Origin of the sequence: Pseudoflavonifractor capillosus, assembly GCF_016902575.1 — a bacterium.
Lineage (GTDB): Bacteria > Bacillota > Clostridia > Oscillospirales > Oscillospiraceae > Enterenecus > Enterenecus capillosus_A.
In genome coordinates this window covers 1-48,570 of sequence record NZ_JACSNZ010000013.1, presented here as the reverse complement: position 1 = coordinate 48,570, position 48,570 = coordinate 1, and the positions used below count along the sequence as shown (strand labels likewise).

Sequence of the window (48,570 nt, the reverse complement as noted above, 5' to 3'; positions counted from 1 at the left end):
AACAGTTACTCCAAAACAGACGAAGATGCCACATTTATGCGGCTGAAAGAAGACCACATGCGAAACGGGCAGCTCAAGCCAGCTTATAATGTGCAGATTGGTGTGAACACGGTAATGTCCAACCACCACCTACGCAACGCGGGGCTGTCGCTGAAATCCAAAGGGCTGCTCTCCATGATGCTGTCCTTGCCGGAGGACTGGAACTACACCACCAGGGGGCTTGCGAAAATCTGCAAGGAGGGCACGGACAGCATCGGCTCCGCCCTGAAAGAGCTGGAACGGGCCGGGTACATAGTCCGCAACCGGCTTCGGGACAGCAAGGGCAAGATCCTGGATGTGGAGTATGTCATCTATGAGACGCCCCATCCCCCGGACACGGGCCAGCCGTGTGAGGACGAGCCGGATACGGCTTGTCCAGATACGGAAAACCCGGATATGGATAACCCATGTCTGGAAAACCGGCCGCAATTAAATAAAGAGAAAAGAAATCCTGAAGAACAAAATACTGATTCATCAAGTACGGAAGGATCAAATCCTATCCAATCAAGCCCCCAAACCCCCGCAGGGGTCAGCCGGACCGGACGGGACTGGATGCGGGAGCGAGAGAACTATCGGGAACTGATTTTGGAGAACATCGAGTACGACATCCTCGTACAAAACGAGCGCATAGACCGTGACCGTCTGAACGAGCTGGTGGAGCTCATGGTGGACACCGTCTGTTCCCGCAGGGAGACGATCCGCATTGCCGGGGACGACTATCCGGCGGAGGTGGTCAAATCCCGGTTCCTGAAACTGAACAGTTCCCACATCGAGTATGTGCTGGACCGTATGCGGGAGAACACCACCTATGTCCGCAATATCAAGAAATATCTGCTGGCTGCCCTGTATAACGCCCCGGCCACCATCGACAGCTACTATGCGTCCCTGGTAAACCACGACCTGTACGGCGGCGGAGAAAGGAGATGATGACTTATGCAGGAAGAAGTCACCCAGCGCACCGTTGCTCTCTGTGTGGAGGCCACCAAACTCTCCGCCGGTATGCTGCAACAAGCCATGAAAAAGGTGCTGGACGAGATGCAGAGAGGCGTGACTGGCCGCAAGACCAAACTGCACCACGGAAAGCAGACCCTACGGCAGCTAATGAAGCACAACACCGGCGTTTCCAACATCGAGATTACCAACCAGAACATCCGGGCCTTTTCCGCCACCGCCAAGAAGTACGGCATTGACTTCGCACTGAAAAAAGACACCAGCGGCGAGATACCCCGCTATCTGGTGTTCTTCAAGGGCCGGGATGCCGACGTTATCACGGCGGCCTTCCGGGAGTTCTCCGCAAAGAACCTGGAGAAAGAGAAAAAGCCCTCTATCCGCAAGGAGCTGGAGCAGGCGAAGCAGCAGGCCAAAGCCCAGCACCGCCAGCGGGAGAAGGTCAAGGCCAAAGACCGGGGTGTGGAATTATGACGGTTGATCTGAAGAAGATTCTCATCCTCAACCTTCCGTATCTGCTGTTCGTGTATCTCTTTGATAAGCTCTGCCAGGCGGTGCGCCTTGCGCCCGGCCTTGACGCCTCTGAAAAGTTCCTGCATTTGAGCCAGGGCTTTACAGAGGCGTTTTCTTATGCGGCGCCAAGCCTGCATCCGCTGGACCTGCTGGCAGGTATTGCCGGGGCGGCCATCGTCTGGCTGGCGGTGTACGCCAAAGGGAAAAACGCCCGCAAATACCGTAAGGGCATTGAGTACGGCAGCGCCCGATGGAGTGCATAATTTTAAGTGTAAAGGAAGCCTATATGGACGCACAGGAGGTTATGCACATGACTGATTATAGTAAAATTACAGCCCTTTACTCCCGCCTTTCCGTGGGCGACGAGGACAGGGACGGCGGTGAGAGTAACTCGATACAGAACCAAAAAATCTTTTTGGAGAACTACGCCAGAGGGCAGCACTTAACCAATATCCGGCACTACATTGACGATGACGAAAGCGGCAGATTTTTTGACCGTTCTGCCTACTCCCGCATGATGGACGATGTAGAGAACGGGAAAATCGGTGTCTGCATTATGAAAGACCTGACACGCTGGGGGCGTGACTATCTCCAAGTCGGCAATGCGATGGAGATATTCAGACGGAACAATGTGCGCTTTATCGCAGTCAACAACGGGATAGACAGCGAAAAGCCCGATACATTGGAGTTTGCGCCCTTTATCAACATCATGTCGGAGTGGTACGCAAAGGACATCAGCAAGAAAGTAAAGACCGGCATTAAGACGAAGGGCATGAGTGGAAAGCCGATTGCCACCGAAGCCCCCTATGGCTATGTCAAATCCCCGGACAACAAGGATTTTTGGATTATCGACGAGGAAGCCGCCGGAGTTGTTCGTTTGATTTTTCGCCTGTTTCTGGACGGAAAAAACCGAAACCAAATTGCCGTATATCTCACGCAGGCGCAAATCCCAACGCCCACATTCTACATGAAAGAGCGCGGGCGGGGAACCTGTAAAAACAGGGCGCTCAATGAGGCCAACCGCTATAAGTGGAACAAAGCCACCCTGACCCATATCCTCACACGGCAGGAGTATTGCGGTGATGTTGTCAACTTCAAGACCACAAAGCACTTCCGCGACAAGCGGAACCACTATGTAGACCGGAGCCAATGGCAGATAACCGAAAATGTGCATGAGCCGATTATTGACCGCACCGACTTTGAAACCGTACAGCGGATTTTGGAAAATGCGCCCGTCAAACGCCCCAACGGGGACGGGGAAATCCACCCTTTGTCGGGCTTGCTTTTCTGTAAGGATTGCGGTGCGAAAATGCACATTCGCATAGATTATCGGAATGGCGGCAAGCGTCATGTTGCCTATTGCAGCGAGTACCACAAGGGAAAAGCCAAAAACCCCAAATGCAATTCCCCGCACATCATTGACGCGGATTTGCTCATGCAGACCATCGCGGAAGTGCTGAAGAAAATCGAGGACTATTCTATCAGCAACTGGGCGGAATTTGAAGCCTTAGTGAAAAAGAACCTTGCCATGCAGCAGACCGACAAGACCAAGAAACAGCAGAAGCGTATCCCGCAAATCACGACGCGCCTTGAACAGATTGACAAGGTGCTGAACAAGCTCTATGAGGACAACGCCCTCGGCACGATCCCGCAAGACCGCTATGAGCAAATGTCGCAGAAGTATTCAGAAGAATACTATGCGCTGAAAGCGGAGCTTGCCGAGCTGCAAGAGCAGCTATCCGCTTTTGAGAACGCGGGCGGACGGGCGCAGAAGTTTTTGAAGCTGACGGAACGCTACGCTGCCTTTACCGACCTGACCCCCGCCATTCTCAACGAGTTTATCAGCCGGATTGAAGTGCATGAGCGCGACAAGAAAAGGGCAAAACAAGCCATTCAGCACATCGGGATATATTTCAACTATATCGGCAAATTTGAGAACGAAGTGACACAGCTTACAGAGCCAACGGAGCAGGAAATCCGGCAAATGCGGGAGGAAATCGAGGAAGCCCAAAAGGAAAAGAGCCGCGCCTACCACCGGCAGTATTCAAGGGAGTACCGGGCGCGTAACCTTGAAAAGCGACGGGAGTATGACCGCATGAAAGCACGGGAATACCGGGCAAAGAAAAAGGCACAGGAAGCCGCCGCAGCACCCGCACAGTAAAACCGAATACTGACAACCAAGAGGGATTTTCCGGGCTACGGGAAATCCCTCTTTTGCACCCAGAGAAAGGAGCCGCCTATGGCAGAACAGAACGGGACACCTCAATCCCCCGACAGTGTTATCACGACACAGAGGGACGGACAGACCATCGTTGCGGAGTTGTTTTTCAACCACAGCGGCACAGAAACATTCCGCGACAAGCTGCTCAAAGTGATACTTGCCGACAGCTTGCAGGACGGTCAAGAGCCGGAAAAAACGAAAATCACGCGATAGGAACCGCCCGGACGAAGAATGGTTCGCCGGGGCGGTTTCTATTTGAAAATCCCCATTTTCCCCAAGTCAAGAGCCGGGAAAATTCCCTCAAAAATGCCCCTCTCTCCAAACGAGGGCGCAGAAAGGAGAGTTTATGCGAACAGGGCTTCCCAAGCAAAAAAAGATCACAGACATCTGGTTTGATGAGAAAGACCCGTTGATCCATATCCGTACCCACAACACCGACTTGAAGAAGCGGCTTGCCGCCTATGCCGAGCAGCACCCCGATGTGTGCCGCCAGACCGACGCAGACCCGGAAACGGGCTGCATGGAGTTTGACATTGAGAAAGGCCGCTTCTCTTTCCGTCTGACCGCCCCATACAGCGAGGAACGGCGGGAAGCGGCGCGGCGGTATGCCAGAGAGAGCAACGTCGCCGACAGGCTGAAATAGAGTTGAAATGTTCATAGTTTTGTGCTATACTTTTTCTAAAAGCAGAGTAATACTGCGGAATTGATTGGAGGACAACACAATGGTTACATTTATGAGATTAAGATAAAACCGCGAGTTATGTTGCGGTTATCCGTATTGCATAACTCGCTTATTGAAGCAGAGATGTAATTACGGAGGAAAAACAAATGAATAATAATTTATCACGCTTTGCAGACAGCAAGGTTTATTTTCAATGCCCAATTTGCACAAAATCAATGGATATACAAGGCAATAGCCTAATTTGTAGACATGGACATTGCTTTGATATTTCAAGATATGGGTATGTAAATTTGTTGTTAAAATCATCGCCCAAAACCAACTACAGCAAGCGGTCTTTTGACAACCGGCACCAAATTTTGGAGTATGGCATGTATGATGTTGTGTTGGAGAAAATCATACAGTTTATTTCTGATACGCCATCTATAAGAAACATTTTAGATGTTGGTTGCGGCGAGGGTTTCTATGCAAGGCAGATACAGCAAAGAACAGAACGAAACATCTTTGCCTTTGACTTGTCAAGGGAGGCAATACAGATTGCATCAAAAAAAGACAAGCGCAAAGCAGTGAAGTGGTTTGTTACTGACTTATCAAAAATCCCTTTGAAAGACGGAAGTATGGATTGTATTTTAGACATATTTTCGCCTGCACACTACAAAGAATTTCAGCGATTGCTATCTCCTAACGGATATGTTGTGAAAGTAATTCCTACGAAAAATCATTTGAGGGAAATCAGGACTAAAGTGCAAGCACACTTGAAAAATCCAGATTATTCAAATGAGTCTGTCGTTGAATATTTTGAGAAATATCTTAAAACCATTTCAAGAGAAACGGTTTCAGCCACCGTACAGTTGTCATCAGAACAAAGAATGTCGTTTATTGAAATGACGCCGCTTCTCTTTTGCGTTGAAAAAGATTGCGTTGATTGGCGTACTCTCACACATTTGACAATCGAAGCTGATGTTTTAATAGGAATGTATTAAAGGGCGTATTGATATTTAATATTCCCATTTATTGAGCAGAACGGAGTAAACCAAACACCCTAATCAAAAGGACAGCCGAGGAAATCGACTGTCCTTTTTCTATGCCGACAGGTAGAAAGGAGTGACCACCCATGACGAAACCGAGAGAAAAAAAACGCGAGGAATTGCAAGCCGAGATTGAGGACGGGAAGAAGAAAATCCGGCAGCTTGAAAATCGGGAAAAGGTGTTGCGGCAAAAGTTATCCCAAGAGGAACGCAGGACGCGCAGCCATCGGCTGATCGTCCGGGGTGCGGTCTTTGAGAGCATTGTGCCAGAAGCAAAGACCATGACCGACGAAGAAGCCGCCGCCTTTCTCCGGCTTGCCCTGACGAGCGAGGAAGCGCGGGGCTATCTGAAAAAACGCACCGAGGGCGGGAAAAGCGAATAATCCCTTTGGTACAAAGGGCGCACTTATACACCCTTGCGGGCGTGTGCGCTCTGCCGAGGGCTTATCTCCGCACAGGGAACTTTCCCCGCGCTCCGATATGGCGGCTTTGCCGCAACAAGGGGCTGCACCCCTTGCGCCGCTTCGCGGCTATCCCTGCACACCCACAAAAACAGTACACCCGCTTGCGCGTCTGTACTATTTTTGCGGGTTTTATTATCCTATCCGGGAGGTGATACCCATAGCTATTTACCATTGTAACATCGGCATTGTGAGCCGAGGAAAAGGCAAGTCAGCCGTTGCCGCAGCCACCTACCGAAGCGGCGAGAAAATCACAAACGAGTGGGACGGAATGACCCATGACTACACCCGCAAGCGCGGCGTTGTCCATACGGAAATCCTATTGCCGCCCCATGCCCCGCCCTCTTTCTCTGACCGCGCTACCCTATGGAACAGTGTGGAGCTTTACGAGAAAACCGGGAACGCCCAGCTTGCCAGAGAGATTGACGCAGCACTCCCCATAGAATTATCCAGAGAGGAACAGATCCGGCTTGTCCGGGAATACTGTTCCTCTCAATTTGTTTCCAGAGGAATGTGCGTTGATTTTGCCATTCACGACACCGACAGCGGCAACCCCCATTGTCATATCATGCTTACTATGCGCCCCCTTGACGAGCGCGGCGCATGGGCGGCGAAGTCCAAAAAGGAATATGACATTGACGAGAACGGCGAGCGCATACGCTTACCAAGCGGCAGATACAAGACACACAAAGTTGACCTCACAGGCTGGAACGACAAGGGCAACGCGCTTTTATGGCGCAAGGCATGGGCGGATATTTCAAATGCCTACCTTGAACGCGCCGGACGCCCGGAGCGTATCGACCACCGCAGTAACGCCGAGCGCGGCATTGACGAGCTGCCTACCGTCCACATGGGCGTAGCGGCTTGTCAAATGGAGAAGAAAGGCATAGCCACCGAGAAAGGCGAGCTGAACCGGAATATCCAAAAGGCAAACCGCCTTATCCGGGAAATCCGGGCGCAGATTGGAAAGCTCAAAGAATGGATTGGCGAACTGTTCAAGGCGCGGGAAAACGCCCCGGAGCAGCCCCCGCAATCCCCCGGCCTTGCAAATCTGCTGATGAAGTATTTAAGCGTTCAGAGAGAAAAGAGCCGGAAGTATTCGCAAAGTTGGCAAAGGCAGCACGCCGCCGATGAACTGAAAACCGTTGCAAAGGCAGTAGGCTATCTTTCCGAGCATGGCATTTCCACCCTTGCGGAGCTGGACGCTACCCTTTCCTCTGTCAGCGACCAAGCCGACGCTATCCGGGCGGGCATGAAAACCGCCGAGAAGCGCATGAAAGAATTACAAAAGCTGATTGAATACGGGAAGAACTACACCGAGTACAAGCCCATTCACGACGAGCTGAAAAAGCTGAAAAATGGCTGGACGAGCAAGCGCGACAAGTACGAGGAAGCCCACCGCGCCGAGCTTACGCTATGGAACGCAGCGAGCCGCTATCTCCATGCAAATCTGCCGAAAGGGACAAAGAGCTTGCCTATCGCTGAATGGGAAAAAGAGTACGCCACCCTCAGCGGGCAGAGAACAGCGGAATATACCAAGCTGAAAGAAACCCGCGCCGAGGTTGCCGAGCTGCACAATATCCGCAAGTGCGTTGATATTGCGCTGAAAGCCGACCAGCCGGAGCAGACCCGCACCAAGCAGCACGACTTAGAACGATGAAAGGAGTTGAGATTTTTGTACTACACCCAAGAACAGATAAACCGGGCGAACCAAGCCGACCTTGTTTCTTTCCTGCAATCACAGGGCGAGCAGCTTACCCGCGCCGGGAATGAATACCGCTGGAAACGGCACGACAGCTTGACCGTCCGGGGAAACAAATGGTACAGGCACAGCCAGAGCAAGGGCGGCGGCCCCGTTGATTTTGTCATGGAGTTTTTCGGCAAGAGCTTCACCGAAGCCGTGGAACTTCTCACAGGAGAAAAGGGAGCCGCACCGCCGCCGGACAGACCTTGCCACGCGTCCCTTTCCGACTTCCGGCTACCGCCCCCAAACAACGACAACAGAATAGCGAGGAACTACCTCACAGCAGCCCGCCGCATTGATGATGATGTGACGGGCTTTTTCTTTGCCCGCGGCGATATTTACGAGGACGCAGCCCACCACAACGCCGTATTTGTGGGGCGGGACGAGGACGGAATACCGCGCTACGCCCACAGCAAGGGAACGGCGGGAAACTTCCGGTTTGATGTGAAAGGCAGCGACAAAGCCTTTAATTTCTGCTACCGAGGCGAGGGTGACAGGCTTTTTGTCTTTGAAGCCCCCGTTGACCTGCTCTCTTTCCTCTGCCTGTTCAAAAAGGCGTGGCAGAAGCAGAGCTATTTGTCATTGGGCGGCGTGGGAGAAAAAGCCCTGTTGCGTTTCCTCTCTGACCGCCCGAACATCAAGACCGTTTACCTCTGCCTTGACAGCGACCAAGCCGGAAACGACGCTTGCAGCCGCCTTGCGGAGCTTGTGCCGGAGGGCTTGACCGTCCACCGCCTTGTGCCGCTTTACAAGGACTGGAACGAGGTATTGCAGCACCGGGCAGAAATCACAGACGGGAAGTATATCCGGGAAGCGGTTTACGGATTGAAAGAACCGCCGCAGGAAGAAACCGTCGAGATTATCCGCATGAGCGAGGTTGACACACAGACCGTTGAATGGCTATGGGAGCCGTATATCCCTTTTGGGAAAGTAACCATTGTGCAAGGCAACCCCGGCGAGGGCAAGACCACCTTTGCCCTACGCCTTGCCGCCGCCTGCACCACCGGGGGAACGCTGCCGGGAATGAAGCCCTTGCCGCCATTCCAAGTGATTTACCAGACCGCCGAGGACGGGCTGGGCGATACCGTCAAGCCCCGCTTGATAGAAGCCGAAGCCGACCTTGACCGCGTGCTTGTGATTGATGAAGCCAAACGGGAGCTTACCCTCTCCGACGAGCGCATAGAAAAGGCAATCACGCAGAACGGGGCGCGGTTGATTATCCTTGACCCCATACAGGCGTACATGGGCGAAAAGACCGACATGAACAGGGCAAACGAAGTGCGCCCCATGTTCCGCCGCCTTGCCGATGTTGCCGAGCGTACCGGGTGCGCCGTTATCCTTATCGGACACTTGAACAAAGCCGCCGGAGGACAGAGCGCATACCGGGGCTTAGGTTCTATTGACTTCCGCGCCGCAGCAAGGAGCGTCCTGCTGATCGGGCGCGTGAAGCGGGAGCCGAATGTGCGCGTTATCGTCCATGACAAATCTTCCCTTGCGCCGGAGGGCAAGCCCGTTGCCTTTTGCCTTGACCCGGAAACAGGCTTTTCATGGATAGGCGAATATGACATAACCGCCGACGAGCTGCTATCCGGCGCGGGCGGGAACACCGCCACCAAGACCGAGCAAGCCGAGAAGCTGATACTTGACCTGCTTGCAGACGGGAAAGAACTTGCCAGCGAGGACATTGTAAAGGCCGCAGCCGAAGCCGGAATATCCGAGAGGACGGTACAGAACGCCAAGCGCAACATGGGCGGTATTTTAGGCGCAAGGCGTGTCGGCGGTCAATGGTATAACTTCATCAAGAAGAAGCAGCCACCCGAACCCGCAAGCTGAAAGTGCAAAACGCAGACCCTTTGCACTTTGCACTTTCGCACTTTCACAAGAATTTGCGTCAATAACTCAAAAAAGCACTTGACAAAACGCTTCATGGGGAAACGCCGAAGATATAAAGCCCTACATAGACCCGGATTTCCAAAACAACATCATTTTGACGCAGACGGAACGGCTTACCATGAACAGCCGCCCGAAGCAGCCGAAGTACGCGAGAAATAAGAACGTCGTCGTGATCGGCGGCAGCGGCAGCGGAAAAACAAGATTTTTTGTCAAACCTAATCTAATGCAGCTTCATTCCTCTTACGTCTTAACCGACCCGAAAGGTACGGTTTTGATTGAGTGCGGGAAGCTGCTGCAACGGGCGGGCTACCGCATTAAGGTACTGAATACGATTAACTTCAAAAAATCTATGCACTACAACCCCTTTGTGTATATCCGCAGCGAGAAAGATATTTTGAAGCTGGTAAATACGTTGATAGCGAATACCAAAGGTGAGGGAGAAAAAAGCGCGGAGGATTTTTGGGTAAAGGCAGAACGGCTTTTGTATTGCGCGTTGGTGGGCTACATCTGGTACGAAGCCCCCGCCGAGGAAATGAACTTTATTACCCTGTTGGAACTTATCAACGCCAGCGAAGCCCGCGAGGACGACGAGGAATATCAAAGCCCCGTCGATTTGCTGTTTGCCGACTTGGAAGAACGCGACCCCGACCATTTCGCGGTGAAGCAGTACCGAAAATATAAATTGGCGGCGGGCAAAACCGCAAAATCAATCCTCATTTCTTGCGGTGCGAGGCTCGCTCCTTTTGATATAAAGGAATTGCGCGATCTTATGTCCTACGACGAATTAGAACTTGACACGTTAGGCGACAGAAAAACAGCTTTGTTTTTGATTATGAGCGATACGGACAGCACGTTTAATTTTGTTATCGCTATGCTGCAATCGCAGTTATTTAATCTCTTGTGCGACAAGGCCGACGACGAATACGGCGGCAAGCTGCCGGTTCATGTTCGCTGCCTGTTAGACGAGTTTGCAAACATTGGACAAATCCCGCAGTTTGAAAAATTGATTGCCACAATCCGCAGCCGGGAAATCTCGGCTTCTATCATTCTGCAATCGCAGAGCCAGCTAAAAGCCATTTACAAGGACGCGGCAGAAATCATACTTGACAATGCCGACAGCACCTTGTTTTTGGGAGGGCGCGGGAAAAATGCAAAGGATATTTCGGAGAACTTGGGACGTGAAACAATCGACAGTTTCAACACTTCCGAAAATCGCGGCACGCAGGTTTCTCATGGCCTCAATTATCAGAAATTGGGAAAGGAGTTGATGACACAGGACGAAATCGCAGTTATGGACGGAGGAAAATGTATTTTGCAGTTGCGCGGCGTGCGCCCCTTTTTCAGCGATAAGTACGATATAACGCAGCACCCGAACTACAAATACCTTTCCGACTTCGACAAGAAAAACGCTTTTGACGTTGAACGGTATATGTCCACCCGTCCGGCAATCGTAAAGCCCGACGAACCCTTTGACATATACGAAATAGATTTGTCCGACGAGGACGCAGCCGCCGAATAAAAACGGCGGCATTTTTATTTCCAACAACATTTTTTGAGCCGTTTTAGCGGCAGAAAGCGAGGTTTATATGGATTTATTCAACAGCGCAGTTGACGTATTGCAGACTTTGGTAATCGCGCTTGGCGCAGGACTTGGCATTTGGGGCGGCATTAACCTCATGGAGGGGTACGGCAACGATAACCCCGGCGCGAAGAGCCAGGGCATGAAGCAGCTCATGGCTAAATAGATGTAATCAAGAAAAGAAAGGAAAAGCACAATCCAGACGGAACCGGCGGTTGTGTCAAGAAATGTTTGTGGGATAGCAAGAACTTTGATATAATGGGAACAGGAACCCCGGAACCGGGAGAAAGGCAGGAGGATAAATGCACATAAGCTATAAACCCCTCTGGCACACGTTGGTTGAGCGCAATATGAGGAAAGAGGACTTGCGGCTTGCCGCCGGTCTTACCACGAATATGATTGCTAACATGGGAAAAGGAAAAAATATCAGCATGGAAACGCTGGTTCGTATCTGCGAAGCCCTGAATTGTGGTATCTTAGATGTAATCGAATTAGAGAAGGACGATGAATAATAGCTATTGCTATCTTTCACAAAACACCATAAGAAAAGTTTTCTTTTAATGCCGGGAGTGAAACTACCTACTTCGCCCCGGCATTTTACCTGTAAAAAATTTTTTTGAAAAAAGTGAACCGCATACAAAGTCATGGCGAATATAGGGTGAACGGGCAATGGAGGTGAAACATTGGACGCAAGAGAAATCGAGAAGTGTATTGATGAGTTCGGTACAGATATATATAGATTTTGCCTGAAGCTCTGTATGGACAAATCGGAAGCAGAGGACTTATATCAACAGACTTTTCTAAAGGCGTTAGAAGCTGAATGGACGCTTGACTGGGAACAAAATCCTAAAGCACTGTTTTTTTCATTGACTCATAATCTTTGGAAAAGTGATAGACGAAAACAGGCCCGCCGAAATATGATTGCTCCATCCAGCAATTTGGATGATGAAGCAGAAACAGTCTTACATTCCGAAGAAAGCATTGAAGAAAGCTATTTACAGAAAGAGTTGATTTTAGAAGTTAATCGGATTATCGAAACACTACCAGAAAAAATCCGAATACCGCTGACACTGTTTTATCTTTCTAATTGTTCCGTAGAGCAAATATCAACAATCATTAAGAAACCGCCCGGAACGGTAAAAAGCCGATTGTTTAAGGGAAGAAGTCTGATTAAGAAAAGATTGGAGGAAGCAGGATATGAAAAATGACCTTTTCAATACAGAAATTGATGAAATCATCCGGGCTTCTATGAAACTGGCTGACGAACCAGACCCGGAGTTGAACAACAAACTGAAAGCGACATTGTATCAAAAAGAAGCGGCAATGCAAAAGCAACCCGCCACACGAGGTTTTTCTCTCTGGTATTTGCCGATGATTTTGAATTTAGTTACATTTATTATGCTGGCGGGTGTAGCACTAATAGTAATCAGCAACACTTATTTGTCTTACTTTGCTGCTGGTATCTGTTTCTACATTGGACTGGCTGGCGTTTTGCTTACCATAGTTGGTGTAAAAAGGACAAATATGAAAGAGGATATAACAATCCGTGTTGAGAAAAGAGGTGTATTGGCGTGAATAATACAAAAAAGAATAGACTTCCGCTTTATATTGGTATTCCGGTGATCTTACTGTTGATTTTCCTGCGGTTTGGCCTGTATTTTCTAAAAAGTGATGGCTTTAGCGGTCTTTCTATGCTGCTTCCCATTCTTCTTCTTCTCTTTATCCTTTTTGCCTTGTGTACTGCTGCTTTCTTTGCGGCGTGGGTATATCAAGATTGCAAAAAGCGGGGCGATGACCCGGTGTTATGGGCGATTGTAGTTTTTATCGCAACCCCTTTTATTGGCTTGCTGATTTACTTTCTGCGCCGTTCAGAGATAAAAGCAACGTGTCCTGCTTGCGGGCATCGAATTTCGTTGAAAGCAAAATATTGTGAGGAATGTGGAACACATATTGAAAATAGGGAGGCTAATGGTGTTATGGTAAAACAGGGAACCCATCATTTGAAATTTATTGCTGCGGGTATTGTCAGCATGGTGCTTATGTTGATGTGTTTGACCGGCTTTATCGTCAGTGCTGCTACGGGAAATGGTGTGAATACAAATGTTGCTTCTAACGACCGTGTTTGGAATTTAGGTGTAATTAGCATGAACTCTAACACCTATCTGAATGGTGTCTGGAATTTGGATTTTAGAAGTGCAAGCGATGGCTTTGTGGAAGAACAGGACATGATGATAGATGACGCAGACACCCAAATGCTTCACGCTGATATTTCCTGCGGAACGGTGCCTGAGGGCGCAACACTTGTTTTGTGGTTAGTACAGGGCGAGGTTGTGAAATCCGTTGATGTGACAAATCTGTCCGAACCGCTCGAATATCCGCTGAATGATTTTGAAAATGGAGAAATCCATGTAAGATTGCAAATCAATGGTGTGGAAAATACGATTTCAGAAATCTATGTGAAATAACAAGTTATAACATGGAGAAATTCATGAAAAAATCTAAGGTCATAACATTTATAGGAGGCTTCTATATATTTGGCGGAATTATTTCTTTTTTGTCCTTATTATTTGGGGGCAGTCCGCTGAATACAGTTTTTGCTTTGCCAGATATACCGGATTATATCGTTAAATTTTTGCTTGCTATCATCTATATACCAGCAGGATATTTGTTCCTGAAAAGAGTAAAATTTTCTAACTGGATGATATTGGTATTAGCTGTTTTGACTTTCTGTATAAGCGCAGAATTGACAACAACTTTTAACGCTCAGCCATACATCGGAAATATGTTGTATTCGTTGTTCGTTATCATTGCGACGATAACCAGAAGGAAAGAATTTACCAACAATATCAAATCCACGATATGAAACTCGATTAGCAAAGCCCACCGGAACAGTCAACGGTCAAGATGAACGGCGCATACGCGCCGCCGTTGACAGTCCCACCCGCCTTTGCTGGTAGGCAATCAAGGGGCGACAGCAAGGAGTGCTGCCGCCCCGCACTATTATCAGAGAGGGGGAATTTCCATGACCGAAGATGAAGCCTACAAAGTGCATATCCAGTACACATTCAACGCCTTTTGCAAGATTGTCATTCGCCATGCAGCCATAGATAAAATTTTGAAGCTGCGCCGGAAATGGGAACGGGAAATCTCCCTTGACTATCTGATGAATGAGAAGTTTGTCCAGCTTGCCGAGCCGGAACAGCTTGAAGAATATCTTTTTACCGCCTGCGGCCAGACCGCCGTTCTGTACCATGCGGAACTTGCCGCTGCCCTTGCCCTTTTGCCGGAGCAGACACAGGAAGAAATTTTCCGATATTATTTCCTGCGCCAGCCGCAGCGAGTGATCGGCGTACATATCGGACGGACACGCAGCACAGCGGGGCGGCATATCCAGCTTGCTTTGAAACGGCTGCGGCGGCTCATGGAGGGAAAAGACCATGAGTAAACTTCTCCCCTATGAAACAATCGTCAAGGCGCATGAGGGCGACCCGGAAGCAATCGACACCGTCCTTTCCCACTACGCCGGATATATCCGCTATTTTTCCAAAGTACACGGGCAGGTCAACGCCGAGGTTGAGGAATATGTGAAGCAGCAGCTAATTGCCGCACTATTCAAGTTTCGCTTTGACCGATAATCTGAAAAACTGAATAAAGAAAGCCAAAGCTGCCGTTGCAGGAACACCCATTCCCACAACGGCAGTTTTTCATTTCCACGGCCTGCGCCGGAAGTTCATACCAGACTGTTTTATCAGCGGGGATTTCTTGAACAGCTTCTTCAAAAGGCTTCGTTCCTCTTGTGAGAGCCGCTTATATTTAAGCTGGAACGCCTTGCAGAATATCTCCGTGAATTGCTGAACCCTGTCCCCCGGCGATTGCATGGCCTTTTGTACTTCCCGTATCAGTTCATCTGCGGGCGTGGTATCCGGCGTACTTTCACTGTCATTTTCGTGCGCCTTGCGTATGTCGTGGAGAATGACGTCCCATGTTTTGTGCGTCACATGGCAGAAGAAATCTTCTTCCTCTACCTGACAGGCTTCCAATACTTTGATTGCCCGGTCTGCCGTAGCTTCGGGATGTTCTTCCAGTATCATAGCCCGTAAAGCAGCCAGTGAGCTGTTTGTGTCATGGAAGTGCATGGTTGCTATCCCGTCCACATAGATTTCTGCGTCTGCCAGCAGTTCCCGGAATTTTTCATGGGAGATAATCTCACACAGCAGCCGGTTGTTGAAGCGTTCACTTTTCAGCAGTTCCACGACTTCATCACTCAAATGTAATTCTTCTATCGGCGTGTTTTCATATTTCCGATTGTTGGTAAGGCCGAGCAGATAGTCAACGGACACCTGATAGAAGTCTGCCAGCTTAAACAGGCTGCCGTGATTGATTTCCTTGTATTCATCGTTGTCGTTTTCATAGCTGCCGAGGGCTGATTTTGAAATGCCGGTTTCCTTCGCCAGTTCTTCCAGATTTAAGCCCCGTTCCACCCGTAAATCTTTCAGGCGTTCCTGTACGGAAATGCGGGTTTTCATAGATACATCGCTCCTTCCTGCGGCTGGCTGCCGCCGTCAATTCCATTATACCATACCTGTTCCGCAATCGTGGAAATTTTCGATTTCGGGACGGTTTTCCTACTTTGTGGATATACGGGAGAAGGCTCAAAAATGTGCCATAATGGGCTTAGTTCATCGATGGATTATTCCAATCGAATGACCGGCCTGTATGGGATATGCTCCCCGGCGATGTAGCGCAACGACTTGCGGCAGGGAAATGGAGGAACCATGACCGCAACGAGCGTACCAAAGGGAGCGAAACGCCGTTGTGAGAGCCAGGGGCAGGAACGACATCAGGGAGAACCGGCGAAAATGAACACCGAATTGATACCGAAACACAACAATCCGATAGGGCATAGCCTGCCCTATCCGTAATACTATGGGGGATTTCCGGGCGGCTCTATGGCCGACTTTTCCTTAAAAATCGCCCCGAAACATGACACTAAAATCTGCTATCCGTCTATTGCGGCTGTTACGGCTGAAATGGGCGGATTTTTGTTTAAGGAGGCACCATGCCGAGAATGCCGAAAAAGAGGAAGCTGGAATTGTCCTTCTTCCTCAATGAACGGGGACGGGTAACGTACAACGACCTTTGCCGGAAATGCCAGCGCACTTGCAAGCAGAGTTTCCGGGCGGTCATTGTGGACTGCCCCCATTATCTTTCCAAACGCTCAAAACGAAAAGCAAAGGAGGACACCGATTGAATGGAAGTTGAATTTATGACCGCAGACACCACCCTGCCGCCCTGTATGCCGTTGCCGAGAGCCATGCTGCGGCTCCCAATCAGCAGCACCGCAAAGGTCATGTACGCCCGGATGTTGGATATTGTTTTCCTGTCCGGCATAGAGGACGCCAACGGGATTTTATATATCCATTTCCCCATCGTGGAACTGGCGGCGGCACTTGCCCGCAGCACTATGACCGTGAAGCGTTCCCTGAATGAATTGGAGGACGCTGGACTGATACTGCGAGTGCGTCAGGGCTTTGGGGAACCCAACAAGATATATGTACTCATTCCGGGGAAGGAGGACAGCCGCCTATGAATGAAAAGCTGGAAAAACTCAATCAGGAGATAGAGAAAACGGAAAAGAAGCTGCGGAGGGCGCAGCATGAAGAAAAGATATTGGAACACCAGATAAAGACGTTGACACGGAAGGAACGGACGCACCGGCTTTGTACCAGAGCCGCCATGCTGGAAAGCTACCTTCCCCACCCGGAAGCCATCACGGATGAACAGGTCAGTTTGTTCTTGAAGCTGCTGTTCCGTCAGGACAGCACCCGTCAGCTTATGGAAAAAATGTTCGCCGGAAACGGCACAGAGAAGGAGGGCGCAGAATGAAGATGGATTTTTCAAAAGACGAGTTGGCTATGGTCTATCAGTACGCCGCCGGTACGAAGGAAGAAACCCTTGCGGGGCTGAAAGAAATCGTGCCGGTTATCCGTGACCGGCAGACAAGGGAGATTGTGGAGAGTACCATCCGAAAACTGGACGCCATCCCGGAGCCGGAGTGCCGCCGCTTTATCGCTGACACGAAGCAGCGGTTTATCCAGAAGCGGGACAATTCCATCCGGCGCAGGCTTGCCGAAGCCAAGGCACAGGCGAGGACGGAAAAGCCACATCCCAAGAGAAAAGAGCCAGACCGGGAACGGCCATAATTGCTTCCAGAGCCGCAGCCGTGGACTGCCCCTCTGAAAGAGGGCGCAACTATACACCACCTGAAGGTAGTGGTTGCGCCCTGCCGGGGGCTTCCTGCGGAAAGCGGATGATTGCCCGCAGCGTTCCGGCTCCTGCCAATCATCACAGGGGAAGCTACACTTCCCCTGCGCTGGCTGCCGCCAGCTACCCCTTTGTGGACTTGCCGCCCGGAAACACCTTGCGCTGCAAGCTGTTCCCGTTCAGCAAGTTTTACAATAGGTCGCTATACTTTTCTGAAACAATGAAGTATAATGAAGTCAACGACAAATTGTAATTTGTAGGGGGTGTATGATTTGAAAAAATTGGGAATTTTTTTACTCATCCTATTACTGTTTATATCCTTATCTGGTTGTTCTGAAGTAGTTGAATTAGTAAATGATAAAAATAGTGCAGGTAATCCTTTAAGTGGGAAAAACACAGATGAACGCATTATAATGTGTCTCGAAGAAGAATATCCAGAACATGATTTTGTGGTTGTGGAATCGTTTAATAAAGAAAATGATTTCGGAAAATTTGAAGACGAAAATGGAATAGAGTTCACGGTACATGGTCTGGTCTATGATAATACATATCATTTTGGATGCAGAAACGACTATTTAAAAGTTCTGCTGGAAAGTCAAGATTACCTAAATAAAGTAAGTGATATTGCTGAAGAATATGGGTTCAATGTTGATTATTCAGAGGAAACTATAGGAATTGAGGGCGATGAAAACAAGGACAGTTCTGACTCGATAGTTAGAATTTCTGAAATGATACAAAAAATTCTAAACAGCGTTGATACTCCGCAAATTATGTACCCTAAAGAAGCAGGAAGTTTCTCTACTGGTGAAATAAACTATTATAGTATCCCATGTTGGGGGCAATTAACTTGTCTATATCATATACAAGGTCATTCAGCAGTAATGACATTTCGTTTTGGAGATGAAAGCATAACGGAAGAAAATATTCAAGATATAGTAACAGAGGCAATAGAGCAGACCGAAAAAAATATCGAAGAAGATGAATTAAGCAAATCCTAAGTTGTTGGGCTAAAATTCTACGGATATATTGAGAGGAAGTATTAGAGGTGAATTTAAGGTAAAGTATGTAGAGTTTCCTATCTTTATAAGGAGGAACTTAAATGCGTAGATATATACTGATTTCTTTATTGCTCATATTCTTAATGGTGCTTTCTGGGTGCATCAATGATGAGAAAACTCAAGAAACGATACCGGATAATTATACTATCGGTGTGGTTCGCACAATAGGCAATAAGAATAGTACTGATATACTCTATTTTGATGAAAATTTGAAGCAAACCGGCATTACACATTATAATTATGCTACAATGGGAGAACTTTTTTATAGCCCGATAGTTTATGATGGGTTTTTATATATTGTTCCACAAGGACAGGCAAATAAGAAGGATGAAAAAACTATTCTTCAACTGGATTTAGACACTTTGGTACAACAAGAGTATCCTTTAGACCAAATTGCGATATATGGGCTAAGTGTAAATTCATCGGCAATTTACGCTGCCAACAATATTAACGGGAAATCTTTCATAAGCCGGATTGATAGGGCAGATAAAACTGTAGAAACCGCAATATATGATGACCTATACATTTCCATTGTGTATTTTTATCAAGATAGATTGTATGCTTTTTCAAGCCAAAGTACGTCATCTGGAATAAAAGGAGCGTTACACTGTCTTGATCCTATAACACTGGAAGAGGTGGAAAGAATTGATATTTCTGAATTTGGAAGTGATGTTTATTCCGTGACAGGTGTCGGCAATATTTTATATTTTGCGCCAAGCGTAAATTCACAGGATACATTTAATCAAGTTGTATATGCCTATAATATTTCCACTGAAGAAATTAGTGCAATAAAGTTTCCGGAGGATGTTTTTCATATCGTGAATATGGATGATAAGTTATATGTTACGCATGGAAATTTGGTAACAGGAGAAGGTACTACGCTATCTGTTTACACAACCGACATAGGAGAAATCAACACCTATGACTTGAATATGTGGCCAGGGCAAATCACAATAAAAGATAATGCTCTTTATGTTATGGGAGCCGATATAGTTGCAAAATTCGACTTACAAACATTGGATAAGCAGGCGGAAGCAAGTATTCCATTGAATGATGGGTATTACTTGTCAAATATTTTTTCAAATTGAAATAATGATTGTTTATCATATGGAGATGAAAAGCAAATGTAAATGGATTAGCTGTGTTTCTACAAGGAAAAGCATGGAACTCTTTTGTAGAGGATCTTACCCAAAAGGAGAAATCAGAGGATGAAAAGTAGTTTACAATTATAGAAGTATTTAGCTATATTTTTCGGGAAGTTGAAAAAGTGACAAATCCTAATTTATCGGGCCACCCTGACCCGAACTTTCAAAACTGAATACCAGCCGCCACCGGCGGCACCACCGAGCAGGAAATCTTGAAACAGGTTCCCTGCTCTTTTTATGCCCGGACGCCGGGAGAAAGGAGGACATTGCTTGCCATGCCCGCACTTTGATGTGAAAGTTATCCAGCGCAGCAAGCGCCAGTCAGCCGTTGCGTCTGCCGCCTACCAGAGTGGGGAACGGCTGTTTTCCGAATACGACCAGAAACAGAAATACTATTCCCATAAAAGCGAAATCGTCCACACCGAAATCATTCTGCCGCCCCATGCCCCGCCGGAGTACGCAGACCGGAATACTTTGTGGAACGCCGCCGAAGCCATAGAAAAACAATGGAACTCCCAGCTTGCCCGGAGGTTCGTGCTTGCCATACCGAGGGAACTTCCCCGGTCACAGTACGCCGACCTTATCCGGGACTACTGCCGGGAGTTTTTCGTTTCCAAGGGCATGATTGCCGACTTTGCCATCCATGACAAGGGGGACGGAAATCCCCACGCCCACATCCTTCTTACCATGCGGGCGATGGACGAAACCGGAAAATGGCTCCCTAAAAGCCGGAAGGTCTACGACCTTGATGAGAACGGCGAGCGTATCCGGCTTGCGTCCGGCAGATGGAAAAGCCACAAGGAGGACACCGTGGACTGGAACGACCAGAAGTACGCCGAGATATGGCGGCAGGGCTGGGCTGATACGGCGAATCGCTATCTGGAAGCCATCGGCAGCCCGGAGCGCCTTGACCTTCGCTCCTATGCCAGACAGGGGATTGATAAAATCCCCACCGTCCACATGGGGCCAGCGGTCAGCCAGTTGGAGAAGAAAGGCATACAGACCAACATCGGCAACCTGAACCGGGACATCAAAGCCGCCAATTCCCTCATGCAGTCTATCCGGCAGATGGTACGCAGCTTAAAGGGCTGGCTGTCCGGCCTGAAAGAGAAAAAGGCGGCGCTGCTGGAAGCGCTGGAACAGGCCAAGGAGCCGACCATCCCCGAACTGCTTTCCCGGTATCTGGATATGCGGAGCGAGGAACGTACCGGCTGGACTTCCAAGGGGAAGCTAAGGGGAACCGTTGGCGATTTCAACAAGGTCATGGAAGCACTTGACTTCCTGCGGCAGAAAGAAATTTCCACCGTGGAGAGCCTTGACGCTTATCTGGATAAGGTCAGCGGGGAGATACTTTCCGCCAAGACCGCCATTAAAAAATCGGAACGCCGGATAAAGGCCATTGATACCACGCTTTCTCACCTTGCCAACCACGGAGCCTACAAAGAGGTTTACAAGAAGTACGCTTCCATCGGCTGGAAAACCCGGAAGGAGAAGTTTGCCGCCGAACATCGGAAAGAACTGGACGCCTACCTTGCCGCCAACCGTTTCCTCAAAGCCCATCAGAAGGAACAGCCCTTCGATACGAAAGAGTTGAAGAAGGAACGGACGCAGCTTTCCGGGGAACTGTCTGAAAAGAATGAGGGATTGCAGGCGGTTCAGGAAGATATGAAGCTGCTGCGGGATGTACGGAACTGGATAAACCAAGTGCTGCCGCCGGAGCAGCGCCGAGCCGTGGCGGAGCCGGGAAAGAAACCGTCCCTCAACGAACAGTTAAGCTGGAAGATAGAGGGCGTGAAGCAGCGGGAAGAACAGAAACGCCAGCAGCCCCGCCGCCAGCAAAAACAGGATATGGAACTTTAACCAATCAGGCGCTTGCCATTTTCCACGTGAGAATGACAGGCGCTTTTTCTATTTTCAGGAGGATTTGCCTATTGAACGTATTTGAAGCCGTGAAGCAGTCTGTTACCACCCGGCAAGCCGCCGAGCATTACGGTATCCGGGTAGGAAGAAACGGGATGTGCGTCTGCCCCTTCCATGACGATAAAAACCCCAGCATGAAGGTTGACCGGCGCTTCCACTGTTTCGGCTGTCAGGCAGACGGGGATGTGATTGACTTTGTTTCCCGTCTGGAAAACGTCAGCCCCAAGGAAGCCGCCCTCATGCTGGCGCAGGACTTCTCCATCCCCTATGAGGACAGGGAGCCACCCGGCAGGAGCCGCCGCCCCCATCCCCGGCAGGAAAGCCCGGAGCAGCAATTTCGGCGCATGGAGCGCCACTGTTTCCGGGTACTGTCCGATTATCACAATCTGCTGCGCCGCTGGAAGCGGGACTATGCCCCCAAGACGCCGGAGGAAGAGTGGCACCCGCTTTTCGTGGAAGCCTTGCAGAAACAATCCCATGTGGAATATCTGCTGGATGTGCTGCTGTTCTCCGACATAGGGGAACGGGCTGCCCTGATTGCCAGCTACGGAAAGGAAGTGAGGAACCTTGAACGGAGAATGGCAGACCTTGCCGCCAGAACTGCGGCAGGCCGTGACGGATACCATCGAAGCCGCACCCCCGCCCCGGAGCGTTGAGGAAGTAAAGGCCATGCTGGAGGGCACCGAGAAAGGCGGCGTGCGGAACAGTATCCACAACTGCCTGACCGTGTTCCAGTATGACCCCGTCCTTTCCGGGGCGGTTGCGAAAAATCTCCTGACCGAGCGCATTGACCTTCTAAAGCCCATCGGCAGGAAACGCAGAACCGGCAGCAAGGCCATGACCGACACAGATATGAAATATATCCGGCTGTATCTGGAAGATACCTACGGCCTGACCAGCGAGAAAAAGATAGCAGACGCCGCCGATCTGGCCGCAGACGCCAACAGCTACCACCCCATCCGGGACTACCTGAACGGCCTTGTCTGGGACGGGAAAGAGCGTATCCGCTACTGCCTGCGGCACTTTCTGGGAGCCGACACGGACAACTTCACTTACCATTCCCTGCGGCTGTTCCTGCTGGGAGCCATCCACCGGGCTTTCTGCCCCGGCTGTAAGTTTGAGGTCATGCTCTGTCTGGTTGGCGGTCAGGGAGCCGGGAAATCCACCTTCTTCCGGCTGCTGGCCGTAAAAGACGAGTGGTTTTCCGATGATTTGCGGAAGCTGGACGATGATAACGTGTACCGCAAGTTACAAGGCCACTGGATAATTGAAATGTCGGAGATGATTGCCACCGCCAACGCCAAGAGCATAGAGGAAATCAAGTCATTTTTAAGCCGCCAGAAGGAGGTCTATAAAATCCCCTACGAAACCCACCCGGAGGACAGGCTGCGGCAGTGCGTGTTCGGCGGGACTTCCAATGCGCTGGACTTCCTGCCCCTTGACCGTTCCGGGAACCGGCGCTTCCTGCCGGTCATGGTCTACCCCGGACAGGCCGAGGTACACATTTTGGACGATGAAGCCGCTTCCAGAGCCTATATCGAACAGGTATGGGCGGAAGCCATGACAACCTACAAAAGCGGCGATTTCAAGCTGTCTTTTACCCCCGAAATGATACAGTACCTCAAAGAACACCAGCGGGATTTCATGCCGGAGGACACCAAGGCCGGGATGATACAGGCATACCTTGACCGCTACACCGGCAGCGCCGTTTGCTCCAAGCAGCTTTTCAATGAAGCCCTAAACCACCCCTTTGACGAGCCGAAACAATGGGAAATCCGGGAAGTCAACGACATCATGAACCACTGTATCACGGGATGGAAGTATTTCTCCAATCCCCGGATATTTGAAGGATACGGCAGGCAAAAGGGCTGGGAACGGGAATCAAATCCAAAAGCGGCTGACGCTTTTGGATTGGCAACGGGCGCTGACAACGGGCGTGAAAAAACGCCGGACGGATTTGTGGAAGTGACCGAGCAGATGGAACTTCCCTTCTGAAAAATCCGGGAAAATCACAGCCGGTTGCCGACCCCGTTGCTATCCCGTTGCCGAGCCGGTTGCCGGGAAAAAGCCCGTAACTGCGGGCTTTTCTCCCCTCTGACAACCAAAGCAACAGAAAAATAAAAGAAAAAGTAAATAAACAGTAACCCGCCAGACAGAGATTGTTTTCGAGGTTTTTTGAAGCCCGTTGCCGGACTTCGTTGCCGACCCTCTCCTGTCTGGCTTATTTCATTTATGGAGGTAACTGCCTATGGCAAAAAACAAAACTGAAATCCATGTCACAACGGTATTTGACGGCGAACTGGACGCTACGGACGTTTTCGTGAGCCTGATTGCACAGAAATACAGCCAGAGAAATGATAAAGAATATCTTGCGAAAAAGCAAGATTTAGAGTATAATAAAGACAAGGTTCAGCATGACCGTGTTCCGTCTGGATTGTGCGGGTAAACGGTTATGATGAACGGAATGGAATATACAGGCATGGACGCAATACTGGCGGGCAGCTTCCGGGCGGCTATTTATTGCAGGCTTTCCAAGGACGATGACCTTGACGGGGAGAGCGCCAGCATTGCAAACCAGCGGGATATGCTGGAAAACTACTGCGAAAAGCAGGGATGGGAGGTTGTTGCAGTCTATCAGGACGATGGCTACACGGGGCTGAACATGGAGCGCCCCGACCTGAAACGGATGTTGAAAGCCATCGAGCGCAGGCAGATAAACCTTGTGGTCACGAAAGACCTATCCAGACTGGGTAGGAATTACTTGCAGACCGGCTTCCTGATTGAAGATTTCTTCCCCCGCCACGGCGTCCGGTATATCGCCATGAATGACGGTATCGACACCATGCGGGACAACAACGACATTGCGCCGTTCAAGAACATCCTCAACGAGATGTACAGCAAGGATATTTCCAAGAAGGTTCATTCCTCTTATCTGCTGAAAGCGCAGAAAGGCCAGTTTACCGGCTGCCTTGCCCCCTTCGGCTACCAGAAAGACCCGGAGGACAAAAACCACCTGCTGATTGACGAGGAAACGGCTCCCATTGTCCGGCGTCTGTTTGCGTGGGCGCTGGAAGGACACGGCCCCAACTACATCCGGCGCAGGCTGGAAGAAGAAAAAATCCCCTGCCCGACCTACTGGAACCGGGTACGGGGGCTGCGGAACGTGTCAACCAAATGGGAAAAGAAAGACCCGGTAAACGGGCGGTATATGTGGGATTTCTCCGTGATTAAGGACATCCTGATGAACCCCGTCTACACCGGCGCTATCGCTTCCCAGAAGAAGGAATACCGCTTCAAAATCGGCACCATCGGGGAGAAGAAGCCGGAGGACTGGATTGTGGTGGAGAACCAGCATGAGCCGCTTGTTGACCGCAAGACCTTTGACATCGTGCAGCGCAAGCTGAAATCCCGGCAGCGCCCCCGCCAGACCGGGGAAATCAGCCTGTTTGCGGGGCTTATCAAGTGCGGCGAGTGCGGGAAGTCGCTGACGATCCGCTACACCAACGACAAGCACCCGAAGCAGATTTATTCCTGTAAGACCTACAACGCCTACGGGAAACAGCACTGTACCCAGCACCGGGTTGAGTACGACACCCTTTACAGCCTTGTACTGAACAAAATCCGGGAGTGCGCCAGAGCCGCCCTGATGGACGGGGAAGCCGTTGCCGGGAAGCTGACCGATACCTGCGAAGCAGAGCAGAAAGGCCAGCGGGAAGCATTGGAGCGTTCCCTTACCAAAGACGAGGAACGGATTGACGTTCTGGAAAAGATGGTGCTGCGGCTGTATGAGGACATGGTTGCCGGACGTATCAGCGAAGCGAACTTCAATCTGCTGATGGAAAAGACGCAGGCGGAACAGGCCGAGTTGAAGGCAAGGGTTGAGGAAGGCCGGAAAAAGCTGGCCGATGAAATCCGGCTTGCGTGTGACGCCCGCCAATGGGTGGAAGCCATTCAGGAATACGCCGACATCACGGAACTGGACGCTGCCACCCTTAACCGCCTGATTAAAGAAATCGTTGTCCATGAGAGCATAGACAGCGATAAGACAAGACACATTTCTATCGAAATTCATTTTAATCTCAAACCCATCCCGGAAGTGGAGCAGGTCACAGCCTGACCTGCCCCGCCGGGGCGGTTCTTAAAAAACTCCATAGATATTTTTTGACACGCCGCCGCCCGCCATCGAGCCGGTTTCCTACACCTATTTGGGTATGAAACAGCTCATGGCGGGCGGCGGTGTTGCCCTCATCGGCATCACCCTGATCCCCCTGCTGTCCGGTCTGCTGTCCACCACCTGATGTTGCTCTAAACCCGGCGGGGGCTTTCGCTTCACAGCGAGAGCCCCCGCAAAGGAGGTGATCTCCCTTGATATTGGATATGATCCAGGAGTGGTTCAAGGAACTGCTCATTGACGGTATCATTTCAAACCTGACCGGGATGTTTGATACCCTGAACACAAAGGTGGGCGAGATCGCCGGGGAGGTCGGCATGACGCCCGCCGCCTGGAACAGCAGTATCTTCAACATGATCCGCAACCTCTCGGAAACGGTGATCGTCCCCATCGCGGGCATCATCCTCACCTTCGTCATGTGCTACGAGCTGATCCAGCTCATTATCGAGAAGAACAACCTCCACGACTTTGACACCTGGATTTTCTTCAAGTGGATTTTCAAAACTTTTTGCGCGGTGCTGATCGTCACGAACACATGGAACATTGTTATGGCGGTGTTCGATGTGGCGCAGAATGTGGTCAGCCAGTCGGCGGGGGTCATCATCTCGGACGCGGGCATCGACATTTCCGGCGTGGTTGGCGATCTGGAGACCCAGCTTGCCGACTGGAGCGTGGGCGCCCTGCTGGGGCTGTGGTTCCAGAGCGTGTTCGTGGGGCTGTGTACGCAGATACTTTCCATCTGTATCTTCCTGGTGATCTACGGCAGAATGATTGAGGTGTATTTGGTCACCTCAATAGGGCCGATTCCCTTTGCCACGATGGTCAACCGGGAGTGGGGCTCCACGGGGCAGAACTATCTTCGCTCCCTGCTGGCTCTGGGCTTCCAGGCTTTTCTCATTATGATTTGTGTGGGCATCTATGCGGTGCTGGTGGAGGGCATTTCCACATCCGGCGACAACATATCCGCGGCCATCTTGGGCTGCATGGGCTATACGGTCCTGCTGTGCTACACCCTGTTCAAGACCGGCAGCCTTGCAAAATCTCTGTTTGGTGCCCACTAAAGGAGGTGTGAAATATTGGCTTATGTAACGATCCCGAAGGACCTGAGCCGGATACAGAGCAAGGTCCTGTTCGGGCTGACCAAACGACAAGTAATTTGTTTCGGAGCGGCGGCGCTGGTAGGCGTGCCGCTTTTCTTTTTGGCAAAGGCGAGTCTGGGAACCACCACGGCGGCGCTGTGCATGATCCTGGTGATGCTGCCCTTTTTCCTGTTCGCCATGTATGAGAAGAACGGACAACCGCTGGAGGTGTTCCTGGGCCATCTGATTCAGAACAAATTCATTAGCCCGAAGGTGCGCATCTACCAGACCAACAATCTCTATTCCGCCCTGGTGCGGCAATCCCAACTGGAACAGGAGGTAAAGCGGATTGCGAGAAAAGGCAGAAAGACCGGCAAAGCGTAAGCTCACCCGTGCCGAGCGCAAGCAGATCGAGGCGGTGATCCGGCAGGCAAAGGGCAACGGAAAAGCCCACACCGTGCAGGACAGCATCCCGTTTCAGAATATGTTTCCCGACGGCCTGTGCAGGCTGGAGGGCGGCGCCTTCTCCAAGACCATCGCCTTTGAGGATGTAAATTACCGCCTGGCAGGGCCGGAGGACCAGCGGAGCATCTTTGAAAGCCTCTGCGATTTCTACAACGGCTACGATCCCTCCATCGGCGTCCAGGTCTCTTTGGACAGCCGCAGCGGAGGCAGCGCCGCCGATGAAATGTTCGGTATCACCCGGCAGGGCAATAACCTGGACCCCATCCGGGACGAGGCGGTGGACATCCTGCGGATGCAGTACCGGCGAGGCAACAACGGCTATGTGAAAACCAAGTATGTGACCCTGACCATCGAGGCGGAGAACCTTCCCGCAGCGAGGGCCCGGTTTGCCCGCATTGAGACCGACACCCTCAACCGCTTCAAGGTCATGGGGGCGGCGGCTCATGTGCTGGACGGAAAGGAACGGCTGGAGCTGCTTTACAACATTCTCCACCCGGAGGGTGGGCAGTTCGCCTTTGAATGGGATTGGCTCCCGGCCAGCGGCCTTTCGGTGAAGGACTTCATCTCTCCGTCCTCCTTCCACTTCGGGGAGACCCGTACCTTCCGCATCGGCAGGCGGTACGGGGCGGTGTCCTTCCTGCAAATCCTGGCGCCGGAGATGCACGACCGTATCCTCACCGACTTCATGGAGGCGGACGGGAATATCATGGTGACCATGCACATCCGGGGCATCAACCAGAACGAGGCCATCAAAATGGTCAAGCGGAAGATCACCGACCTGGACGCCATGAAGATACAGGAGCAAAAGCGGGCGGTGCGCAGCGGCTACGATATGGACATACTCCCCAGCGACTTGTCTACTTATGGCGGCGCGGCGAAGGACCTTCTCACCGACCTGCAATCCCGCAACGAGAGAATGTTCAACATGACCTTCCTGGTGCTGCACACGGCGGAAACCCGACAAAAGCTGGAGATCGCCGTATCCCAGGCGGCCAGCGTTGCCCAGACCTACAACTGCCTTCTGACCCGGCTGGACTTCCAGCAGGAGGACGGGCTTATGAGCAGCCTTCCCCTGGGGCTCAACCGCATCAAGATTGAACGGAGCCTGACCACATCGGCCCTGGCGGTGTTTGTCCCCTTCGTCACCCAGGAGGTGTTCATGGGCGGCGACGCCATGTACTACGGCCTCAACGCTCTCTCCAACAACATGATCCTGCTGGACCGCAAGCAATCTCGCTGTCCCAACGGCCTTGTGTTCGGCACGCCCGGCAGCGGTAAATCCATGAGCTGCAAACGGGAAATCACCTTTATCATGCTGATGACCCAGGACAATGTCATCATCTGCGACCCGGAGGACGAGTATTCGCCCCTGGTGAAGCGGCTGGGCGGCCAGGTGATCCGGTTGTCCCCGTCCAGCACCGACTATGTGAACCCGCTGGACATCAACCTCAACTATTCCGAGGAAGAAAACCCGCTGGCGCTGAAATCCGACTTTGTACTGTCCTTCTGTGAGCTTATCATGGGCAGCAAGACGGGGCTGGAGGCCATCGAGAAAACGGTCATCGACCGGGCTGTGCAGATGATTTATCAGCCCTACTTTTCCGACCCACAGCCAGAGAATATGCCGATTTTGGGCGACCTGATGAACGCCCTGCTGTCCCAGCACATCCCGGAGGCTGACCGGGTGGCCCAGGCGCTGGATCTGTATGTGAACGGTTCGCTGAACTTCTTCAACCACCGCACCACCGTGGACATCTCCAACCGCCTGGTCTGCTTTGACATCAAGGGCCTGGGCAAGAACCTGAAAAAGCCGGGGATGCTCATTGTTCAGGATGCGGTGTGGAACACCGTCACCATCAACCGTGCCATTGGACGGTCTACCTGGTATTTCGTGGACGAGTTCCACCTACTGCTGAAGGAGGAACAGACCGCGGCATACAGCGCCGAGATTTGGAAGCGATTCAGAAAGTGGGGCGGCATCCCCACCGGGGTGACCCAGAACCCCAAAGACCTGCTTTCCTCCCCGGAGATCGAAAACATTCTGGAAAACAGCGACTTCATCTATATGCTCAACCAGGCGGCGGGCGACCGGAAGATACTGGCGGAGCGGCTGAACATTTCGTCGGAGCAGCTTGCCTATGTGACCAACTCCGAGCCGGGCCACGGGCTGCTGTTCTTCAACAATGTCACCCTGCCCTTTGCGGATGACTTCCCGAAGGATACTGAACTTTATAAACTGCTCACCACCAAGCCCAGCGAGGTGGAACATGACAAACCAAGAGGAGAGTGATATAATCCATACATAGCAGGAGGTGGATGTCATGAATTTGAGTATTGTTTTGACCGACTTTCTAGAAAAGCAGGGAATACTTAAAACATATAGATTCATTCCTACCAATAAGTGGAATCGTGTAGTCGTTGATAGAATTGACGATATTGACTCTGATGTTAAAGGCAATACAGATCAGGATATTGGTTTGCTCAGAGTATATAACTCTGATAAGTGCCAATTAATCACCACCTCTTGCAAGATCAAGAATTTCGAGCAACAACAAAATAGCTGTATTAGTTTCCAGTTTGAACATATGTATGTTCCAGTCGAAACCTCAAGGTATGGCGGTTGTGGAGAGTACAGTTTTATTCTTCCTTTTGGATTTAGATTGACTGACTTACATATTGTCGATCCTTTTGATAAATCCTCTCCAAACATCGAAGAGAAGAAACATTTTAGATATAACATTTACTGGGATGCTCAAAAGAAAATCCAAGCGGTTCAAATGACACTTCTTTCAAGCCGCGGCAGTTTTTCTTTTATCGTCAAAGGTGTGGCAGAGGAATACAATCAAGAGTCTATATATTTACCATGCGTTGAGAATGATATTGTTCTTGACCGGGATCTTTCGGAGAGATGCTTTGATAGTGGCATTAAAAAATCATTTTGGCGCAATTTGAAAGATTCTATAATCCTCGAACCCAATTTTAACGGAATTGGTATCGATCTAAAGAGTTTGTTCAAAAAACAGTAAGGGATTTACTAACCTGCCTCAACCGAGGCGGGTTTTCTTATGCCCAAAATTCAGAAAGGAGCACGATATGGAACAGGAAAAGTTGTATGTCATCGAGGAAAAGACCTACGAAGCCCACATCGACGAGGAAGTGCATCTCTACGGGCTACTCCACCAGCTTGCCTTCCTTGCCGGGAAGATCAAGGACCGGCGGGACATGGAGAACCTGATCGACACCGCCCAGCGGTACGGCGAGATCGTCGACCAGATGTTTGACCGCTGGAGCATCCCCGGCCGCTACTTGGTATTTGGCGACAAGGCCGACCTCGCCCGGCTGAAGGCCCTGGAGCTGTGCGAACTAGACGCCTTCTATGTGGACTGCGAGGACGACGAGGATCAGCCTCATGCCTGACCGCCTCACCCATGTCAGCCTCTTTTCCGGCATCGGCGGGCTGGACCTGGCGGCGGAGGCGGCGGGCTTTGAAACGGTCTGTCAATGCGAATGGGCGGACTATCCCTATTCCATCCTGCAAAAGCATTGGCCGGATGTGCCGAAGTTTCGGGACATCACCACATTCACGAAGGAGGCGTTTTTTGAGAAAACAGGACTTGAAACCATCACCATCCTCTCCGGCGGATTCCCGTGCCAGCCCTTCTCCACCGCAGGAAAGCGGCGGGGTTTTGAGGATGAACGCTACCTGTGGCCGGAAATGTGCCGCGTTATTGCCGAACTGCGGCCCCGTTGGGTGCTTGGGGAAAATGTTGCTGGCTTCATCAATATGGGGCTCGACAAAACGATTTTTGACCTGGCAAAAGCGGGATACGCTGTTCTCCCATTCGTATTTCCGGCTTGCGGCGTCGGCGCATGGCATGAGCGCCAGCGAACTTTTATCGTCGCGGCTGATGTTTCCCACACCCCTTGCCTCCGACAAATCCACGGGGCGGGACGCTGCCAACCTGGATGTGTACCTGTCGGACAACGGGATATTCCGCAAACGGAACAAGGACGGGACGATTTGGAGCCTGTCCCTGTCGGCGGCGGTGTTCTATCTGACCCCGGCGGCGTCGGAGGGCTACCGTTCCACCCTGAAACCGGCGGCCTTCCGGGACAAATCCCCGACCTCCAACCTGTCGGCTCAGGTGATCCGGCAGGAGCAGCCCCTTTCCGAGAAAGCGGCGCTGAACCCGGACTGGGTGGAATGGCTCATGGGATTCCCCCCGAAATGGACGGACGCATCCTATGGCGTGCCGAGCCCGAAGGAGTCCCCCGTATGACTGAGGACACCGACAACCGGGCGCTGCGGCTGAAAACCCTGGGGAACGCGGTCTGCCCGCCCCAGGCCTATCCCATTTTCCAGTACATCGCCATGATCGAAACCGGGGCGTGTGTCAATATCTGCCCCTATGGAACAGGAGGTGACGCACCCTGAAAGAATGGAAAGCCCCTGAAAAGGAGGCGCAGAAGATGACCCGTGACGGGGCGGTATCCGTCAATCTGGTCACGGGCGAGACCACCTATCCCTCTGACCGCGCGCCGGAGCAGGACCATTCCGCATCCGACGACGCGGCGGGCACCGCCGGGAAAGCGGTGGACCGTGCGGAACTGCACTGGGAACAGGCAGCAGCCAAGAAAAAGCGCCGGAAACAGCGCAGAACCTACCGGGAGGGCGAGGCGGCGGCAAGCCGCCCATCCTCCCGATTGCAGTTTTCCGAGGCAGACCGGGCGGCGCCGGAGCTGCAAGGGGTCATTCGCAAGTCGGATAAGGCGGCGGACCGGCTGGGCGCGGCAAAGGCTGCTGTTCCGTCCAAACCGCCATCCCCCCAGCATACCAATCCGCTGTCCCGCCCCATCCAGGAGGCGGGCGCCGCCATCCACGGCAAGGTCCGGGAGGTGGAGCAGGAAAATTCCGGCGTCCAGTCGGGCCACCTGGGGGAACGCAGCTTTGAGAAGGCTGTGGGCTATGGAAACCGCCGTGTCCAGAACTGGCGGGCGGAACGCAAGCTGAAACCCTGGCGAGACGCGGCAAAGGCGGAGCAGTCGGCGGTCAAGGCCAATGCGGATTTCTACTATCGGAAAGCCGTGGCGGAGAACCCCCAACTTGTATCCAATCCCATCTCCCGCCTGTGGCAGAAACGAAAGCTGCAAAAGCAATATGCGGCGGCATACCGGGCGGCGGGCAAGACCGCCCAAGCCGGGAAAACAGCAGAGGCCACGGCAAAGGCGGCCAAGAAAACCGCCCAGGAGTCCAAGCGCACCGCCCTTTTCCTGAAACGGCATTGGAAGGGAGCGCTGATCGTGGGCGGCATCGGCCTTCTGCTGGTGATGCTGCTGGGCTCCCTGCAATCCTGTTCCTCCATGTTCGGCGGCGGGGTGTCTAATATCATGGCATCTTCCTATCTCTCCGAGGATTCCGATATGCTGGCAGCGGAAGAAGCCTACTGCGCCAAAGAGGATGAATTGCGGGAGTACCTGGATACCTACGAGACCACCCACGACTATGACGAGTATCACTTCGACCTGGACGAGATCGAACATGACCCCTATGTGCTGGTTTCCATTCTGTCGGCTCTCCATGATGGGGTGTTCACCATCGACCAGGTACAGGGTGACCTTCAAACCCTCTTTGACAAGCAATACATCCTCACCGAAACCGTGACCACGGAGACCCGGTATCGGACGGAGACACGGACGGACAGCGAGGGCAATGAGTATGAGGTGGAAGTTCCGTACACCTGGTATATCTGTACCGTGACATTGGAGAACTTCGACCTCTCCCATGTGCCGGTCTATATGATGGGCGAGGATCAGCTTTCCTTGTACGCCACCTATATGTCCACCCTGGGCAACCGCCCCGATCTGTTCCCGTCCTCCGGGTATGTGAACAAGTACATTGAAAACCCGCCCACCGCCTGGGAGATTCCCGCTGAATACCTGACGGACGAACGGTTCAACACCCTTATCACCGAGGCGGAAAAATATCTGGGCTATCCCTATGTGTGGGGCGGCAGCAGCCCCAGCACCTCTTTTGATTGCAGCGGCTTCGTCAGCTATGTGTTGACCAACAGCGGCCTGTGCAATACCGGGCGGCTGGGCGCTCAGGGGCTCTACAACATTTCCACCCCGGTATCCGACCCCCAGCCCGGCGATCTGGTGTTCTTCGTGGGGACCTACGATACAACCGGCGTATCTCATGTAGGCATCTATGTGGGCGACGGGATGATGCTGCATTGCGGCGACCCCATCCAGTATTCCAACTTGAACACAAGTTACTGGCAATCCCATTTCTACGCATACGGCAGGCCGCCGTACAACTGATGGAGGTGATGAAACATCAATATGGTTTCCTATGGGGGCGGCGCCAACAGCACCGCCCTTTTGATCGGGCTGCACCAGCACCGTATCCCGGTGGACCTGATTCTCTTTGCGGATACGGGGGCAGAGCATCCCCACACCTACGCCTATCTGGATGTGATGGACCGCTGGCTGAAGGACCACGGGATGCCTCCCATTACCAGAGTGTATAAGACCACCCGTGACGGGAAACGGCTGACGCTGGAGGATGAATGTCTGCAAAGTTGCAGCCTTCCGTCCATCGCCTACGGCTTCAAGCGGTGTTCCCTAAAACACAAGATCGGGCCGCAGGAAAAGTTCTGCAACCATTACCCGCCGTGTCAAAAGGCGTGGGCGGCGGGCAAACGGGTGGTCAAGTTCATCGGCTACGACGCAGGCGAGGGCTACCGCAGCGACAAGGTCCTGCTGGGAGACCTGGCCGACCGAAAATACAGCAAGTGGTATCCCCTGATGGAATGGGGATGGATGCGGGACGATTGCATCCGGCAGATCGAGGCGGCAGGGCTGCCCCAGCCGGGAAAATCGTCCTGTTTTTTCTGCCCCAGCATGAAACCCGACGAGATCACCGCCCTGCGGGAGCAGCATCCCGATTTGTTTCGCCGCGCCCTGGCGCTGGAGGACAACGCCCGGAAAAACCTGAAAACGGTCAAGGGCCTGGGGCGGAACTATTCCTGGAGAGAACGATTTGGAAAGGAGTTTTGCACACATGGCAACGGTTGAGAAGATTCGCAAAGACATCGAAAAGACGAAGGAGAAGATCTCCGCCCAGCAGAAGCGACTTCGGGAGCTGGAGGCGCAGCTCACCGAGGAAGAAAACCTGGAGATCGTCCGCATGGTCAAGGCGGTGCGCATGGACAACAAGGAGCTGACCGCCTTCCTGAAGGCCTACGCCAGCGGCCTGATCACCCTGCCCGACGGGATGATGGAGGCGGAGGCGACGCCGGACCCTGACGACGAGGATATGGAGGACAGTGACCATGAAGAATAAGAAAGTGATCCGGCTGTTTACGGCGATGCTGGCGGTTGTACTGTGCATGACCGCTTTCTCCGTCACCGCCTTTGCGGGCGGCGGGGATGGCGACTATTACACCGGGGAGCCCGCCGAGACGACGCCGGAACCCACCGAGGAACCCGCCACCGGGGGCATGGAGCCGGATGGCCAGCCCCTGACCCCGGAGGGCAACGCCACGCTGGTGGACGACTATTACGGCGACAAGCAGCTTATCACCGTGACCGCGAAAGCGGGCAACTATTTTTACATCCTGATCGACCGGTCCAACGAGGACAAGGAGACCGCCGTTCACTTCTTGAACCAGGTGGATGAAGCCGACCTGATGGCGCTGATGGAAGATGGACAGACAGAGGAAAAGCCCGCTGCTTGTACCTGCGCCGAGAAGTGCCAGGCCGGTGCGGTGAATACCGCCTGTCCGGTCTGTGCGGTGAATATGAGCGAGTGCGCCGGGAAAGCGCCGGAGGTGGAGCCGGAGTCCGAACCGGAGCCGGAGAAAGAGTCCGGCAGCGGCGGCGCCCTGGTGCTGATCCTGCTGCTGGCGGCTCTGGGCGGCGGCGGAGCCTTCGCCTACATCAAGTTCATCAAGCCCAAGCAGGGCGCAAAGGTCAGCGCCGACCCGGACGACTATGAGTTCGAGGACGAGGAATACGAAAACGAGGATGTTCCTGAACAGGAAGAACAGGAGGACCAGAATTGAGCAAATTGGTGATCTGTGAAAAACCGAGTGTAGCAAAGAGCATCGCGTCGGCCCTGGGTGTCACATCCAGGGCCGATGGCTATTTTGAAGGCGGCGGCTGGCGGATTTCCTGGTGCATCGGGCATCTGGTGGGGCTGGCGGACGCAGCCGCCTATGATGACCGCTACAAGAAATGGCGGTATGAGGATCTTCCCATCCTGCCCAACCCCTTCCGCTATGTGGTGTCCGAGGAAAAGGCTGCCCAGTTCCACATTCTCCGTTCCCTGATGGAACGCCCCGATGTGTCGGAGCTGGTCAACGCCTGCGACGCAGGGCGCGAAGGTGAATTGATCTTCCGGCTGGTCTATGAAGCCGCCGGATGCAAAAAGCCCTTCTCCCGCCTCTGGATTTCTTCGCTGGAGGACGCGGCGATCCGGGAGGGCCTTGCCGATCTGCGCCCCGGCGGGGACTATGACCCGTTGTATCAGTCGGCGCTTTGCCGCCAAAAGGCGGACTGGCTCATTGGTATCAATGCAAGCCGCCTGTTCTCCGTCCTCTACCATCGCACTCTGAACGTGGGGCGGGTACAGACACCCACCCTTGCCATGCTGGCAGACCGGGACAACAAGATCGTCCTGTTCCGTAAAGAGAAATACCATCATGTGCGGCTGGCGCTGGAGGGAGCCGAGGCGGTTTCTGAAAAATTCACAGCTATGGAGGATGCTCAGACCATCCAGGATGCCTGCGATGGTAAAAAAGCAACCTGTGTATCCGTGGTGCGGGAGAAAAAGACGGAAAAGCCGCCCAAGCTGTACGACCTGACCACCTTGCAGCGGGAGGCAAACCGGGTGTTCGGCTACACGGCCAAGCAAACCCTGGACTACGCCCAATCGCTCTATGAAAAGAAGCTGCTGACCTATCCCCGCACGGACAGCCGGTATCTGACGGTTGACATGGCGGAGACCGCCTCCGTGGTCCTGCATCTGGCGGTACGAGTGGCGCCCTTCGACGCCTGCCCGGAGTTTTTCCCCGATGTTTTGGCTCTGGTGAACGACAAGGAGGTATCCGACCACCACGCCCTGATTCCCACCCTGGAACTGGAAAAGGCGGATGTGCCTGCGCTGCCTGTGGGCGAGCGCAATATCCTTCTGCTGGTCTGCTGCAAACTGCTGTGTGCGGCGGCGGAGCCTTTCGTGTACGAGGCAGTCACGGCCACCTTCGATTGCGGCGGACATACCTTTACGGCAAAGGGAAAGCAGGTGCTTTCCCAGGGCTGGCGGGCCATCCAGGAGGTGTTTCGTTCCTCCCTGAAGGAGAAGCCGGAGGATGAAGATGCCGAAGGCGTCCTTCCGGCCTTGACCGAGGGGCAGGTCTTTGAGCCGGTCACCGCCTCTGTCACCGAGCACTTCACTTCGCCACCGCGCCCCTATACGGAAGATTCCCTTCTGGCAGCAATGGAGAACGCAGGCAAGGAGGACATCCCAGAGGACGCGGAACGGCGCGGCCTGGGCACCCCGGCGACAAGGGCGGCCATCATTGAAAAGCTGGTGTCCGGCGGATTCGTGGAGCGCAAGGGCAAGAACCTGATCCCCACAAAAGCGGGCGTCAACCTGGTCACGGTGCTGCCGGAGTTGCTGACCTCCCCCAAGCTCACGGCGGATTGGGAGCAGCGGTTGAACGAGGTGGCAAAGAGCCAGACGTCACCGGAGGACTTCATGGACGGGATCGAGGCAATGGCGGCGGAGCTGGTGCGGAAATACTCCCACATTTCCGAGGATGGGCAAAAGCTGTTCCAGCCGGAGAAGGAGACGGTGGGTCTCTGCCCCCGCTGCGGCAAGCCGGTTTATGAGGGCAAGAAGAACTTCGCCTGTTCGGACCGTGCCTGTCAGTTTGTCATGTGGAAGAATGACCGTTTCTGGACCAGACGCCGCAAGGAAATGACCCGGAAGATGGCGGCCGACCTTCTGAAAAAAGGCCGTACTTCCGTCAAGGGGATGTGGTCGGAGAAGAAAGGTTCCACCTATGACGCCGTGGTGATCCTGGACGATACCGACGAAAAGTATGTCCGCTTCAAACTGGAGTTTCCCAAGCGAAAGGAAGGTGTGAATGGCAAAAAGTAAATTGGATATTTCGCTGAACGATCTGAAAGCAATGCTCCCCCAGGAGAGGGAACCTGCGGAGCTGGAGGCAACGCTCCGAGCTCTGTCCTCCCTCTCCCCGGAGGATAGGGATCTTCTGGCCGCTGTGCAGGAGTCTCCCTTCCGCCTGACCACTTGGGAGCAGTTCCGAGAGTTTCCCGCCAACACCGAGTATTTTGTCCTGGAGTCCAACATCTGCAAGGTGGAGGATGTGGGCTGGCGCTATCTGGCGCAGCATTTGGACGTCCTTCTGCCCCCGGAGCTGCTGGACGCCATTGATCCCGTTCCCTTTGGCGATCATGCCATGCAGGAGGAACAGGGGTGCTTCACCAGTAAAGGGTATCTCACCCTTTCCGGCGACGAGTGGGAACATGAGCACCCCAGAGAGAGGCAGACGGAGAAAAAGCCCTCCATCAAGGAGCGGCTGGAGCAGAGCCGGAAGGAATGTGCCAACCAGAGCAAGGCGCAGCCCCATCGGGAAAAGTCTGCGCCGGAACTGTAAGGAGGTGTCGTTATGCCCCATTATGACTATGACAAAGATTATCCCTTTGCCGCTTTCATCACCAACCTGGGCAAATATAACGAGGGTGCCCTTGTGGGCGAATGGGTGAAGTTCCCCACCACGGCGGAGGAACTGAAAAAGGTCTTTGAGCGTATCGGGATCGGTGCGAAGGACGACTTCGGGCAGACCTATGAGGAATGGTTCATCACGGACTACGACTGCTATGTGGACGGCCTCTATGACCTGTTGGGCGAGTATGCCAACCTGGACGAACTGAACTATCTGGCCTCCAAGCTGGATGACATGAGTCAGGACGAATATGAGCGGTTCCAGGCGGCTATGGAGATCGGCGATCACACGGGCAGCATCCAGGAGCTTATCAACCTGACGGAGAACCTGGACTGCTACGATGTTTACCCCGACATCCACGACTACGACGATCTGGGACGGTATTACATCGAGGAACTGGACGCCATGCAGGTACCGGAGCATCTGCGCAACTACATCGACTATGAGGCCTATGGGCGGGACATCGCCCTGGAGGAAAGCGGCCAGTTCACCGACCTGGGCTATGTGCGGGACACCGGGGACAGCTTCCATGAGTATTACGATGGCGAGCGCGGCAGCATCCCGGAGGAATACCGGGTGATGACCTTCCAGGACGACATCCCCGAAGAAGAAATTTCGGAATGGGCCATGGACCTTGCCTACGATATGGACGAGTTTTTCCGGCAGCACGACCCGCAGTATGCCGCCGAGCACCCGGAGGAACACGCGGCAAAGGAAGAAATCTACGAGAAACTTTCCGATTGCCGCATTGCCCCTCTGGAAGAAAAGCTGAAAGCGTTGGGCCAGACCCCAGAGGACTACCTTCCCTCCGAGCTGGAGAAGTTCAAGGAGGCTGTGGGCTACGAGGCATATTTGGATGTGGACCCGCAGGTGATTCGGGAGGCCATCGAAAACCCGGATCAGTCCCATGTGGATGAGATGCTGGCCTTTGCGGAACAGGCAAACCGGGAGTATGAGGCGGAGTTGTACGGTCAGCAAGCGGCGCCCACCCCGGACGACCGTGAGACCGGCGAAACGGTGCGGACCCCCAGAGGCACCTTCCATGTGACGGATATGAGCCGAGAACAGATGGAGGCGGCCGGATACGGTTTCCACCACGAGTCGGAAGATGGGAAATATCTCATCATGGCCAACGGTAGCCGCGCCTTTGCCATCCCCAGCGGAGACGCCCCCGAACATACCGCGCCGGAGAAGTTGACCGTCCTGGTGGTGGAGCCTATGAAGGAACCCTATGTGAAGGAGATCGATCCTGGTCTCCATGCGCTGCAAGCGGAGGTGGGCGGCGATATTGCCGCCTCCTATCCCTTTGACGATCCGGTGGGGTTGGTGCTGAATGATGAAGGCAAGCTCATCGGTCTGGACCTGAACCGTTCCCTCCGGGACGAGCATGGCGAGATTTACGACATTGTGGCGGGCACCTTCCTGGTGGTGGGCCTGGGGCCGGAGAGTTTCGCGTCCCTGCCCCTGGACATGATCCAGAAGTACACCGAGCAATTCAAGCGGCCGGAGCTGTTCGCCAGCATCAATGGGCAGATCGTGTCCGTCCCCGTGGAGCCGGAAAACCCGCTGCGCACGGCGGAAATGACCCTGGAGGATGACTACGGCATGATCGACGGGATCATCAACAACGGCCGCCGTGGGGAAGAATTGGAGAAAGCCAAGGCCGAGGTGCGCAGGACCACGCCGGAGAAAAAGCCCTCTATCCGGGATCGGCTGGAGGACGCAAAACGGGAGTGCGCGGAACGGAAAGGCCCGGACAAGCCTGCCCCGCAGAAGAAGCCCCCGGAGCTGGGCGACTTATGAGCCGGAGCAAGAAATGGCGTCTGGAATGGTCATTCTTCCTGGGCGAGAACGGCAGGCGCCGGTATAACAAACTCTGCAAGGGTTGTATCCATCCCTGTAAGCAGAGTTTCAGGGCGGTAGTAGTGTCCTGCCCGCACTATCTTTCCCGCCGCTCCCAAAAGTGCAGGAATTAGGGTTCTAAATGGCCGAAGAAATCGCCTGTGTCAGCTTTTCCGTGTAGGGGCAGTATGATTTTCCATGTGGGGCGGTAAGGTGTTTCTGCATAGGGAAACCGCTGGATTTTCACCTTTAGACAAAGGGAGCGCCATCATCAGATTAAAGTGGTCTGGTGGTGACGCTCCCATTTTTTATTTATCGACCCATAAAAGAAGGTTTTCACACCTGAGTGTTTTACATCAAATAGGCAAAGATTCTTAATAAACACTCATTACATGCACTTCCATACACCAAAAATTTCTGCTATAATAAACAAAATGTGTTGCATTTTGGGAAGTGATTTTTGGATATGACGAATAAAGATATTCAGCGAATTCTATTGGAAAAAGAAGTCGCCCATTTATATCATGCCAATTCCATGGCTACCGCTTGTACATTTTTGGAAAATGGAGGATTGCTCTCCCGAGGGGCAGTTGAAGATTTTGGCCTTTATCAGACCCCCCAAGAAACTGATGCTACCGATAAGCTGCTAGATGTTTATTATGATATTTTCTTCGATTCTGTTGATATACATGAAAGAATTGGAAAAATAAATCATTATGGTCCCATTGTGTTTGTTTATTCTACTGATGTGCTAGAAACATTGCCTGAAGGAACAATACAAATTACAAAAGATAATCCAATTCGCTGGTTCCCAAATACTCCAGAAAATAGACGATACTTTTCATCTGAAGAAGAATTATACTTTGGATATACTAAGGGCGACTTTACTCAACATATAACGCTGCGACATCAAACAGAGGCACTTCCTTTTGATTATTTGGAAAAGATAATTATAGATAATCCTATGATAGACAATACGAGTTATTTTGAAAATGCATATTGTCATCTACAGTTCTTAATAGAGAAATATGCACCATGGGTATGTTTAGAAATTCGCCAATGCCCTTTAGGGTGTAGTTGCCACCAGCAATACAGATCATACAAAGAAGGGTATGTTTATCATAAATTTCATTTCTGATATTTACATGAGGAGGAAATATAGATGATAAAAGGAGCTCCCAACGATAGTAATTTCTTAAATTATCGGAGATATACAGAGGATCCAGAAAGCGGCATATGTAAGAGAGATTGTTTCCAAAGAGATCGGGACAGAATTATGCATTCAAGAGCTTTTCGGCGTATGATGCACAAAACCCAGATTTTTAATGCTAATATGGGAGATCATTACCGCAATCGCTTAACACACACTCTTGAGGTTAGCCAAATTGCACGTTCTATTGGAAAGGCATTATGCTTAAATGATGAATTAATAGAAGCCATTGCATTAGGACATGATTTGGGACATACACCTTTTGGACACATAGGTGAAAGAACTTTACATGAAATTTTGATGAATGGCGCAGTTTCAAAGGAAACTCAAATTAGTCAAGGATTCAAACATAATTTACAGTCCTTACGCGTAGTTGATGAATTAGAAAGCCGTTGCTCTTCTTACGCTGGACTGAACCTAACCCTTGCAGTTCGTGAAGGAATTCTGAAGCATACCTCAACCCAAAAAAGCGGAGTTCCCATTGTTTTTCCAGAAGGTAACTTTGACAATATGCGTTTGGACGCCCCCTCCTTCACATTGGAAGGGCAAGTAGTTGCATTAGCGGATGAAATTGCACAATGTACGCATGATATAGAAGATGGCGTGCGTAGTAAGATTATCTCCTTTGATGCTCTCAGTAATGACCCATTTGTGCAAAAGGTTATCAGCGAAAGTGGGATTTCTCTTAACGAGAACACTAAAACTCCTGCGTATGATACTCGATCACTTATTATTAAGAATATGGTCGGCTTTTTTATTAAGGATGCGTGTATTGAATCAACCAAGCAAATTGAAAAATATATAGATGCATATTCACCTAATTATTCGACCCTAGACAATTGTATCAAAGAAAAATGTGTTATGCTATCGCCTGATGTTGAACGTGCGCGTAAACGTATATATAATGACATGATAGTTAATCGTGTAATATGTTCTGAGCAAATCAGCATTTCAGATTCTAAATCCGAGTATTTAATTAAACAACTTTTTAAAGCTTTTTTTACTCATCCCAAGCAATTGCCAGACTATGTCCTCGAAAAGTACTGTAACCGAAGCGGAATCGAATTTAATCGTGCAACTTTAGATGTTGAGAAGATTCAAAAGGATCCACGCTTTATTCGGACAATTTGTGATCATATTGCCGGAATGACAGATCAATTTGCAGCAAGAGAGTATTATCGTCTATATATCCCTGAATATAAATAATATAAAATTTATTTAATTACTTTATCCCTGATAAATCAAATGGATGGATTAAAGTTACTTGCCTGGTTTAGTAACATATTTCTTTGTCCCTGCTTATCGGTGTCTTCGAGAGTAAGATATTCAAGTTTTGCTGTATGGTATCATACTCCTTTTCTTCCTGCTGTATTTTCCGAAGTTCCGCTTGCAGGGCAGTCTTGCGGGAGGAGAGTCCATCCAGTTCCGCTTTCAGTTTTTCGGCTGAAGGAAGTTTGGTGAGTCCGGCTTTCTTGATCTCTCTGGCTGCCGCCTCGAATAAGATGATCTCGCTCTCAAAGCCACGGAGAAATTTTTCCTTATCCTTTGATGCCTTGTAGCGGTCATAGACGGGTTTCAGTTTGCGGTAGGTGTCGATCTGCTTTCCCAGGAGGGCAAGGTCGGTAATCTGCTGTTCCACATCCCGCAGGCCCTCCCTGGTGCGGATGGAGGCGGCAGAAACGGCATCGCACCGTTCCACCAATTCCTCATAACTGCCGATGCCGTGTTCAGTAAGAAAGTTCATGGTGGCAGCCGCTCGTTTCAGATTCTCAATAGTTGCCCACCGCTGGTATCCGGCGCTCTGCTGGGCCTTGATATTGTTCTGAATGTCAATGAGCAGACTGACCTTTCCGCTGCGCTGCTTGGGCACTCTGGATGGTCGGAGGCCTCTGACGATTCGGGAGGCAATGGCTTCTTCCGTGTAATCGGCGCCCAGGGTTTTGAGCCGGGTGAACCGATCCTGGTCTGGCGCCCTGACGGAGATATGCTTTCCCCGCTTGATCTCGTATCCTTCTCGCTGCAACCGGGCAAGCAAATCTTCCAGGCTGGAGGACGCGGGGATCAGCCGGTCGATGGAGGCTTTCAGCTTTGCCTTGTAGCTGGTGCCGTTCTGTGCGGCCTGATGCTCAATGTAGCTCTTGCCCTTATTCTGGCCGGGGACGATGACGGACAAGCCGTGTTCTTTGCACAGCCGGTCGCTGGCCCGGCGTATCTCGTGATAGCTGCGCTTGTTGGAATGGTAGTGCTTGTGGTCGGTGAAACTGACCGCATTAAAAATCAGATGGTTGTGAATATGTCCCTTGTCAATATGGGTGGTAAGTACAAACTCGTACTTGCCACCCAATATTTCTTTTGCCAACTGCATCCCGATCTCATGGGCTTCCTCGGCGGAGACCTCCCCAGGCTCAAAGGCTTGGATCAGGTGGCGGCCCAAGTGCGTACCCTTGTCGATGGCATGACGGCGTGTCCATTCAAATTCAATGTCGGCGGTCTCGGCGGCGCAGCCAAAGGAGGACACTAGCAGTTTCCCGTCCGTCTTGTCAGGATTGCAGATATAGTCAATCGCCGCTTTCAGCGTTGACTTAATAGGATGCGTCTTTGTAACTGCCATATCTGATCCAGCCTTTCCCGGATTTTCTCCATATCGGCCTGATAGGTGGGGCCTCCGGCGTTGACCCGCTTGGCGATCTGATTGATGTTCCGGCCAATGGCGGACAGAAGTTTGTTCATCTCCTTAATGTCCCTGGTGTCCACCTGGATGATATATCCGTCAATCGCCATCTTCCGCAGGTAGGCGCCGATCCGCTTTGTCTGGAGCTGGGCCATTTTCTGCTCAATCAAGGTGCGTTCTTCCACTGTTACCGGGCAGCGCAGGATGATGGGGCGTCTGCGATTTGCCATAGGGCGACATCGTCCTTTCTGCAAAAGGGTTTGGGAGTATCCCAACAAGCAATTTTGTGTTTAGGGGGAAGGGGTTCCCTAAAGCAAAATTCGCAAGTGTGGCCACACTTGCTGTGCTTGCTCTACGCTCCTTCCCCCGTAAATACAATGCCGGAAACACCTTTATCTGCCCGCAAAATCCCGGATTTTTCAAAAAGAAAAGGGCGGCAGAGCCGCCCTGGAGAAACGAAAACAGAGGATGCTTTCACACATCCCCCGTTTCTTTCGTTGATTGTTTAATTTTCAACGCTCCATCGATTGCGCCCTCAATGACTGGTAAATAGTGCTCCGGGCAAAGCTTCAGCTTGTGGCTGACACGCTGCCGCTGTGCGCTTTCCTCCCGCATGACCTCTGGATTAAAGTATCGTTCCACGGGAAGTCCGCACACTTTGATAAGCTGTATGATGACCGGCAGAGCGGGAATCGTACCTTCGTTCTCGATATTTGCGAGATACCGGGAGTCGATGTCGATGATTTCCGCCAATGCCCTGCGCGACAGATGCTTTGCGTTCCGTGCGGCTTTTACATCGGCACCGAAAGTTTCAAAACCGGGGCAATCTTCAATGTTCGCCATATAGCATCACCCACTTACATTGTATATTTCATACTTTGCCCGTGGAATGTTGCTATATGCTATATATCTACATTTTATAATTCATGCTTTTGGGTTGTGCACTTAATTTATCAGATACCGAACAGCTTTCAACAGTTGGTCATTATAATATTGCATGAATCAAACTCTCAGTACCTGCAATTTCTGCTTCAACAATATATTTAGTTCGTTCAATATTAGCCTTTGCAATGGAAGGTATGTCGTCTTTTATGCCTGTTATCTGCTGCTCAATTCCCTCAAGATAGCTATTTAATATTTTCAAACGCTGTGAAAGCAGACTTTGCGGATCATCTAACGCATCAATAAAAAATGCGGCAATCGAGAAAATGTTGGTATCATAGTCGAAGGACAAAATTGATTGCTGTAATGTTGCCACAAATTCTTGTTTCCCTTTGTCTGTAAGCGAGTAAATCGTCTTGTCGGGCATATTTCCAGCCTTTTCAATGCTGCCATAAATATATTCTTTCTTCTCTAAGACTTTTAGTGTAGCGTAGACTGTCGAATTGGCGATGTTGTACCAACGATGAACATTCATGATTTGTAGCTGCTTGATAATTTCATATGGATTAAGCGGTCTTTGATTGATCAGACCCAATAACATAGTAGCAGATTTCGAGAGCATAACGCATACCCCTTGACTTTAGTTTTAAGTTGTAGTACTCTATATATAGAGTACTACAATATTATATTATAACTGTACCACAGATAAAATCAAAATACAAGGGGGAGTAAAATGCCGCAACTAAATAAGGGTGGAAAATATGTATTTGGACTTTCCGCCATCAGCAATAGGCGAGAAATACTTTTTCCGGCAGAGACTCTTGAACAATATCCTGTTCAAAAAGAAGGACGCATTATTATTTTCACGGGGAGCAAAATCACGGGCGGATTTTGCGTGACCAGCAAACAATTACTTGGGCAATCAAAATTGAAGCATATATTAGATGATTGTCCCGCATTGTCACAGTACACGATTGATGAAGGAGAATTCGTTCGCTATAAAGGACGAGGCTATACTTGGCTGCATATTTCTCAAAACGGTGTTGTGAGGCTGCCCGAAAACACGATGCGATATTTGAATCTTTCCTGTGGGGATATTCTCATGTCGATTAAAAGCAGTGACATCGCATTTACAATGGGAGCAAGAGGACCGCTTATGGACAAAGTACATTCTTACCCCGGTCATATCAAGGAATATCGGGTTACTTGCTGCGGGCAATAAGGATATGAGTCATATTGAGTGGGTATTATGTCCTGTCTGCGGCAGTAAAACACGATTAAGAATCCGCAGCGATACCATTCTTGAAAATTTCCCATTGTTTTGCCCCAAATGTAAACACGAAACTTTAATCGCAGTTCGACAACTAAATCTATCCATCGTGCAAGAGCCAGACGCTAAGACGCAGAGCCGATAGCCCGCAGATTAAGTGTTGTGGATACCGGCTCTTTTTTAATATAGTTGACATTTCACACAACTAAATATATACTTTTCATGTAGATGTGAAAAGTATGATTTGGGGTGAAAACAAATGTCAATGCCAAAAGGAAAACATATTTTTGGAACTGTCAAAGTAGGAGAACGTGGTCAAATCGTTATTCCTAAAGAAGCGCGTGAAATATTTGATATCAACCCGGGCGACACTTTGCTTGTTTTAGGAGATGAAGATCAGGGAATTGCTGTAGTCAAAGCTGATGTTATGCAGGAAGTTGCTGTAAAAATATTAAAGGGCTTAGGCCATTTTAAGAGAGGCCTCGACGATGAAATATAACTTTACAAGTATTTTACCGGCTCTGCTGGTTGTCGATTTAGTACTTCCATTTCTGCTGGCTCCTACTTATAAAGGTTACAACCATCTTACACAGGTAATGAGCGTATTAGGAAATCAGAAAGCACCACTTCATATGTTTTATAACGCTTGGCTCATTTTGCTGGGGATTTCGTTGTTGATTGGTTCTTACCAACTTCATTTCGCTGTTGTGAAAGTGTCCCCGTGGCTGTCTACTCTGCTTTGCTTAGTAACTTCTGCATACGCCCTAGGTGGTTGCTTGCTGTCAGGTATTTTTCCTGTGGGAGAAAGCAAAAGCCTTGATACCCTTTCCGCCAAAATACACGGATTCGGTTCAGTCATTGGTTTCCTGTTGCTGACACTTGCTCCAGTGTTTATCGGATGGTATTTTTTCAAAATTTCAAACAGGCTTGCAGGTACATCATCTGTACTTTGCTTTTTTTTGGCAATCGCATTTTTTACACTATTTGTCATAGCTGACAAGTCTGTGTATCAAGGCACAGTAATAGCATTAGAAGGACTGTGGCAAAGATTAAGCTTGCTTTTTATGTATATTCCGATTGGCATGCTTTCTATTATTGTTGCAGTAGAAAGCAGGTGAATCATTATGGAACATCATGAATGGATTCTGTGTCCTGTCTGCGGCAGCAAAACACGATTGAAAATCCGCGATGACACAGTCCTGGAAAACTTTCCGTTGTATTGCCCCAAGTGCAAACATGAAACCTTGATTGCAGTAAGACAACTGAATTTATCCATCATCCAAGAGCCAGACGCTAAGACGCAGAGCCGATAACACTGAGGGAAAACCTCGTAGGTTATCGGCTCTGTTTTTATATCCTCTATGATCTGCCCGGCGGCAGAAAAGAAAAAACCGCCGCGGGGCAGATGGCTTTCTGCGCGCAAAAGCACTTTCTTCACGGCGGTTCAATTCGAGCCGCCGTTTTTCTTTGCCCTGACAGCTTCCACGGCGGCATAGAAGGAGGATGCCGCCATGCTGCGCCGGATACTATCCCCACCTGATCTGACAAGGGCTAGCCGCTCAAAAAAAGCCCGTTCTATTCGACGGAGAGGTTCGGCCATGAGTATGAACTATACCATGTAAATAAACTTCATATTACTTGCTATTTTGCCCGGTGGGTCTGAACTGCTCCCCGTCAAGAGGACAGTGAAAAAATATAAAGTTTTCCCGGCCAGTAGCCTATGTGCTGCTGGCCGCTTTTTATGCAGCGAGATACAGCTCGTGCTTCTCCATCGGCGTCAGCACGCCCAAGTTGCGCTGTACTCTCCTGGTGTTGTAGTAGTGGATATAGTGTTGAATCATCAGGACAAGTTCTTTCTTACTGGTAAATCGTCTGCCGTAGTAACGCTCCCGCTTTAAGATGCCCCAGAACCCTTCCATGGGGCCATTGTCAATGCAGTGGGCCACACGGGACATACTTTGTGTCATTCCTGCCTGCACAAGCTTGTGGTGGAAGGTTCGGTTGGTATACTGAAACCCTCTGTCGCTATGGAACAAGGGGTGAGCACCAGGATTGGCCTTCACAGCCTTGTCAAAGGTCTTGAATACAAGAGGATTGTCATTGCGATCCCCCAGCACAAAGGCCACAATGCGCCGGTCATAGAGATCCAGAATAGCGCTGAGATAGACCTTGTGTACTTCAGTTCCCTCATACCACTTAAACTCGGTCACATCGGTCAGCCATTTTTCATTCGGCTTTTCTGCATAGAATTGGCGATCCAACAGGTTTTCAGCTAGATACTGAGGGTTCTTGGCCCGTCTGGTACAGCCGTGATTGCTGTACTTCACGGTAGAGCGAATATCTCTGGCCCGGCAAATGCGCAGCACTCTCTTGTCGTTGACGTGGATGCCGTAGTCGTGGCGCAAGTCATCGTTCAGCCTCCGATAGCCTTTGTCTGGGCTCTCGGAGTAGATTTTCTCGATCTTATCCGCCAGTTTCTCGTTCTCCGTAGCTCTGCGGCTCAACTTTCCAGAAGCCCATTTATGATAGGCAGAACGAGCGACATGGAGCAGTTTACACGCCACCTCAATGGGGTACCCCTGATTTTCATGGCACTCCTGAATGGCTTTATAAGTACGACGCTGCCTCACTTCTTCCAGGCCTCTCTCCTCTCGATCTCGTCCAATTTTTTTAGCAGTGCATTCTCCATTTCCGCCAGATATAGCTTGTGCTTGAGTTGCTCAATTTCAATTTG

Annotated in this window: 53 protein-coding genes and 6 pseudogenes; 53 read left to right on the top strand and 6 right to left on the bottom strand. The window is 51.1% G+C overall.

Features of this window, described 5'->3' with window-relative positions:
* The first annotated feature begins 114 nt into the window (after positions 1-114).
* The 19 genes and pseudogenes from H9X86_RS06405 to H9X86_RS06315 all read left to right on the top strand — a co-directional run bounded on the left by H9X86_RS06405 (position 115) and on the right by H9X86_RS06315 (position 14,740).
* Positions 115-966, top strand: coding sequence for a DUF6017 domain-containing protein (locus H9X86_RS06405; RefSeq protein ID WP_243416868.1), 852 nt, complete (start codon positions 115-117; stop codon positions 964-966).
* 6 nt (positions 967-972) lie between these two features.
* Positions 973-1,461: a PcfB family protein gene (locus H9X86_RS06400; protein WP_204900721.1), complete on the top strand. Its 489-nt coding sequence runs from the start codon at positions 973-975 to the stop codon at positions 1,459-1,461.
* Positions 1,458-1,754, top strand: a pseudogene (locus H9X86_RS06395) (conjugal transfer protein TraG); the annotation flags it as partial. The gene H9X86_RS06400 and the pseudogene H9X86_RS06395, both read left to right, overlap by 4 nt.
* Positions 1,755-1,786: 32 nt before the next feature.
* Positions 1,787-3,661, top strand: coding sequence for a recombinase family protein (locus H9X86_RS06390; RefSeq protein WP_204900719.1), 1,875 nt, complete (start codon positions 1,787-1,789; stop codon positions 3,659-3,661).
* Between the two features lie 78 nt (positions 3,662-3,739).
* Positions 3,740-3,934 (top strand): transposon-encoded TnpW family protein, encoded by a 195-nt coding sequence (locus tag H9X86_RS06385; protein WP_022030172.1) that lies wholly within the window; start codon positions 3,740-3,742, stop codon positions 3,932-3,934.
* A gap of 133 nt (positions 3,935-4,067) precedes the next feature.
* The gene (locus H9X86_RS06380) at positions 4,068-4,364 is read left to right on the top strand and encodes a P-loop NTPase family protein (RefSeq protein ID WP_022030173.1); all 297 of its coding nucleotides are present in this window, start codon (positions 4,068-4,070) and stop codon (positions 4,362-4,364) included.
* Positions 4,365-4,549: 185 nt separating this feature from the next.
* Positions 4,550-5,383, top strand: coding sequence for a methyltransferase domain-containing protein (locus H9X86_RS06375; protein WP_002584969.1), 834 nt, complete (start codon positions 4,550-4,552; stop codon positions 5,381-5,383).
* Positions 5,384-5,514: 131 nt separating this feature from the next.
* On the top strand, positions 5,515-5,811 hold the full coding sequence (locus tag H9X86_RS06370) for a DUF3847 domain-containing protein (protein ID WP_022030174.1): 297 nt from the start codon (positions 5,515-5,517) through the stop codon (positions 5,809-5,811).
* 229 nt (positions 5,812-6,040) lie between these two features.
* Complete coding sequence (mobQ, locus tag H9X86_RS06365; RefSeq protein WP_204900727.1) at positions 6,041-7,549, top strand: MobQ family relaxase; 1,509 nt, start codon at positions 6,041-6,043, stop codon at positions 7,547-7,549.
* A gap of 15 nt (positions 7,550-7,564) precedes the next feature.
* Positions 7,565-9,466, top strand: coding sequence for an AAA family ATPase (locus H9X86_RS06360; RefSeq protein ID WP_016147286.1), 1,902 nt, complete (start codon positions 7,565-7,567; stop codon positions 9,464-9,466).
* Between the two features lie 85 nt (positions 9,467-9,551).
* Positions 9,552-11,045: pseudogene (locus H9X86_RS06355) on the top strand (VirD4-like conjugal transfer protein, CD1115 family); the annotation flags it as partial.
* A gap of 67 nt (positions 11,046-11,112) precedes the next feature.
* Positions 11,113-11,265: pseudogene (locus H9X86_RS06350) on the top strand (Maff2 family mobile element protein); the annotation flags it as partial.
* A gap of 142 nt (positions 11,266-11,407) precedes the next feature.
* A pseudogene (locus tag H9X86_RS06345) lies at positions 11,408-11,611 on the top strand (helix-turn-helix domain-containing protein); the annotation flags it as partial.
* Between the two features lie 177 nt (positions 11,612-11,788).
* Positions 11,789-12,313, top strand: coding sequence for an RNA polymerase sigma factor (locus H9X86_RS06340; protein ID WP_156070841.1), 525 nt, complete (start codon positions 11,789-11,791; stop codon positions 12,311-12,313).
* Complete coding sequence (locus tag H9X86_RS06335) at positions 12,303-12,680, top strand: hypothetical protein (RefSeq protein WP_204900717.1); 378 nt, start codon at positions 12,303-12,305, stop codon at positions 12,678-12,680. The genes H9X86_RS06340 and H9X86_RS06335 overlap by 11 nt, the downstream gene beginning before the upstream one ends.
* The gene (locus H9X86_RS06330) at positions 12,677-13,570 is read left to right on the top strand and encodes a zinc-ribbon domain-containing protein (RefSeq protein WP_204900716.1); all 894 of its coding nucleotides are present in this window, start codon (positions 12,677-12,679) and stop codon (positions 13,568-13,570) included. Before H9X86_RS06335 ends, H9X86_RS06330 begins: the two co-directional genes overlap by 4 nt.
* Before the next feature lie 23 nt (positions 13,571-13,593).
* On the top strand, positions 13,594-13,968 hold the full coding sequence (locus H9X86_RS06325) for a hypothetical protein (protein ID WP_204900715.1): 375 nt from the start codon (positions 13,594-13,596) through the stop codon (positions 13,966-13,968).
* 159 nt (positions 13,969-14,127) lie between these two features.
* Positions 14,128-14,550, top strand: coding sequence for a sigma-70 RNA polymerase sigma factor region 4 domain-containing protein (locus H9X86_RS06320; protein WP_204900714.1), 423 nt, complete (start codon positions 14,128-14,130; stop codon positions 14,548-14,550).
* Positions 14,543-14,740: a helix-turn-helix domain-containing protein gene (locus tag H9X86_RS06315; RefSeq protein ID WP_204900713.1), complete on the top strand. Its 198-nt coding sequence runs from the start codon at positions 14,543-14,545 to the stop codon at positions 14,738-14,740. The genes H9X86_RS06320 and H9X86_RS06315 overlap by 8 nt, the downstream gene beginning before the upstream one ends.
* A gap of 69 nt (positions 14,741-14,809) precedes the next feature.
* Here H9X86_RS06315 and H9X86_RS06310 read toward each other — a convergent pair whose 3' ends face one another.
* Entirely contained in the window at positions 14,810-15,631 is an 822-nt protein-coding gene (locus H9X86_RS06310) for a helix-turn-helix domain-containing protein (RefSeq protein WP_204900712.1), read from the bottom strand.
* Positions 15,632-16,164: 533 nt separating this feature from the next.
* On the opposite strand from H9X86_RS06310, the gene H9X86_RS06305 reads away from it, so the two are divergent.
* From H9X86_RS06305 to dgt, 29 genes and pseudogenes are all read left to right on the top strand, one after another.
* A complete protein-coding gene (locus H9X86_RS06305) occupies positions 16,165-16,356 on the top strand; it encodes a hypothetical protein (RefSeq protein ID WP_182433253.1) in 192 nt (63 codons plus the stop codon).
* A complete protein-coding gene (locus tag H9X86_RS06300; protein WP_204900711.1) occupies positions 16,357-16,695 on the top strand; it encodes a replication initiator protein A in 339 nt (112 codons plus the stop codon).
* Entirely contained in the window at positions 16,692-16,991 is a 300-nt protein-coding gene (locus H9X86_RS06295; protein ID WP_204900710.1) for a DUF3847 domain-containing protein, read from the top strand. Before H9X86_RS06300 ends, H9X86_RS06295 begins: the two co-directional genes overlap by 4 nt.
* On the top strand, positions 16,988-17,308 hold the full coding sequence (locus tag H9X86_RS06290) for a transposon-transfer assisting family protein (protein ID WP_204900709.1): 321 nt from the start codon (positions 16,988-16,990) through the stop codon (positions 17,306-17,308). Before H9X86_RS06295 ends, H9X86_RS06290 begins: the two co-directional genes overlap by 4 nt.
* 333 nt (positions 17,309-17,641) lie before the next feature.
* Positions 17,642-18,367, top strand: coding sequence for a hypothetical protein (locus H9X86_RS06285; RefSeq protein ID WP_204900708.1), 726 nt, complete (start codon positions 17,642-17,644; stop codon positions 18,365-18,367).
* Between the two features lie 101 nt (positions 18,368-18,468).
* Entirely contained in the window at positions 18,469-19,515 is a 1,047-nt protein-coding gene (locus H9X86_RS06280; RefSeq protein ID WP_204900707.1) for an NHL repeat-containing protein, read from the top strand.
* Between the two features lie 327 nt (positions 19,516-19,842).
* Positions 19,843-21,432: a MobQ family relaxase gene (gene mobQ / locus H9X86_RS06275; protein WP_204900706.1), complete on the top strand. Its 1,590-nt coding sequence runs from the start codon at positions 19,843-19,845 to the stop codon at positions 21,430-21,432.
* Between the two features lie 71 nt (positions 21,433-21,503).
* A complete protein-coding gene (locus tag H9X86_RS06270) occupies positions 21,504-22,148 on the top strand; it encodes a CHC2 zinc finger domain-containing protein (RefSeq protein ID WP_204900705.1) in 645 nt (214 codons plus the stop codon).
* A 13-nt stretch (positions 22,149-22,161) separates the two neighbouring features.
* Positions 22,162-23,487, top strand: coding sequence for a virulence-associated E family protein (locus H9X86_RS06265; protein ID WP_204900726.1), 1,326 nt, complete (start codon positions 22,162-22,164; stop codon positions 23,485-23,487).
* Between the two features lie 253 nt (positions 23,488-23,740).
* On the top strand, positions 23,741-23,938 hold the full coding sequence (locus H9X86_RS06260) for a hypothetical protein (RefSeq protein ID WP_015514788.1): 198 nt from the start codon (positions 23,741-23,743) through the stop codon (positions 23,936-23,938).
* Between the two features lie 6 nt (positions 23,939-23,944).
* The gene (locus H9X86_RS06255) at positions 23,945-25,609 is read left to right on the top strand and encodes a recombinase family protein (RefSeq protein ID WP_204900704.1); all 1,665 of its coding nucleotides are present in this window, start codon (positions 23,945-23,947) and stop codon (positions 25,607-25,609) included.
* Positions 25,610-25,700: 91 nt separating this feature from the next.
* Positions 25,701-25,790: pseudogene (locus H9X86_RS06250) on the top strand (Maff2 family mobile element protein); the annotation flags it as partial.
* Between the two features lie 79 nt (positions 25,791-25,869).
* Positions 25,870-26,724 (top strand): VirB6/TrbL-like conjugal transfer protein, CD1112 family, encoded by an 855-nt coding sequence (locus tag H9X86_RS06245; protein WP_204900725.1) that lies wholly within the window; start codon positions 25,870-25,872, stop codon positions 26,722-26,724.
* Between the two features lie 15 nt (positions 26,725-26,739).
* A complete protein-coding gene (locus H9X86_RS06240) occupies positions 26,740-27,126 on the top strand; it encodes a PrgI family protein (RefSeq protein WP_204900703.1) in 387 nt (128 codons plus the stop codon).
* Positions 27,092-29,497 carry a VirB4-like conjugal transfer ATPase, CD1110 family gene (locus tag H9X86_RS06235; RefSeq protein WP_204900702.1) on the top strand — a complete coding sequence of 802 codons (2,406 nt, stop codon included), beginning with the start codon at positions 27,092-27,094 and terminating at the stop codon, positions 29,495-29,497. The genes H9X86_RS06240 and H9X86_RS06235 overlap by 35 nt, the downstream gene beginning before the upstream one ends.
* Before the next feature lie 31 nt (positions 29,498-29,528).
* Entirely contained in the window at positions 29,529-30,233 is a 705-nt protein-coding gene (locus tag H9X86_RS06230; protein WP_204900701.1) for a hypothetical protein, read from the top strand.
* A gap of 67 nt (positions 30,234-30,300) precedes the next feature.
* Positions 30,301-30,624 carry a hypothetical protein gene (locus H9X86_RS06225; protein WP_204900700.1) on the top strand — a complete coding sequence of 108 codons (324 nt, stop codon included), beginning with the start codon at positions 30,301-30,303 and terminating at the stop codon, positions 30,622-30,624.
* Positions 30,584-31,066 (top strand): annotated as a pseudogene (locus H9X86_RS13010) (DNA cytosine methyltransferase); the annotation flags it as partial. The gene H9X86_RS06225 and the pseudogene H9X86_RS13010, both read left to right, overlap by 41 nt.
* A 16-nt stretch (positions 31,067-31,082) precedes the next feature.
* On the top strand, positions 31,083-31,487 hold the full coding sequence (locus H9X86_RS13005) for a hypothetical protein (RefSeq protein WP_430736096.1): 405 nt from the start codon (positions 31,083-31,085) through the stop codon (positions 31,485-31,487).
* Positions 31,484-31,642 (top strand): hypothetical protein, encoded by a 159-nt coding sequence (locus H9X86_RS13000; RefSeq protein ID WP_243423658.1) that lies wholly within the window; start codon positions 31,484-31,486, stop codon positions 31,640-31,642. Before H9X86_RS13005 ends, H9X86_RS13000 begins: the two co-directional genes overlap by 4 nt.
* On the top strand, positions 31,639-33,528 hold the full coding sequence (locus H9X86_RS06215) for a C40 family peptidase (protein WP_430736095.1): 1,890 nt from the start codon (positions 31,639-31,641) through the stop codon (positions 33,526-33,528). Before H9X86_RS13000 ends, H9X86_RS06215 begins: the two co-directional genes overlap by 4 nt.
* A 15-nt stretch (positions 33,529-33,543) precedes the next feature.
* Positions 33,544-34,284: a phosphoadenosine phosphosulfate reductase family protein gene (locus H9X86_RS06210; protein WP_204900724.1), complete on the top strand. Its 741-nt coding sequence runs from the start codon at positions 33,544-33,546 to the stop codon at positions 34,282-34,284.
* Positions 34,271-34,552 carry a DUF4315 family protein gene (locus H9X86_RS06205; protein WP_204900697.1) on the top strand — a complete coding sequence of 94 codons (282 nt, stop codon included), beginning with the start codon at positions 34,271-34,273 and terminating at the stop codon, positions 34,550-34,552. Before H9X86_RS06210 ends, H9X86_RS06205 begins: the two co-directional genes overlap by 14 nt.
* The gene (locus H9X86_RS06200; RefSeq protein ID WP_204900696.1) at positions 34,542-35,273 is read left to right on the top strand and encodes a DUF4366 domain-containing protein; all 732 of its coding nucleotides are present in this window, start codon (positions 34,542-34,544) and stop codon (positions 35,271-35,273) included. Before H9X86_RS06205 ends, H9X86_RS06200 begins: the two co-directional genes overlap by 11 nt.
* Positions 35,270-37,372 carry a DNA topoisomerase 3 gene (locus tag H9X86_RS06195; protein ID WP_204900695.1) on the top strand — a complete coding sequence of 701 codons (2,103 nt, stop codon included), beginning with the start codon at positions 35,270-35,272 and terminating at the stop codon, positions 37,370-37,372. Before H9X86_RS06200 ends, H9X86_RS06195 begins: the two co-directional genes overlap by 4 nt.
* Complete coding sequence (locus H9X86_RS06190; protein ID WP_243416864.1) at positions 37,359-37,892, top strand: hypothetical protein; 534 nt, start codon at positions 37,359-37,361, stop codon at positions 37,890-37,892. The genes H9X86_RS06195 and H9X86_RS06190 overlap by 14 nt, the downstream gene beginning before the upstream one ends.
* A gap of 12 nt (positions 37,893-37,904) precedes the next feature.
* A complete protein-coding gene (locus H9X86_RS06185; protein ID WP_204900694.1) occupies positions 37,905-39,764 on the top strand; it encodes an antirestriction protein ArdA in 1,860 nt (619 codons plus the stop codon).
* Between the two features lie 505 nt (positions 39,765-40,269).
* Complete coding sequence (locus tag H9X86_RS06180) at positions 40,270-40,941, top strand: hypothetical protein (protein ID WP_204900693.1); 672 nt, start codon at positions 40,270-40,272, stop codon at positions 40,939-40,941.
* Positions 40,942-40,965: 24 nt separating this feature from the next.
* The gene (gene dgt, locus H9X86_RS06175) at positions 40,966-42,219 is read left to right on the top strand and encodes a dGTP triphosphohydrolase (protein WP_204900692.1); all 1,254 of its coding nucleotides are present in this window, start codon (positions 40,966-40,968) and stop codon (positions 42,217-42,219) included.
* 67 nt (positions 42,220-42,286) lie between these two features.
* On the opposite strand, the gene H9X86_RS06170 is transcribed toward dgt, so the two are convergent.
* The 4 genes from H9X86_RS06170 to H9X86_RS06155 all read right to left on the bottom strand — a co-directional run bounded on the left by H9X86_RS06170 (position 42,287) and on the right by H9X86_RS06155 (position 45,188).
* Positions 42,287-43,624 carry a relaxase/mobilization nuclease domain-containing protein gene (locus H9X86_RS06170; RefSeq protein ID WP_204900691.1) on the bottom strand — a complete coding sequence of 446 codons (1,338 nt, stop codon included), beginning with the start codon at positions 43,622-43,624 and terminating at the stop codon, positions 42,287-42,289.
* Positions 43,585-43,914: a plasmid mobilization protein gene (locus tag H9X86_RS06165; RefSeq protein ID WP_204900690.1), complete on the bottom strand. Its 330-nt coding sequence runs from the start codon at positions 43,912-43,914 to the stop codon at positions 43,585-43,587. The genes H9X86_RS06170 and H9X86_RS06165 overlap by 40 nt, the downstream gene beginning before the upstream one ends.
* A gap of 244 nt (positions 43,915-44,158) precedes the next feature.
* On the bottom strand, positions 44,159-44,527 hold the full coding sequence (locus H9X86_RS06160) for a helix-turn-helix transcriptional regulator (RefSeq protein ID WP_204705805.1): 369 nt from the start codon (positions 44,525-44,527) through the stop codon (positions 44,159-44,161).
* A 142-nt stretch (positions 44,528-44,669) separates the two neighbouring features.
* Positions 44,670-45,188: a PadR family transcriptional regulator gene (locus tag H9X86_RS06155; protein WP_204900689.1), complete on the bottom strand. Its 519-nt coding sequence runs from the start codon at positions 45,186-45,188 to the stop codon at positions 44,670-44,672.
* A gap of 111 nt (positions 45,189-45,299) precedes the next feature.
* On the opposite strand from H9X86_RS06155, the gene H9X86_RS06150 reads away from it, so the two are divergent.
* The 5 genes from H9X86_RS06150 (at position 45,300) to H9X86_RS06130 (ending at position 47,149) form a co-directional block, all read left to right on the top strand.
* Positions 45,300-45,788 (top strand): hypothetical protein, encoded by a 489-nt coding sequence (locus tag H9X86_RS06150; protein ID WP_097800014.1) that lies wholly within the window; start codon positions 45,300-45,302, stop codon positions 45,786-45,788.
* A gap of 4 nt (positions 45,789-45,792) precedes the next feature.
* Positions 45,793-45,981 carry a cysteine-rich KTR domain-containing protein gene (locus H9X86_RS06145; RefSeq protein ID WP_097800015.1) on the top strand — a complete coding sequence of 63 codons (189 nt, stop codon included), beginning with the start codon at positions 45,793-45,795 and terminating at the stop codon, positions 45,979-45,981.
* Positions 45,982-46,095: 114 nt separating this feature from the next.
* The gene (locus tag H9X86_RS06140; protein ID WP_204900688.1) at positions 46,096-46,335 is read left to right on the top strand and encodes an AbrB/MazE/SpoVT family DNA-binding domain-containing protein; all 240 of its coding nucleotides are present in this window, start codon (positions 46,096-46,098) and stop codon (positions 46,333-46,335) included.
* Positions 46,325-46,954 (top strand): DUF998 domain-containing protein, encoded by a 630-nt coding sequence (locus H9X86_RS06135; RefSeq protein ID WP_204900687.1) that lies wholly within the window; start codon positions 46,325-46,327, stop codon positions 46,952-46,954. Before H9X86_RS06140 ends, H9X86_RS06135 begins: the two co-directional genes overlap by 11 nt.
* Positions 46,955-46,960: 6 nt before the next feature.
* Entirely contained in the window at positions 46,961-47,149 is a 189-nt protein-coding gene (locus H9X86_RS06130) for a cysteine-rich KTR domain-containing protein (RefSeq protein WP_204900686.1), read from the top strand.
* A 426-nt stretch (positions 47,150-47,575) separates the two neighbouring features.
* Here the strand turns inward: H9X86_RS06130 and H9X86_RS06125 are convergent, their stop codons facing one another.
* Positions 47,576-48,466, bottom strand: a complete 891-nt coding sequence (locus tag H9X86_RS06125) for an IS3 family transposase (protein WP_207752610.1) — start codon at positions 48,464-48,466, stop codon at positions 47,576-47,578.
* Positions 48,467-48,570: the final 104 nt, after the last annotated feature.

Bases quoted from the DNA above. Each gene is read 5' to 3' on its own strand.
- H9X86_RS06405 (WP_243416868.1), top strand. From the start codon at position 115: ATGTCCAACCACCACCTACGCAACGCGGGGCTGTCGCTGAAATCCAAA.
- H9X86_RS06400 (WP_204900721.1), top strand. From the start codon at position 973: ATGCAGGAAGAAGTCACCCAGCGCACCGTTGCTCTCTGTGTGGAGGCC.
- H9X86_RS06390 (WP_204900719.1), top strand. From the start codon at position 1,787: ATGGACGCACAGGAGGTTATGCACATGACTGATTATAGTAAAATTACA.
- H9X86_RS06385 (WP_022030172.1), top strand. From the start codon at position 3,740: ATGGCAGAACAGAACGGGACACCTCAATCCCCCGACAGTGTTATCACG.
- H9X86_RS06380 (WP_022030173.1), top strand. From the start codon at position 4,068: ATGCGAACAGGGCTTCCCAAGCAAAAAAAGATCACAGACATCTGGTTT.
- H9X86_RS06375 (WP_002584969.1), top strand. From the start codon at position 4,550: ATGAATAATAATTTATCACGCTTTGCAGACAGCAAGGTTTATTTTCAA.
- H9X86_RS06370 (WP_022030174.1), top strand. From the start codon at position 5,515: ATGACGAAACCGAGAGAAAAAAAACGCGAGGAATTGCAAGCCGAGATT.
- H9X86_RS06335 (WP_204900717.1), top strand. From the start codon at position 12,303: ATGAAAAATGACCTTTTCAATACAGAAATTGATGAAATCATCCGGGCT.
- H9X86_RS06325 (WP_204900715.1), top strand. From the start codon at position 13,594: ATGAAAAAATCTAAGGTCATAACATTTATAGGAGGCTTCTATATATTT.
- H9X86_RS06320 (WP_204900714.1), top strand. From the start codon at position 14,128: ATGACCGAAGATGAAGCCTACAAAGTGCATATCCAGTACACATTCAAC.
- H9X86_RS06315 (WP_204900713.1), top strand. From the start codon at position 14,543: ATGAGTAAACTTCTCCCCTATGAAACAATCGTCAAGGCGCATGAGGGC.
- H9X86_RS06310 (WP_204900712.1), bottom strand. From the start codon at position 15,631: ATGAAAACCCGCATTTCCGTACAGGAACGCCTGAAAGATTTACGGGTG.
- H9X86_RS06305 (WP_182433253.1), top strand. From the start codon at position 16,165: ATGCCGAGAATGCCGAAAAAGAGGAAGCTGGAATTGTCCTTCTTCCTC.
- H9X86_RS06300 (WP_204900711.1), top strand. From the start codon at position 16,357: ATGGAAGTTGAATTTATGACCGCAGACACCACCCTGCCGCCCTGTATG.
- H9X86_RS06295 (WP_204900710.1), top strand. From the start codon at position 16,692: ATGAATGAAAAGCTGGAAAAACTCAATCAGGAGATAGAGAAAACGGAA.
- H9X86_RS06290 (WP_204900709.1), top strand. From the start codon at position 16,988: ATGAAGATGGATTTTTCAAAAGACGAGTTGGCTATGGTCTATCAGTAC.
- H9X86_RS06280 (WP_204900707.1), top strand. From the start codon at position 18,469: ATGCGTAGATATATACTGATTTCTTTATTGCTCATATTCTTAATGGTG.
- H9X86_RS06265 (WP_204900726.1), top strand. From the start codon at position 22,162: ATGCTGGAGGGCACCGAGAAAGGCGGCGTGCGGAACAGTATCCACAAC.
- H9X86_RS06260 (WP_015514788.1), top strand. From the start codon at position 23,741: ATGGCAAAAAACAAAACTGAAATCCATGTCACAACGGTATTTGACGGC.
- H9X86_RS06255 (WP_204900704.1), top strand. From the start codon at position 23,945: ATGATGAACGGAATGGAATATACAGGCATGGACGCAATACTGGCGGGC.
- H9X86_RS06245 (WP_204900725.1), top strand. From the start codon at position 25,870: ATGATCCAGGAGTGGTTCAAGGAACTGCTCATTGACGGTATCATTTCA.
- H9X86_RS06230 (WP_204900701.1), top strand. From the start codon at position 29,529: ATGAATTTGAGTATTGTTTTGACCGACTTTCTAGAAAAGCAGGGAATA.
- H9X86_RS06225 (WP_204900700.1), top strand. From the start codon at position 30,301: ATGGAACAGGAAAAGTTGTATGTCATCGAGGAAAAGACCTACGAAGCC.
- H9X86_RS13005 (WP_430736096.1), top strand. From the start codon at position 31,083: ATGAGCGCCAGCGAACTTTTATCGTCGCGGCTGATGTTTCCCACACCC.
- H9X86_RS13000 (WP_243423658.1), top strand. From the start codon at position 31,484: ATGACTGAGGACACCGACAACCGGGCGCTGCGGCTGAAAACCCTGGGG.
- H9X86_RS06205 (WP_204900697.1), top strand. From the start codon at position 34,271: ATGGCAACGGTTGAGAAGATTCGCAAAGACATCGAAAAGACGAAGGAG.
- H9X86_RS06200 (WP_204900696.1), top strand. From the start codon at position 34,542: ATGAAGAATAAGAAAGTGATCCGGCTGTTTACGGCGATGCTGGCGGTT.
- H9X86_RS06190 (WP_243416864.1), top strand. From the start codon at position 37,359: ATGGCAAAAAGTAAATTGGATATTTCGCTGAACGATCTGAAAGCAATG.
- H9X86_RS06185 (WP_204900694.1), top strand. From the start codon at position 37,905: ATGCCCCATTATGACTATGACAAAGATTATCCCTTTGCCGCTTTCATC.
- H9X86_RS06180 (WP_204900693.1), top strand. From the start codon at position 40,270: ATGACGAATAAAGATATTCAGCGAATTCTATTGGAAAAAGAAGTCGCC.
- dgt (WP_204900692.1), top strand. From the start codon at position 40,966: ATGATAAAAGGAGCTCCCAACGATAGTAATTTCTTAAATTATCGGAGA.
- H9X86_RS06170 (WP_204900691.1), bottom strand. From the start codon at position 43,624: ATGGCAGTTACAAAGACGCATCCTATTAAGTCAACGCTGAAAGCGGCG.
- H9X86_RS06165 (WP_204900690.1), bottom strand. From the start codon at position 43,914: ATGGCAAATCGCAGACGCCCCATCATCCTGCGCTGCCCGGTAACAGTG.
- H9X86_RS06160 (WP_204705805.1), bottom strand. From the start codon at position 44,527: ATGGCGAACATTGAAGATTGCCCCGGTTTTGAAACTTTCGGTGCCGAT.
- H9X86_RS06155 (WP_204900689.1), bottom strand. From the start codon at position 45,188: ATGCTCTCGAAATCTGCTACTATGTTATTGGGTCTGATCAATCAAAGA.
- H9X86_RS06150 (WP_097800014.1), top strand. From the start codon at position 45,300: ATGCCGCAACTAAATAAGGGTGGAAAATATGTATTTGGACTTTCCGCC.
- H9X86_RS06145 (WP_097800015.1), top strand. From the start codon at position 45,793: ATGAGTCATATTGAGTGGGTATTATGTCCTGTCTGCGGCAGTAAAACA.
- H9X86_RS06140 (WP_204900688.1), top strand. From the start codon at position 46,096: ATGTCAATGCCAAAAGGAAAACATATTTTTGGAACTGTCAAAGTAGGA.
- H9X86_RS06135 (WP_204900687.1), top strand. From the start codon at position 46,325: ATGAAATATAACTTTACAAGTATTTTACCGGCTCTGCTGGTTGTCGAT.
- H9X86_RS06130 (WP_204900686.1), top strand. From the start codon at position 46,961: ATGGAACATCATGAATGGATTCTGTGTCCTGTCTGCGGCAGCAAAACA.